This window comes from Streptomyces sp. CWNU-52B, from assembly GCF_047444975.1.
In the GTDB taxonomy this organism is placed as follows: domain Bacteria; phylum Actinomycetota; class Actinomycetes; order Streptomycetales; family Streptomycetaceae; genus Streptomyces.
Map to the genome: position 1 here is coordinate 115344 of NZ_JBLFJV010000028.1, position 53083 is coordinate 168426.

The following is a 53083-nucleotide window of genomic DNA, read 5'->3' on the forward strand; positions in this document are numbered from 1 at the left end:
AGTATCTCTTCTACAAACGCACCGGGGAGCAGAAGTACCTCGACTACGTCGTGGCCTGGTACGACCGCTTCATCACCGACGCCGGGATCTCCAACGCCTTCAGTACGCTCGACTCGATGCGCTCGTGTCAGATGCTGCCGCTCCTGTACGAGGAGACGGGCGTCGAGAAGTACAGAACGGCTTCCGTCCAACTGCGCCAGACCTTTCCCTCCTACCCCCGTACGTCCGACGGCGGGATGTTCCACTCCAAGGCCAAGGTCGGCCAACTGTGGGGCGACGGTGTGTACATGGCCCAGCCGTTCCTCGCGCTGTACGGCGAGACGTTCGGCGACGGCGCCTACTGCTACGAGGAGGCGGCCAAGAACGTCGTCGTGTATTTCGACCGGCTGAAGGAGCCGGCGAAGGGCCTGCTCTACCACGCCTACGACGAGGACGGCTCCGAGGCGTGGGCGTCCGGGACCGGGCACCACTCGAAGTACCACTGGGCCCGAGCCATCGGGTGGTTCGGCATGACAGCGGTCGACCTCCTCGAAGTGCTGCCGGCCGGCCACCCCCGGCGCGCCGCGCTGATCGACATCGTCCGCTTCCTCGCCGCCGGCTACCAGCGCTACCAGGACCAGGCGACAGGGCTCTGGTACCAGGTCGTCGACCGAGGCGGTGACGCGCAGAACTGGCTGGAGACCTCGGCGTCCTCGATGTACGCGTTCACGATCGCCCGGGGCGTCGAGCGCGGCTATCTGCCGTCGACGTACCAGGCCGTGGCGGACCGCGGTTACGCCGGCGTACAGGGCAGGGTGTCGATCGGTTCCGACGGCCTGACGAACATCACCGACATCTGTGTCGGCACCAACGTCGGCGACCTGCAGTTCTACTACGACCGGGCCCGCCTGACGAACGACTTCCACGGTCTGGGCGCCTACCTGATCATGAACGAGCAGTTCACCCGCACCTCCCGAGCCTGACCGTCAGGCGGCCGGACCGAGGGTGGAACCGGCGACGGGGGCGCAGTCGAGCAGTTCCTGAGGCGGGCCGGCGCCCGCGATCGCCGCCGTGAGCAGGTCGACCGACCTGCGGCCCATGCGGGTGCGGGGAACGGCGAATCCGGTGAGGTCGAGGTCCCCGTCCACCGGGTGGGTGAGGGTGCCCAGCGCCAGTACGGACAGATCCTCGGGCACGCGCACGCCCCGCTCGCCGGCGGTCCGGATCAATGTCACCGCGTCCGCCGGCTCTTCGACGAACACAGCGGTCACCCGGGTCTCCAGCAGCGCGTCGAGTTCTGCCCGGTCGACGCGCACGCCCCGCACACCGAGCCGTACGCCGTCCGCGATGCCCAGCCGGAAACCGAGATAGCGGTCGGCGTACGACTCCGGCCCCGCTCCGGTGCCCGCGTAGGCGAGCCTGCGGTGGCCCAACGCCGTCGCCCGGCCCACCAACTCCCGTACCGCGGACGGGTAGTCGGCGCCCACGTACGGGACGGGGGCGCCCGCGTCCGCCCGCCGGCCGACCGAGATGAACGGCACCCGGTCGGCGAGCATACGGGCCAGGTCCGCGTGGTCCAGGGAGCGGCCGAGGAGTATGCAGCCGTCGGCGAGCCGCATCCGGCCGTCCTCGCCGAGGACCCTCCTGCCGTGCGCGTGGCTCCTGCCGTCGGTGAACAACAGCAGATCGCAGCCCACGGCCTCCGCCCGCTCCTCGATGCCGATCAGGAACGGGTGGTAGAAGTCGGCGCTCGACGAGGGGAAGGCGGCCTCGTAGGTGAAGACGCCGAGGATGCGCTGGTGCCGACCGGCGGGGCGGCGGGCGGCGGTGGCGGCCACGTAGCCGGTGTCGCGCATCAACCGCAGGACGCGTTCGCGGGTGGCGGCGGCGATCCTGACGCCGGAGTCCGCGCGGTTGTTGAGGACCAGGGACACGGTCGTCTGGCTCACTCCGGCCATGCGGGCTATGTCCCGCTGAGTCAGCCGCCGATGCATGGCAGTCACGGTCGGTAACTTCCAATCCCGGTCGATCGACGGACGAGGGATGGTGCTGTGACGCATGAGAACCCGACGGACTGATTCTGGGCTGGCCTCCCGGACGTCGTCAACCCACAGTACTAATCCGCATAAGCGGCTCGACGGCCGCTGCCGACGGGGCAGTTGGGCCCATCGGGCGTGCCCGTCACACACGGTGGGAGTCGGCTCGTCCGGACTAGTGTTCTCAAGCGCCAGCAACATCGGTGACGACAGCGACAGACAGCAACAGACGAGCGATGAACGAGCACCAGACGAGAGGGGACCGACCGCATGGCCGATCCGACTGAGTCCGACCTGCCCGACAACTGGGGGCGATGGGGCGCCGACGACGAACTCGGCACGCTCAATCTGATCACCGACGACGTGCGCGCGAAGGCCGCCTCGGAGGTGCGGACCGGCCGGTGGGCATCGCTGGCGCAGCCGATCACGCCCAACCAGATGGTCATGAGCCCGTTCGGTCCCGCGACGGTGGAGATGGAACCGGTGCAGCAGATGCTGGCGCACACCGGAGGCCCGGTGGCGGCGGATCTGATGGTGGTCCAGAACCATCATGCCAAGTCGACGCACCTCGACGCGCTGGCGCACTGGTCCACCGACGGCAAGGTCTACCCGGGGCGCCCGCGCGAGGAGGTCGTGACCATGGGGGGTGTCACGCACGCCTCGACGGCGGCCTTCGCCGCGGGGATCGTGACCCGTGGAGTCCTGCTCGATCTGGCTGTCGAGGGGCCGCTCGCACCCGCGCACGCGGTGACGTCGCACGACTTCGAACAGGCCGAGAAGCGGCAGGGCGTCGAGGTGGGTCCGGGTGACGCGCTGGTGCTGCGCCTGGGCTGGCCGGCCACCCAGGTCCCCGGCACGCCGACACCGGGCATCAGCCTCGACGCGGTGCGCTGGATGCACCGCCGCGGGGTCGCCCTGTGCGCGCCCGACCGGGGTGACGCGTTTCCGCCGCTGGACCCGGGCGGGCCGTCCCCGCTGCACGGAGTCGCGCTGGGCCGGATGGCGATGCCGCTGATCGACGCCGTCCGGCTCGACGACCTGGCCGCGCTGTGCGCGGAGCTGAAGCGCTACAGCTTCATGCTCACCGTCGCCCCGCCGCGCATCCACGGCCTGACCGGGGTACCGGTCAACCCCATCGCCACGTTCTGACCGCGGGGCCGGCCGGTCGGCGCCCACGGCGCACGGTCGCGTCGTCAAAGTGCCTCAACTGGTCGGGTAAACGGACGGGTTGGGGCCAAAGACGAGTTCGGGTGCTGATCGTTCCGTAACCGGGCCCGGCCGGTTGACATGGCGTGAGCCGCTCGGTTTACTCCCTGCAGCGCCAACATCAAACACCTGGCGCCAGAGGTACGCCCAGCCGGTAGTGCGGTCCTTTCCGCCGCAAGTCCGGACACAGTCGCCAGGACGGACGCATCGAAGCGCAGTCCGAGGCGGGGACGTACCCCCACCTTCTGGAGCTCCACATGCCCCACACCCATCGTGTGCGATCCCGCAAGCCTGCCCTGCTGGCGGCGTCCTTGACGTGCGCCGTCGTCGGTGGACTGCTCGTCTCCGCGAGCGCGAACGCCGCCGCGCAGGCGGTGGAACCGCCGCCGGTCAACCAGCCCTTCGACTACCAGATCGGCCAGGCGTACACCCCGGCCGCGGACGTGAAGGTCGTCTCCCGCGACCACACCGCCGCCCCGGCGGCAGGGCTGTACAACATCTGTTACGTCAACGCCTTCCAGGCTCAGGAGGGCGCCGAGGACGAGTGGGGCGACCTGCTGCTCACCGACGCCGACGGAGAGGTCGTCTACGACCCGGACTGGGACGAGGCCTTCCTCGACATCCGCACCGCCGCCAAGCGTGAGCAGGTCGCCGCGAAGGTCAACGCCTGGGTCGACGACTGCGCCGACAAGGGCTTCGACGCCGTCGAGCCCGACAACCTCGACTCCTTCACCCGCACCGACCTGATCAGCGAGGACAACGCCAAGGCGTTCGTCAGGCTGCTCGCGGACCACGCCCACGACAAGGGCCTGGCCATCGGCCAGAAGAACACCCCTGAGCTCTCCACCGAGCGCTCCGCGACCGGCCTGGACTTCGCCGTCGCCGAGGAGTGCGGGGAGTGGAAGGAGTGCGGTGACTACACCGAGGGCTTCAACGACAACGTCATCGTGATCGAGTACCAGCAGAAGTACTTCGACGAGACGTGCACCCAGTGGGGCGGCCGCCTCAGCGTCGTCCTGCGTGACGTGTTCGTCACCGCCCCCGGCGGCAGCGCGTACGTGCGCAAGGCCTGCTGAGCCGGCTCCGTACCGGTCCGTCGGCATGACCGACGGACCGGTACGGCGGCTCCGGCCGCCTCTCAGTGGCCGAGGGTGGCGCGCAGCGCGGGCTGAAGGAGCTCCGCGTGGGCTCGTACCATGTCGTCGCACAGGTCCCAGATGCGCTCGACCGGCAGGGCCGCGGCGGTGGCGGGATCGGCCATGGCCGCCTGGCGGACGGACCGGGGGTCGTCCTCGAGGGCGGCGCGGACCACCAGCTCGTTCATGCTCAGGTAGTTGCGGTTGAGCGCCGCCAACTGCGCTGGCAGCGCACCGACCTTGGTCGGCTGGACGCCCAGCGCGTCGACCAGGCAGGGCACTTCGACGACGCCGGAGGCCGGTAGGTTGTCGATCAGCCCGTGGTTGGGGACGTTGCCGTAGACGGTGCGCGGCGTACCGGTGACGATGCTGTGGATGATCTGCGGCGCGTACTCCATGGTGCCCTCGACCGGCAGCGGCGTACCCGCGGCGAGCGCCTCGCGGGTGTGTTCGTACGCGGCCACGTTCTCGTCGACGATGCCGAGGTAGGCGCCGATCGGGAGCCGGAGCCTCTCGATCTCGCTGTCGTGGTGCAGGTACCAGGGCACGTACTCGGAGGAGTGCTCGCTCGTCTCCGTCGGGTAGAAGCCCAGACGCCGGTACATGTCGACGCGGACGCGGCGCCGCAACTGCGGGTCCTTCGCGATCAGTTCGTCGAGTCGGGGGTAGAGGTCGACTCCCTGGTGCTCCAGACGCAGCACCCAGGCCTGGTGGTTGACGCCGGCGGCACGGTAGGTGACTTCCTCGTGCGGTACGCCCAGCAGTTCGGCCAGGTCGTGGATGGTCCAGTACACCGAGTGGCACAGCCCCACGACGCGGGTCAGCCCGGTGGCCCGGGTCAGGTACTGGACGTTCATGGCCATCGGGTTGGTGTAGTTGAGCAGCCAGGCGTCCGGGCAGACCTCGGCGATGTCGGCGCCGAGCGACTTGAGCAGGGGGAAGGTGCGCAGCGCGCGAAAGATGCCGCCGATGCCCAGGGTGTCGCCGATGGTCTGCCGCAGGCCGTAGCGCTGCGGGACGTCGAAGTCGGTCCGGGTGGCGTCCCCCATGCCGACCTGCACGATGTTGATGACGAAGTCGGCTCCCTGGAGTGCCTCGCGGCGGTCCAGGTGGCCGGTGATCCGGGGACGGGCACCGCCGGTCCCGGTCAGCCGGTCCGCGATCTGGCGGGCCGCTCCCTCGGCGGTGGTGAGGCGCTCGGCGTCGATGTCGTGCAGCGCGACATGGGCGCCCCGCAGCTCGGGGAAGGCCAGCAGGTCGGCCAGCAGGCCCTGGGTGAACACGACACTGCCCGCGCCGATGAAGGCGATCTTCGGGGTGCTGAGGGTCATGACAGATTCTTTCCGTTTACGGGTGTGTGCGAGGGCGGTCATGGCCGCGCACGTAGGTCAGCTGGGCGGGAGCACCGCCGTGTGGCCGGTGGGTCGAAGGTGTGCGGCATCCGCCTTCCTGGGAGCTGGAGTTGGGGCTGGGAGCGGGAGCTGGAGTGGGATGGGCAGCCGGACGGCGACGGCCGGACCGGAGGCGCGCTGCGGCCAGGGCAATGGGGCGCAGGCGCAGGACGGGGCGGGAGCGCGGGCTACCCCTTGAGGCCGCTCGACGTGATCGACTGGATGAACGTCTTCTGGGCGAACAGGAAGGCGACCAGCACGGGCAGTACCGTGATCATGTTGCCCGCCATCACCGCGGACCACTTGGTGTGATGCAGCCCCTGGAACGTCGTCAGGCCCAGTTGCAGCGTGTACTGGGTGTCATGGTTGATGGCGATCAGGGGCCAGGTCAGGTCGTTCCACGTGGTGAGGAACGTCAGCACGGCCACGGTGCTCAGTGCCGGCCGGGACAGCGGCAGCACCACGCGGAAGAGCACGCCGAGCCGTGAGCAGCCGTCGAGCCACGCCGCCTCCTCCAGTTCCCTGGGCAGCGACAGGAAGAACTGCCGCAGCAGGTACACCGCGAACGGAGTGACCAGGGAAGGGACGATCAGCGCGCCCAGCGAGTCGACGAGCCCCAGGCGCTTCATGACCAGGAAGGTGGGGATCATCGTCAGCTGGAACGGGATCGCCATCGTGGCCAGCATCAGGCCGAGCAGCAGCCGGGAACCGGCGAACCGCATACGGGCGAAGGCGTAACCGCCCAGCGAGCCCAGCAGCAGGTTGGACGCCACCGCGGTCAGGGAGACGACAGCCGAGTTGAGGAACCACCGGGGGAACATCGCGTTGCCGATGACGTACCGGTACCCGCCCAGGTCGATCCGCGACGGCCACAGGGCCGGCGGGAACCTGTTGATCTCCGCGTCGCTCATGACGGAACTGATCAGCAGCCAGATCAGCGGAATCGCGAAGACCAGACAGAGCGGGGCGAGCAGGAGGTGCCAGGGACTGAACGGCAGCCGGAGCCGGCGTCGGGCCGGTCCCGCGGCAGCTCCGGCGGGGACGGAGGGTCCGGCAGCTCCGGCGGGTGCGGGAACAGCGGCGTCGGAGGACGTGCGGGGCGCGGAGGACGCGGCCGGAGAGGGGGACGCGGTCGTCATCGTGCGGCTCCTTCCAGGTGCTGGTCCACGTGCTTGTCCACGTGCTTGTCCAGGCTCCGGCCCGGTCGCCGGTCCGGGCGGACACGGTCACGCAGGGCTCGCACCGCCCGGGGGACCACGGTGAGGAGCAGCAGCGCGACAGCCAGGGCGTACGCCGCCGCCGCGCCGTAACCGGCCGTGAAGTTCTTGAACGCCTGCTCCCAGATGAAGTAGACGATCACGGTGGTGGAGCCCAGCGGGCCGCCCTTGGTCGTGACGTAGACGAGGTCGAAGACCTGCAGGGACGTGATGGTCTGCCACAGCAGGAGGAAGGTCATCACCGGGGTGAGCGTGGGCAGTACGACATGGCGCAGCAGTTGCAGATGCCCGGCCCCGTCGAGGCGGGCCGCCTCGGTGAGGGAGGGCGGGACGTCCTGGAGGGCCGCCAGCAGCACCACCACGCAGAATCCGGTGCCGCTCCACAGGGAGATCGCGAGGAGGGCGAACAACGCCTGCCCCGGATCGCTGAAGAAGCCCTGACGGGAGATGCCGAACTCGTTGAGGACGGCGTTGGCCGCGCCGAACTCCGGGTCGAGAATGAAGGAGAACAGCACTCCCTGGGCCGCGGCCGAGATGACGAACGGCACGAAGATGAGCGTCCGGTAGAGGCCGACCAGCCGGATGCGGCGGTTCAGGGCGAGGGCGAGCAGCAGCCCGATGCCGATGCTCAGCGGCACGTACAGGGCCGTGTACACGATCGTGTTGCGCACCGCCTCGTCGAAGTGCGGGTCCTGCGCCAGAGCGCGGTAGTTGTCGAGGCCGACCCATCGGCTGGGTGTCACCAGGTCGTCGGCCTGGAAGGACAGCAGCAGCGACCAGACGACCGGGACGACGCTCAGTCCGAGGATGACGAGGACGGAGGGCGAGATGAACGCCCAGGCCGTCGCCGTCTCCTGGCGTATCCGCCGGCGAGGGGCGCCGCGGCCCGGTGGACTGCCGGGCTTCGTACCGCCGTTGCCGGCGAGGAGACGTGGCCGCGTACGGGGACCGCGTTTCTCGCCCCGGTCCGTGAGAGTCAGTGGGGTGGGCAGGCGGGACATGGCAGGTCCTCTCAACGCGGAATGAGCAGGGCGGCGTTGGCCTCTTCCGCGCAGTCGCGCAGGGCCTCGGCAGGGGAACTGCGGCCGAGGAGCACGGCGGTGATCGCCTGGCCGAGTGCTTGCGAGATCTGCGGGTACGCCGGATGCACCGGGCGCACCCGGGCCGATTCCAGCGTCTTGGTGAACACCTGCAGTCCCGGGGTGCTGTCCTCCTGCTTCTGCCACCGCGGCAGCGCCTGGGTGCCCCGGCTCATCGGCAGGCTGCCGGCCTCGATGCCCCAGCGCACGTCCTGGGCGGGCTCCGACAGCCAGGTCACGTAGGTGCGGGCCGCCTCGACGCGGGCGGCGCCGTTGTCGAACACCGTCCAGGTGTCGGGCCCGGAGATGGTGATGGGCCGGCCGCTGTAGCTGGGCAGCGGCACGACGTGGTAGTCGACCTTCGCCTGGCGGATGTCGGGGAGTTGCCATGGGCCGGTGACCGCCATGCCCATGCGGCCGGAGAGAAAGACCCGGTACATCTGTTCGCTGCCGGTCTTGGGGTCGATGTACACGCTCTTCGCCTTCGCGAGCGCTTCCACCGTCTGGAGGGCCTTGAGGCCGGTGTCCTCGAAACCGATCCGCCGGCCGTCCTCGGAGACGACCTCACCTCCGAGGTCCCACACCATCGGCCACAGCCGCCACACCGTGTCCTCGTCGCCCACTCCGGGCCAGCCGGTGCCGAAGACGCCCCGGCCCCGATCGGTGAGCTTGGACGCCGTCTCCACGAAGTCGTCCCAGCTCCAGCCGGGGCGCGGCAGCGGCAGACCGGCGTCGCGGAAGAGCTTCTTGTTGCACACGACCGCCAGTGAGTCGATGAGCGCGGGGGCGGCCCTGACCCGGCCGTTGAGGGTGACCGCCTCGCGGGCCGGTGCCCAGAAGTCCTCCCAGGGGACGGGGCCGGACTTGAACGTGTGGGTCAGGTCCACCACGGAGGGACTGCGCGCGACGCTGGCCAGGTCGGAACCGAAGACGTACGCGATGTCGGGGAACGAACCGGAGGCGAGGGCGGCGGTGATCTTCTGGAGCATGGCGTCCGAGAGGACTCCGCCGCCGAGGTCGACCCTGATGTCCGGGTGCGTCCGGTGGAACCGCGCTGTCAGGTCCTCGATCGCGGCGCGTCCGGTGTCGGTCTGTCCGTGCCACACCTCGATGTGGACACGCCCGTCGGCGTCCACCCCGCTGCCCGCTCCGGCACCGCATGCCGACAGGGCGGCCGCGGCGGCGGAGGCTCCGGCCGCCGCCGCGCCCTGTCGCAGCACGGTGCGGCGGGTCGGTCCGGTGGGAGTGCCGCTCGGACGGATTGCTGCGGCCATGTGAGCCCCCGAGGAGTGTGTGCGTAGGACGGTGCGGGATGTCGACGAGTCGATGAGGGGTGGCACGGCACGGCCGACGGTGTGATGTGCGACGGCGCGAGCACCGGAGCACCCGGCGTGGTGGTGCGTACGGTGCGGCCGGTGTGTGCCGTGGGTTCTGCGCGTACCGCGGAGTCGTCGGCTGCTATCGGCAGCCGGGAACACCCGTGTCGCCCGGGAACGCCGAGTGTCCGTACTGCGGTCCTGCTGCGCGAGGGGGGAGGAACATGACGAGCTCCAGGGACCCGGGGGGTACGTCCCCGCCTCGGAATCCGCCGCTGTGCGGCCGTCCTGGCGACTGTGTCCGGGCTCACGATGCGTGACCGTCTACCGGCTGGGCGTCCCTCTCACGCCAGGTGCTCAGATGCTGGCGTTGGATGGAGTAAAGCGAGCAGGTCCACACGTGTCAAGAGGTGATCCCCGGGGGCGTCGCCGTCCTGATTCCGCAGCGGCGTCGCGCGGAATCCGACGGGACCGGGCCCGGCCCGCGCCGCCAGACGTCCGGACGGACGGCAGCGGGCGTTCAACTCCCCGCCATCACCCGGCCGTGGCGGGTGAGGAGCGTACGGGCTGCCAAGGGGTCTCGTCCCACGAGGTCCTGTCCTATCCGGTCCCGTCCTGTCCGGTTCAGTCCTGTCCGGTTCGGCCCTGACCGGTCTCGTCCTACGGAGTGGTCCATGACTGCGGCAGAACAACAGAATCCCCTGCACAGACGCTCGCTGCTGCGAGCCGCGGCCGCCCTGCCGGTGGCCGGCGCGGCGGTGGCCGCCTTCGAGACGCCGGCGCGGGCCGCCTCCGCGTCCGCCGGGTCCGCGTCCTCCGCCGCCGCGGCGCGGGCCGGCCGGTTCGACCCGCACAGCCCGCGTTTCGTCCTGGCCGTCCTCCCCGACACCCAGTACCTCTTCGACGCCGACAGCTCCGACCCCGCCCCGCTGCGCGAGGCCTTCCGCCATCTGGTCGCCGAACGCGGCGAGGCGAACGTCGCCTTCATGACGCACCTCGGAGACGTCACCGAACACGGCACCGAGGACGAGATCGAGCGCGCCGCCGACACCTTCCGGACCATCCACGGGAAGGTGCCCTACAGCGTCCTGGCGGGCAACCACGACATCGCCTCGGGGGACGACCAGCGCGGCGACTCCGCGTACCTCGCGGCCTTCGGGCCCGCCCGCTACGCGTCCATGCCGACCTACCGCGGCGCCTCGCCCGACGGCTACAACACCTACCACGTGCTGACGGCCGCTGACCGGTCATGGCTGGTCCTCGCCCTGGACTGGCGTATCTCGGACAAGGGGCTGCGGTGGGCGCAGGGCGTCCTCGACGCGCACCCCACGCTGCCCGCCGTGCTCACCACCCATGACATCGCCTGGTCGGACGACGACGGCAAGGCGCAGCTGTCGGACAACGGCACCCGCCTGTGGGACGGGCTCGTCCGCGGCAACGACCAGATCTTCCTCGCGCTGGGCGGGCACTACTGGCCGCCGGGACGCACGGTCCTGCGCAACGACGCCGACAACGATGTCCACGTCCACATCACCAACTACCAGGACCGCTACTACGGTGGCGCCGGGATGATCCGCACGTACGGGTTCGACCTGGTCCGCGGTGTCGTCGACGTCGAGACCTTCTCGCCGTGGCTCCTCGCCCGTGACGCCGACGAGCGGTCGCCGCTGGAGGCCGAGACCATCGAACTGACCGGGCCCACCGACCGGTTCAGCCTGGACATCGACTTCGACGAGCGGTTCGCCGGCTTCGCCCCCGTGGCGGTGCCGAAGCCGCGCCCCGCCTCCGCGGTGATGCCGCGCGGCACGGTCGCGTACTGGCGCTTCGACGCGTCCGGGACGGCCGCGGGCGGAACGGCCGGCGAGCCGGTCGGGAACGGCGCCGTCGTCCGCGACCTGACCGGCAACGGGAACGACCTGACGGTGAGCCGGCTGGCCTCCAGCGGGTCCGAGGCCCTCACCTGGTCGCCCGACCACCACCCCGGTCAGCCGGCGCACGCCAGCCTCCGCTTCGACGGCGGCAAGAGCCCGGACCGCGGCGCGATCCTGACGACGGCCGGCCGAGCGGCCCTGAACAGTGAGAAGTTCACCCGCGGCTACACCATCGAGACCTTCGTCAGGCTGCCCGAACCCTTCGAGGGCGACCACGCCTGGATGGGCATCCTCAGCTGGGAGGGGCGCAACGGGGACGCGGGCAAGACGACGGGCTGGTCCCCGCTGGAACCCACCTGCAGCCTCAACCTGTCGCCCGAGCGGTTCCTCCAGTTCGTGGTCTATCCGGAGCGGCAGGACGCCGACCCCACGTCGTGGAGCCACGCGGTGCCCGTGGGCCGCTGGATGCACATCGCGCTCGTCAACGACGGGCGCCGCACGGTGATGTACGTGGACGGGTCGAAGATCGCCCGCAATCCCACGCAGCCGTCCACCGGCATCGCCACCCTCGGCAAGCCGTTCGTCCTCGGTGCCACGCAGTTCGACGAGAGCTTCGGGCAGGGCTTCTACGGCTGGATCGGCGACACCCGCATCGTGAACAGGGCGCTGCCGGTACGGGAGTTCCTCACGCCCTTCGACTGAGGCGCGGGAGCGGCCGCGGAGGTCCCGGAGGTCCGGGAGGGGCGCCGCAGGGGCGTCTCTCCCGTCGCCGTGGGGTGATCGACCACGGAATGTCTCCTTTGGGTACGACGAAGGTCACATTTACATATCGGACACTTCGCACTTCAATCTTCACGCGAGACACACATGTTGGCTAAGTTGGCGACAGGCCGTACGACTCCCTCCGGTGAACCTCGCCGGGTCGGGCGGCCTCCGCCGAATCCGGCAGGCCCGTACGGCAGCCGGAGCCGGAGGTCCCGTCGATCTTCAGGGTGAATCGGCCCGACTGCCCAGCGGGCAGCGGCCGTAGGGCATACCTTCCGGAACCGTCCGCCCGGACCCGACAGTCGACCCGGCAGGCGGAGCACGGAAGGAGTCGTCTCCATCGCGCCGGAACGAACGCCGCGCCCCGGAGGCACCAGCCTCCCGGGCATGTCCCGGTCCGCCCTCGTGAAGGCGGCCCCCGCTTCCGTGGACCCGTTCTCCTCCGCCGGCACCCCCGCACAGGGGGGCGACGAGCCGAGCCGCGAGGAGGTCCAGCAGCGGATCACCAACCTCTACGACCGGGTCGAGAACGCCACCGGGAACTTCAACGCGACCCGGGCGATGACGGCGGCGACCCGCACGGCCAAGCCGGCCTCCAGGGACGCGAACGGGGGCGGCGGCGGGGGAGGCCGCGGTGGCGGCGCAGCCGATGCGGCGGCCCCGCTCCCGGACGTCGCGAAGCAGTGGTTCGACGTGGGGCGAGCGCAGTTGGGCCCCGTCTTCCCGGCGGTCCTGCCGCCCGACCGGATGCCGGACCGCGGCTCGGCCGGGTCCCGGCCCGCCGACGCGGGCGGCCGGCCGAGCGGCCGCGACCGGGAGAGGCCGGCCGACAAGCCCGTACTGGAACTGACGGCGGGACCGTCCGCGGGAGGCGGCGCGGGACCTGCGGCGGAGTTGACCGCGCGGCCCGTGGCCGAGTTGACCGCGGGGCCCGCCACCGCGCTGCCGGCCGTGCCGGCGCAGCGCCGGGCGGCCGACCTGGCGGCCCTGCCGGGACCGGCCGCCGGACCGTCGCAGGCGACGCTGAGGACCTCCAAGCAGCGCAACCAGCGCAAGCTCGGACAGGCCCGTGAGCTGCTGGCCGGCCACCTCGCCAGGCGGAACGCACCGCCCGTCGCGGCGATCGAGGCCCGGCCGACGGAGACCCCGCAGACCCGGCCCACGGAGGCCGGGCCGATCGAGTCCCGGCCGGTCGAGAACGCCTGGCGCCCCGCCCCGGAGCAGGCCTACGCGCGGACCGTGACGGACTCCTGGCAGCAGCCGGTCATCGGCTACGGCACCCCGCTGTACACCGGCGGCACGCCGTACGCGGGTACGGACACGGGCGCGCTCACGGACCCGAGCGCGGGTATGCGCCCGGGTGTGGACATGTACCCCGGCACGCCCATGTATCCCGGCGCGGCCACGAGTGCCGCCGCCGACCAGAGCCTCGGCGGCGGCATGTACCTCGGCACGGACCAGTACGCGGGTACGGGCCAGTACGCCGGCACCACGGGCCGGTACGTCGACGTGAGCACCCCCATCGCCACCGGTGTCGCCCTCGACATGCAGGGCATGTCCGCCCCCAGGTACGCCGTGCCCGATCCCAGGTACGCGGTTCCCGGCCCCGGCCACACCGTGCCGGCCCCCGCTCCGGCGCCCGCGCCCGCGGTGGCCGTACCCGACCCCGGCTACGGCGGGCAGGGCGCCAGGGCCGCCGACTTCGCGCGCGCCCAGATCGGCAAGCCGTGCGTCTGGGGCGCCATGGGACCGGGCTCGTACGACTGCTCCAGCCTCACCCAGGCCGCGTGGAAGGCCGCGGGAGTCGCCCTCCCGCGTGCCGTCCACGAGCAGGCGACCGCCGGCGCGCTGGTCTCCGGCGCCGAGATCCGGCTCGGTGACCTGATCCTCTACAGCGGCCCCGTCGGGCACGTGGGCATCTACACGGGCAACGGCATGATGGTCCACGCGCCGAGCCCGGGGGCCGCCATCCGCGAGGAGTCGATCTACTGGGCGGGCGAGTCCGCGATCCACAGCGTGATACGCCCCGCCTGAGCCGTCCGCACGGCGGGCGGGGAGCTTGGGCCTAACTTCCCGCCCGTACCCGGCCGAGGAAGGCCGGGTGCCGGCCGAGACGGCGGACGTACCGCTCCAGGTTGAGGTACGGGGCCAGGGCGTCGGCCGTGCCGAGGTGGGTGAGCGCCACCCAGAGGTCCACGTCCGCGGCGCTGATCTCGGCGCCCAGCACATGAGGGTGCGCGGCCAGCTGATGGTCGAGCAGGGTCAGCGTCGCCGCCCGCGCGGGAGGCTGGGCGGCCGGTGTGACGTCCCGGGTGAGGAGTTCACGCAGGGCGTCGATCTCCGCGGCGAGGGCCGGCGGCCGCAGCACGGGCAGGCCGGCCGCCTCCGCCTCCCGGAGCCCGGAGAGGTCGGCCAGGTCGCGCAGGATGTCGGGCGTGTGGTTGCTGACGACGCGTCCGCTCCACCGGTCGCACAGCGCGGGCGCGGTGAGCGGCCCGTCGTAGTGGTGCCAGGTCGCCTCGTAGGCCCGGCGCAGCGCGGCGAAGGCGTCGGGTGTCTCGGCGGGGTGGGTCAGGACCGTCGTGGCGGTCGAGTGCTGAAGGCCCAGCAGGGCCAGGGTGATCGCGACCCGCTCCGAACGCTGACAGCCTTCGGACAGATACAGCTGATAGCGGTGCGGTGCCGGGTAGAAGCCGCCGGCGAGGCCGACGCCGATGCGACCGCGGAAGCGGTGCGGACGTACGGCGGGGCCGGGCACGGCCGCACCGCAGCCGGCCGCGGGGGTGACCGCCGTCCGTGCGGCGGCCGTCGCGAAGGTACCTGTGCTCGAACCGCGGGAAACTGTCTCGGGCATGGCTCTCCTGAGGGAATCGCGGAAGCCCTGGCAGCCTTGTGGGCACCAGTGGCGAAACGGGGTGACTGCGCTGTCGCTGTCGGCGTGCAGGTCCGGATCAGGCGGACATGCGGCGGACTAGTACGCGCTGGAGACGCGGAGCAGGTCGATGTGCAGTCGCCTCGTCAAGCCGTTCCTGGGCAATTCCCACCCGTCCACGGTCGGGGCTCGCACGAGGCGAGACCACGCTTGTCCCGCCGCTCCGGCGGAACCCGGTCGTCACCCGGGGCACCCCGTCGCGGTGGAAGGGTTGCCTGCCAGCGGGCCGGGGCCGATGAACCGCACGGACGGGGGAGGACCCCGCCCGACGGGCGCTGACAATCGTGACCGTCCCCGCAAGTGTCGGTGCGCTGAGTGAGGTCGTCAAGAAGCCCATACGACACGTCTCAACACGTGGGCAGACGAACAAGAACGGACGAACCGCCGGCCGGTGTGCGCCCGACCGTACCGGCCCTCGGACTCCTGTGAGAATTTTCCGACTGCCGGAAGAAACGGCACACCCGTACTGTTGTGTGCGTCGACGAGCAGACGCTGCCCGGCAACGGGACCGCACGGACGGAGGTGACGCACGTGGGACCACGCCCCGTGCCCTGCCTCCGCGTCCCGAAGCTCACACCGCGCCGCCGGGTGCGGCTGTACTCGCGGCCGCACATCGACCTGCTCCGCTTCGCCGGCGCGCTCTGTCGTCCCTGACCCGTACTCCACGCGGCTCCGCCCTCCTCCAGCGAGGGCCGGCTTTCTCCTACGGTCGATCAGGAAGGCACACCTCTCGTGTCCTCAACACCTGCTGCCCCGCCCTCTCCCGAGCCCGCCCCCTCCGCCGCCTCTTCTTCCGCCTTCCTGCACCTCGCCGTGGCGCTCGACGGCGCAGGCTGGCATCCCGCCGCCTGGCGTGAACCGGTGGCCCGCCCCCGTGACCTGCTCACTGCCGGCTACTGGACGGACCTCGTCACCGAGGCCGAACGCGGACTGCTCGACTTCGTGACCATCGAGGACGCCCTCGGTCTCCAGTCCTCGCGGTTCACCGAACCCGACGGGCGGACCGACCAGGTCCGCGGCCGCCTCGACGCCGTCCTCATCGCCGCCCGCGTCGCACCGCTGACCCGTCACATAGGGCTGCTGCCGACCGTGGTGACCCCCCATACGGAGCCCTTCCACATATCGAAGGCCATCGCCACCCTCGACTACGTGAGCTCCGGGCGCGCGGGCGTCCGGGTCCAGGCGTCGGTCCGCCGGAACGACGCCGCCCACTTCGGCCGCCGTACGTTCCCCTCGTTCCGCATCGAGGACCTGGACAGCCCCGAGGTGCGGGAGCTGACGATCGACCTCTTCGACGAGGCGGCCGACTACGTCGAAGCGGTCCGACGGCTGTGGGACAGCTGGGAGGACGACGCGGAGATCCGGGACGTCGCCACCGGCCGCTTCGTCGACCGGGACAAGCTGCACTACATCGACTTCGAGGGCAGGCACTTCAGCGTCAAGGGGCCCTCGATCACCCCCAGGCCCCCGCAGGGCCAGCCGCTGGTCGGCGCGCTCGCCCACGACTCCGTGACCGGTGCCCCGTACCGCCTGCTGGGCCGCTCCGCCGACCTCGGATTCGTCACCCCGCACGACGCGGCACAGGCCGAGGCGATCGTCGCCTCGGTGCGCGCCGAACAGGACGCGGCCGGGCGGGCGGGGGAGCCCCTGCACCTCTTCGGCGACCTGGTCGTCCTCCTCGACGAAGATCCGGCCGAGGCCGTGGCCCGCAAGGAGCGGCTCGACGCTCTCGCGGGCTACCCGTACACCAGCGACGCCCGTGTCTTCACCGGCACGCCGGCCCAACTGGCCGATCTGCTCCAGGAGTTGAGCCAGGCCGGACTGACCGGCTTCAGGCTGCGGCCCGCCGTCGCCGGCCACGACCTCCCGGCGATCACCCGGGGGCTGGTCCCCGAACTCCAGCGCCGTGGCGTCTTCCGGCACGCGTACGAGGCCGACACCCTGCGCGGGCTCCTCGGGCTCGAACGCCCGGCCAACCGCTACGCCGCCGCCGGAGCCGGAGTCCCTTCCGCCGACGCCGTCACCACCGCCTGAGCCGGAAGGACCCCGACCATGAGCAAGCCCGTCAAGCAGATCCACCTTGCGGCCCACTTCCCCGGCGTCAACAACACCACCGTGTGGAGCGACCCCGCGGCCGGCAGCCACATCGAGTTCAGCTCCTTCGCGCACTTCGCGCGCACCGCCGAACGCGCCAAGTTCGACTTCCTGTTCCTCGCGGAGGGTCTGCGCCTGCGCGAACAGGGCGGCAAGATCTACGACTTGGACGTCGTCGGACGGCCCGACACCTTCACCGTCCTGTCCGCGCTCGCCGCCGTCACCGAACGCCTCGGGCTGACCGGCACCATCAACTCCACCTTCAACGAGCCCTACGAGGTGGCGCGCCAGTTCGCGAGCCTCGACCACCTCTCCGACGGCCGCGCCGCCTGGAACGTCGTCACCTCCTGGGACGCCTTCACCGGCGAGAACTTCCGCCGCGGCGGCTTCCTCCCGCAGGAGGAGCGCTACTCCCGGGCCAAGGAGTTCCTGGCCACCGCGAACGAACTCTTCGACTCCTGGCACGGGGACGAGATCGTCGCCGACCAGGAGACGGGTACGTTCCTGCGCGACGCGAAGGCCGGCGCCTTCGTCCACCAGGGCCTGCACTTCGACATCGAGGGGCAGTTCAACGTCCCGCGCTCCCCGCAGGGCCGCCCGGTGATCTTCCAGGCGGGCGACTCCGAGGAGGGCCGCGAGTTCGCCGCCGCGAGCGCCGACGCGATCTTCAGCCGGTACGCCACCCTCGACGAGGGCCAGGCGTTCTACACGGACGTCAAGGGCCGCCTGGCCCGCCACGGCCGCACCCCCGACGAGCTGCTGATCCTGCCCGCCGCGACCTTCGTCCTCGGCGACACGGACGCCGAGGCCGAGGAACTGGCCCGCGAGGTACGCCGTCAGCAGGTCAGCGGGGCCACCGCGCTCAAGCACCTGGAGTTCGTCTGGAACCGCGACCTGTCCGCGTACGACCCGGACGGCCCGCTGCCCGACATCGACCCCGACCTCGGCGAGCACACCCTCGCCCGCGGCCGGGCCCAGGTCAGGATGTACCGCGACCCGCTGGCCACCGCCCGCGAGTGGCGGGAGCGCGCCGCGGCCAACAAGTGGTCCATCCGCGACCTGGTCATCGAGACGAGCAACCGCCAGGCCTTCGTGGGCTCCCCGGCGACGGTCGCGAACACCATCGACGCGTTCGTGCAGGCCGACGCCAGCGACGGGTTCATCCTCGTCCCGCACATCACCCCCGGCGGCCTCGACGTCTTCGCCGACACGGTCGTCCCGCTGCTCCAGGAGCGCGGCGTCTTCCGCACGGAGTACGAGGGCACGACCTTGCGCGACCACCTGGGACTGGTCCAGCCCTCCTCCCGGACCCGCTCGGACGGGGAGAACTCCACCGACGCCGCGGCGCGGGGCGAACGGGCCGCGTCATGAGGTTCCTGGCCATCACCCTGATCGTGCACGCGCCGGACCCGGTGACCGGAGTCCTCAAACCGACCGGCGACCGCTTCCGCGAAGTCCTCGACAACGCCGTACTGGCCGAGGAGTTGGGCTTCGACGGCTTCGGAGTGGGGGAGCGGCACGAGCGCCCCTTCATCTCCTCCTCGCCCCCCGTCGTCCTCAGCCACATCGCCGCCCTCACCTCCCGCATCCGCCTGTTCACGGCGGTGACCACACTCAGCCTCCTCGACCCGGTGCGCGCGTACGAGGACTACGCGACCCTGGACCACCTGTCCGGCGGCCGCCTCGAACTGATCATCGGCAAGGGCAACGGCGCCGCCCAGCGCGACCTGTTCCACGTCACCCCCGAGGACCAGTGGGACCGCAACGCCGAGAGCTACGAGGTGTTCCGCAAGCTCTGGCGACAGGACAAGGTGACCGCCGACACCCGCTTCCGCCCTGGCCTCGTCGACGCGGAGGTATGGCCCCGACCGCTCCAGCAGCCCATCCGCGTCTGGCACGGCAGCGCCACCAGCAAGGAGTCCGTCGACCTCGCCGCCCGCTACGGTGACCCGCTCTTCTCGGCGAACGTCTCCAATCCGATCGACCCGTACGCCGAGCTGATCGGCCATTACCGCGAACGCTGGGAGCACCACGGCCACGACCCGGCCCGTATCGCGGTGGGCGCCGGGACCGCCGGCTACTACGGGGCCCGTACGTCGCAGGAGGCGGTCAGCGCGTACCGGCCCGTCTTCGAAGGGCAGTTGGCGTTCCAGCGGCGGCTCGGTCTCCAGCCGGTGTTCGCCACCCTGGAGGACTTCGTGGAGCGCAGTTCGGCACTGATCGGCAGCCCGCAGCAGATCATCGAGAAGGTGCACCGCTACCACGAGCGGTTCGGCCACACGGTGCTGCATCTGCACGCGGACGCCGGTGGACTGACGGACACCCGGCACCGCGACTCGCTCGCCCTCTTCCAGTCGGACATCGCCCCGGTGCTGCGCCGTGAGATCCCCGACCCGCCGTTCCCCTGGGGCCCGGTGGAGGCCGGCCCGGTGCCGGCCGGACCCACGCCGTCGGTACCCGCCCCTGCCGCCGCCAGCCCCGTCTCCGCCGACCGCTGAGGAGCACCCCCACCCATGTCAGACATCCCTCTCGGCGTACTCGACCTCGTCCCGGTGTCGTCCGGCTCCACCGCCGCCGACGCCCTGCGCAACTCCATCGACCTGGCCCAGCAGAGCGAACGGTTCGGGTACGCGCGCTACTGGTTCGCCGAGCATCACCTGAACCCCGGGGTGGCCGGCACCTCACCGGCGGTCGTGCTCGCGCTCACCGCGTCCGCGACCTCGACGATCCGGCTCGGCTCCGGAGCCGTACAACTGGGCCACCGCACCGCCCTGTCCACGGTGGAGGAGTTCGGGCTGATCGACGCGCTGCATCCCGGGCGCCTCGACCTGGGCCTTGGGCGTTCCGGCGGCCGTCCGCCCGGCGGGCCCGTGGCCCCGCTGCCGGACGCGACGCCGGTGGTGGACGGGCGTGCCCCCAGTGGTCTGCTCATCCCGCCGAAGTTCTCCTTCGCGCACCTGCTCGGCTCACCGCGGGTCGCGCTGCAACTGGAGCTGCTCAAGCAGCCGAAGGCCGAGTCGCAGGAGTACGGCGAGCAGATCGACGACATCCTCGCGCTGCTGGCCGGCACCTACCGGTCGGCGGACGGCATCGAGGCCCATGTGGTCCCGGGGGAGGGCGCCGACCTCCAGGTGTGGATCCTGGGCAGCAGCGGTGGCGAGAGCGCCGAGGTGGCGGGCCGGGGCGGCCTGCGGTTCGCGGCGAACTACCACGTCAGCCCGGGGACCGTGCTGGAGGCGGTCGACGCGTACCGGGCGGCGTTCCGGCCCTCCGACGTCCTCGACAAGCCGTATGTGAGCGTCTCGGCCGACGTGGTGGTCGCCGAGGACGACGAGAGCGCCCGTGAGCTGGCCGCGGGCTACGGCCCGTGGGTCCGCAGCATCCGCACGGCCGAGGGCGCGATCCAGTTCCCCACTCCCGAGGAGGCCCGCGCCCATGTCTGGACCGACGCGGACCGGGAGCTGGTCCAGGACCGTCTCGACACCCAGTTCGTCGGCTCCCCGAGCCGGGTCGCCGGTCAGCTGGAACAGCTCCAGGCGGCCACCGGGGCCGACGAACTGCTGATCACCACCATCACCCACGGCCACGCCGACCGGGTCCGTTCGTACGAGCTGCTGGCGCGGGAGTGGCGACGGCGGTGAACGGCGGGCTCGGGCTCGTCCGCGGTGGGGCTTCCCGCTCCCCGCGGGCGCTGCCCGTGGGCCGGGCTCAGCCGAGGCCCACGTAGTCCTGCAGCGCCTGTGAGCGGGAGGGGTGGCGCAGCTTCGACATCGTCTTGGACTCGATCTGGCGGATGCGCTCACGGGTGACCCCGTACACCTGGCCGATCTCCTCCAGGGTCTTGGCCTGGCCGTCCAGGAGCCCGTACCGCAGGGTGATGATGCCTGCCTCGCGCGGGGTCATGTGGGAGAGGACGGTCTGGATGGTGTCCCGCAGGAGCCGGAACGACACCGCGTCGAACGGCGAGACGCTTTCGCTGTCCTCGATCACGTCACCGAGTTCGGTGCCGCCGTCCTCACCCAGGGGCATATGCAGGGAGACCGGTTCTTTGATGTATCCGTCGAGTTCCACGATCTTCGAGACGGGGAGATCCAGTTTTTCCGCGATCAGCTCCACGCTGGGCTCGACGCCCAGTTCCTGAAGCAATTCCCGACGCAGTCTGGCCACTTTGTTGATCGCTTCCACGGCGTGGACCGGAATGCGGATGGTGCGGCTCTGATCGGCCAGGGCCCGTGAAATCGCCTGCCGGATCCACCAGGTCGCGTAGGTCGAGAACTTGAATCCCTTGACGTAGTCGAACTTCTCGACCGCCCGGATCAGGCCCGTGTTGCCCTCCTGGATCAGGTCCAGGAAGTTCAGCCCGCGCCGGGTGTAGCGCTTGGCTATGGAGACGACGAGGCGCAGGTTCGCCTCGGTGAGGTGGGACTTCGCCCGGAGGCCGTCCTGGGCGAGCAGCTCCAGCTCCTGCCGGAACACCGGGTCGAGACCGGGATCTTCTTCGAGCTTGCGCCGGGCGAACAGACCGGCCTCGATCCGCCGGGCGAGGTCGACCTCCTGCGCGGCGGTCAGCAGGCGGACCCGGCTGATCACCTTCAGGTAGTCCCGCACCTGGTCGACCGTGGCACCGTCGGAGGCGAGCTGGGGTTCAGGGCCGTCGGACTCGTCGTCCTCGGACAGCGGAAGGGCCTGCTGCTCCTTGGGGTCTGTCTCCATCGCGCTCAGCATCTCTTCCCGGGCCTCAGTCCCCGCGCACACTCAAGCAATGTCAACCAGGACCTCTGGGCCCTCGGAAATCCCGCATTCTCGTCATTCCTCTTTCCGCTCATAAAGGTACACCCGCCCGAGGCGTCGGTGAGGGCCCGGAAATATCGCAAAATTCTGGGTGAGATGCGTCACGTGTTACGCGTGGTTGATTTTCGACGCTTTCTGTGAACCCACGGCGACACCCTGAGCGGGCCCGCCGACAGGGGCGCGGGGAACTGCGCGCTCAGCCCAGGACGGCGGTCACCCGACACACGTCCTCGACCACCTCCACCCCCCCCACGGGCGCGGGGACCATCGGATCGGCCCGGTCAGGACAGGGGCGCGACGACCCGGAGGGCCCGGGGGACGACGTCCAGCGTGTACCGCGTGGCGTCGTCGCGAGGGGCGGCCGCCAGGTCACCGTCGTACTCGAAGAGCAGCGAGCGGCCGTCGGTGCGCTCCAGGACGACCCGGCGGCCCCGGGCGTAGACGACCCCCTCGCGCCCCACGTGCCGCCCGTCGCGGGCCAGTTCGAGCAGCTCGGAGGTGGGCAGCGCGGTGCCCGCCACGCAGACGTCGAGGAGGCCGTCGTCCAGGACCGAGCGGGGGCAGGCCAGGAAACGGCCGGCCCGATAGCGGCCGCCGCCCACGTTGGCGCAGACCGTGTCGCCGCGGTGGACCTCGACACCGTCCACGGTCACCCGGCCGGGATAGGGCGGGAAGCCACCGAGGAGGGCGTCGGCCAGGGCTTCCTCGTAGCGGTCGCGGCCCTGGGCCGTGGCGCCCTCGCCGGGCAGCAGGGTCCGGGCCGCGAGGCCGGTCGAGGCACCCAGCAGCGCGGTGCCACCGGTCTCCGCCACCCGGATCAGGTCCACGTGGCGTACGCGGGCGGTGGTGAGGGCGGCTTCCAGGGCCGACTGCCAAGGCCGGTCCGACCAGAGATCCCGGTAGAGGGAGTTGCCGCTGCCGCCCGGCAGGACCAGCAGAGCCGGGTGCTCCGGGGCGCCCGCCAGGCCCGTCATCAGCTCGTGCGCGGTGCCGTCGCCGCCCAGCGACACCAGCACGTCGGGGCCACCGGCTCCGGCGGCCGTCCGGGCCAGCTCACGGGCGTGATCCGGGTGCCGCGTCAGGACCAGGTCGACGGCGGGACCGGCCGCCCGGACCAGCCGCAGGGCCGCCGCGGCCATCTCGGCGGAGTACGACCCGGCTGCCGGATTGGCCACCAGCAGCACGGACTTGGGGGTGAACCCCGACGACGGGCCGGTGTACGACGGTTCAGGGCTCATCGGCGGACTCCTCCGCGATCGACGGCGATGCTGTGCGGAGAGGGCAGGATTCGAACCTGCGCGGGCTTGCACCCGAACCGGCTGACGCCGGAACCCCGTTGGGCCGCTACGGGCACCTCTCCCGGTGGGACGAAGAAGACGACTCCGATACTGCCGCGGTCCGCTGAGACGCGGCGGAGACGTCGCTTAGATGTCGCTCAGATGCCGCTGAGACGAGGGCGAACCAGTGCCTGAACCGGTGGTTGAGCTGTTGGTTGAGCCGTTGGTGAACTGGATCTGAGATCCGTGACCCGCCCGCGGTCAGGGGGCGGCGGCGGGCGGCGCGTCCGCGGTGGTGGGCGGGCCGCCCAGACCCCGGTGGGTCAGCTCCCGTACCGCCGTCACGATCGCCTCCGGGTCGATGTCCTCGCCGCGGCTGATCATGTCGTCCAGCAGACCGTCCGCCGCGTAGAACAGCATCCTGCACACCAGCCGCGGATCGCAGGCATGGAACGCCCCGGCCCGCGCGCCTCGTTCGACGAAGTCACCGACCAGGTCCACCACCTTCCGGTTCGAACTCCGGCACAGTTCTAGGGCCTTGGCGTTCGCCGACCCGTAGACGATCCGGTGCAGCGCCGCGTTCTCCACGGCGTGCTCCACGAGCGCCCGGCCCAGCCGGTCCAGGGTCGGCCACCAGTCCTCGCTCTCCTCCAGACGCGCCCGGGTGGCCTGCAGGAACCCGTCGACGTACTCCTCCCACATCGCGCCCAGCAGATGGTCCTTGGAGTCGAAGTACAGATAGAAGGTGCCCTTGGCGACCTCACCGGCCTCCGCCAGTTCGGCGATCGTCGCCGCGGCGAAGCCCTTCTCGCGGAAGACCTCGGCCGCGCCGCGCACGAGAGCGGCCCTGCGGTCCTCGGGGCTCCTGGTGACCCGTTTGCGTCGGGTGGCTGCCGGTGCCATCGGTTCGCCCTCTCTGTGCGGGACCTCTGCGCGGGATCTCTACCCGGGACTTCTGTACGGGACCTCTGCCCGGGACTTCTGTACGGGAGCCGACTGACCGCCGGTCACTGCCCGTTGACTGACTGACCGTCGGTCATTACCTTCTCACGCAAGACCCGCTCCGGCCCCTCACGGTGAGGACCCGCAATGAGCGACGCGACCCGCGCGACCGGTGCGCGGACCACGGACCACTCGAAGGGCCTGCTCCTGTCCTTCGTCTGCTTCGGCGTGTTCATGGTCTACCTCGACGCCACCATCGTGAACGTGGCGCTGCCCGACATCCAGCGCGACCTCGACGCCGACCTGACCGGACTCCAGTGGGTGGTCGACGCGTACGCCCTCGCGTTCGCCTGTCTGCTGCTCACCTCGGGCACCGTCGGCGACATCCTCGGACGCAAGCGGCTGTTCCTCGGCGGCCTCGTCGGCTTCACCCTCAGCTCGGTGCTGTGCGCGCTGGCCGGCTCGACGGGGGTCCTGCTGGCCGGCCGGGCGCTGCAGGGTGTCTGCGGATCCGTCATGATCCCGGTCTCGCTCGCGCTGGTGTCGGCGACGTACACCGAGCCGGCCGCCCGCGCGAAGGCCATCGGCGTCTGGGCCGGAATCGGTGGACTCGCCCTGTCCGCGGGGCCGTTGGTCGGCGGGCTGCTCGTCGACGGCGTCGGCTGGCAGAGCATCTTCTGGGTCAACGTGCCCATCGGTGTGCTCGCCGCCGCCGTACTGGCCCGGCTGCTGACCGAGAACCGCGGACCGCGCGCCCGGCGTCTGGACATCGTGGGACAGCTGCTGTTCGTCGTCGCGATCGCCTCACTGGCGTACGCGCTCATCGAGGGCAACACCGAGGGCTGGGCCTCCGCGCTCATCGTCGGCGCGTTCGCCGCGTCCGGGGCGGCTCTCGTGGCGTTCGTGGTGTGGGAGCTGCGGCAGCCCGCGCCGATGCTGCCGCTGAAACTGTTCCGCGAACCCGTCGTCGCGGTCGCGGGAGCGGTCAACTTCCTCAGCCTCTTCGGCCTGTTCGCGGCGATCTTCCTGCTGACCCTCCAACTGCAGAGCGTGCAGGGGCTGAGCAGTGTCGAGACAGGCGTACGGTTCCTCGCGTTGACCGTGCCCATCATGGTCGCCTCGTTCGCGGCGAGCGTCGTCGCGGCCAGGACCGGGCCACGCGCGCCCATCGTGGCCGGTTCGCTCCTCTCGGCCGGCGGTCTGTACGGGCTCACGGCGCTCGACGCGGGCAGCGGCTTCGCCGGTTACTGGTGGGCCCTGACCCTGCTCGGCGCCGGAGTCTCCTTCGTCGGCGCGCCCGCGACCGTCGCCCTGCTCGGCGCCGTACCGCCCGAGCAGGCCGGCACGGCGTCCGGCATCTCCAACACGTTCCGGCAGGTCGGTGCCGTCTTCGGGGTGGCCCTCGCGGGGGCGCTGCTGCTGCGCCACCTGCGGGACGCGCTACCCGGAGCGCTGGCACGGGCGCCCCTGCCGCAGGACGCCCGCGACAGCGCGTACACCCTGCTCAGTGACGGTGACCTGTCGCGCATCGACAGCCTGCCGCCCGGACTGCGACGGCCGGTCCTGGACGCGGTGGGGCCCGTCTTCGTCGACGGCGTCCATCTGGTGATGCAGCTCGCGGCAGCCTGCACGCTCGTCGGCGGGCTCTGCGCCCTGGTGCTTCTCGGACGTGGCGCGGGACGGACCGCCGTCGGCGCCCCCGCCGCGTCCGAGTCCGACGAGTCCGACGAGTCCGCCGGGACGACGGCGGGCAGTACCCGGTGATCCGCCCGGCGAGTGAACTCCCCGGAGCCCGCACCCTGCTGGGCCGGCTCGCCGACTGGGCGAGCGACCTGGAACTCGACGATGCGCCCGACCGGGTCGTCGCCCACCTCAGGAGTCAGCTCCTCAGCCAACTGGCCGCCGCCCGCACCGGTTACGCGCACCCGCTCGGCAGGCGGATCGCCCGGGGGTACGGCGGTCCGCTCCAGCCCGACCCGGCGCGCGCGGCCGTCTCCCTGGCGATGGCCGCGATCTGCCTGGACCACGACGACACGGCGTACGCGGGACACCTCTCGCACTCCTGCGTCACCGTGCCCCTGGTGTACGCCCGGCAACTGCGGCTCGACGGACGGCGGTTGCTCACCGCGATCCTGGCCGCCGACGAGAGCGCGGCGCGGGTCACGGCCGCCGCGACGCTGGGTCCCTTCCGAGGGCAGGCCGCCGCGCACACCCACCTCGTCGGCTCGGTCGCGGGCCGGCTGCGGGCCGTCGACGCCACCGCCGGAACCTGGGTGAACGGGCTCGGCCTCGCCTTCTCCGTACCGCCGTGGACCCTCACGCCCGGCTTCCTGGCCACCGACGCCAAGGGGTTCGCCGGGGCGGCGCCGATCCAGACCGGCCTCGCCGCCTGCGACGGGGCCCTGGCCGGACTGCGCGGACCCGCGGACGTACTGGAACACCCGGACGGCTTCCTGCGGCGGTACGCGGACGTGCCGCTGCCCGAGGAAGCGGTGGCCGGACTCGGCACGCTGTGGCACACGGAGACGCTCTCGTACAAGGTGCACCCGGGCAGCGCCTACCTCGGTGCCGCCGTCGACTGCGCGGTGGAACTGCACACGGCCGGCGCCGCCCCCGAGGACATCGCGGAGGTCGTCGTCGAAGGGTCCCTCCTCACCGGCGGACTCGACAGGGCCCTGTCTGCCCGGCGCATCGGCCCGGACTCCAGCGTCGCAGCGCTGAACTTCTCGCTGCCGTACAACGTGGCCACCGCCCTGCTCACCGGCGCCCTCGAACCCGCCGACCTGATGCCGCCCGCGGTCGAACGCCGCGAACGCTGGGACCTCGCGGCGAAGGTACGCACCGTCCACGACCCGGAGTTCAGCCGTGCCGCGCTCCTGGCGACCGCGCCCCTGGGGCAGGCCCTGCGGCGGGCGGGTGAACGCGCCGAGGCCTGGGTGCGCGCGGCCGACGGGCGGGCCGCCGACACGCTGCCCCCGTCCTGGCTGGCCCCCGAGACGGACTTCCGCTTCGCGACCAAGCGGCTGGGCGCGCGCGTGACGGTACGGCTGCACGACGGACGCGAGCTGTCCGTCGCCCGCGCGCAGGCCGTCGGAGCCGTCGGGTCCGTCGGCAGCGGGGACCACGCGGCACTGGCCCGCGAGAAGTTCCTGCGAAGCGGCGGAGATCCCGAAGTCCCGGACCTGGTCGCCGAGTTGGCCGACCTCGACGCGGACGGGGTCGAAAGGCTGATCTCCCTTGCGCTGTCCGGAGCGGCGGACGAGTCGCAGGAGGAGATCCGGGGCGAGCGACGGCGCCCCCGACGGAGTCGGCGGACCGCCCCGGTGGACACCCGTGCGTTGGAGGGGGCGTACGGGCGTCTGCTGACGGCCGCCGACTCCGTCCCTGATCGACAGCTCGCCGAACTGGCGCTGAAGAGTGATCTGTTGGCGAGAATCGGGGCCGGTGCCTCTGTAGGGGTGGGCTCGGGTGAGCCACCGGAGGTGGACGGGGCGGCGGTCGACGCGCTCCTCGCCTCGGTGCGGCGCGACGTGCTCGTCGACCTGGTCCGCCGGAACGCCGCCCATCTGCTCGGTGTGCTGGACAGGCTGCCCGCCGGCGACGAAGGCGCCTGGTCGCGGCTGGTCGAGGAACTCCGCGGCGATGTCGGGCGGGCGGAGAAGACCCGTGCGGACGGCGACGATCCATGACGGACCACACCGACACCGACACTCCGCCCCGGACTCCCTCGACGGAGGACGACGACCCGCACTGCCTACGCCCCGGCGAGGCCGCCGCCGTCCTCGCGGACGCGCCCTGGCGCCGGGTCGTGATCCTGGGGGAGCACGAGTCGCGTCTCGCGCGGTCGGCCGTCGTGCCCGGCTACCGTCCGGTGAGCTGGAGCGACCGGGTGGCCGCCGCGCTCCGGGCGGCACATCCCGGCCTGGCCTGCCGCACCGCGCGCGGCCGCAGGGATCTGTCGCTGTTCGAGGTGCGCTCGCGTCAGGTGCTGGACGCCCTCGTCTTCGGTGGCGACCTCGCGCTGATCCCGGGCGGCGGCCGCGAGTTGCTGGATCCGACGCTCGACCCCGACTCCGTGGAGGTCGAACTCACCCGGATCCTGGACTCCTTGAGGAGCGCCACCTACCGCGACGCCCTGGTGGTCAGCCCTTTCGACCTGTCGTGGTCGCGCGGAGTGCAGGCCGAGCGGCGAGCGGCTCTGCGCGACCGTCAACTCCGGCTGGTCCGCCGGGTGATGCTGGTGACGCTCCATCATGGAGCAATGCACGTCGACCTGATGCGGCACCAGCAAGGGCTCGAACCGCGGTCCCTGTGGGTGCCGGGGGCGGGCGGGCTCAGCAGCAAGGGGCACGCGGTGGCCGCCGCCGCCGTGGTACGTGCCCTCGCGCGAGGTGTGTCCCAGACGGCGCCGTAGCAGGTCAGGCCGCCTCCGGCAGGCCCATGTACGCGAGCCGCCGGTTCTGCATGTCCTCGGACCACCGCGACGCCGTGCCCACCCGCTCCTCGACGGACGTGTCCACCAGCCGTCGTCCGGGCCAGATCTCGTAGTCGCCGACCAGCCCGGCGTGCTTGTCGAGCCCCTCCTGGAACAGGGCCTCACGGCGCAGCACCATGTCGGTGACGGGCAGGTCGCGCCACAACGTCCGTCCCCGCACGATGAGATCGAGGATCCTGGGCCGGTCCTCGGGATGGGCGAGGAGGTGCTCGCGGGCGACCGAGCTGCCGACGGTGAGATGCCGTATCTCGTCGATGCCCGCGCCCCGCTCGATGTCCGCGGCCGCCGGGTCGAAGATCCGCCACTTGCGTTCGCTCAGTTCGGCGGACGGGGCCAGCACGCCCTCGACGAGGATCGTCAGTACGACCACCCCGCCGATGAAGTCGCCCTCGTCGCGCAGGACCCGCAGACCCAGTTCCTCCAGCGGGTCGAGGACCGCGGCCCCCTCGGCCCCGGCGAGCCGCTCGACGCCGGCCGCGAGGTCGTCGACCCCCAGCGCGGTGAGATGGCGCCGGAACACCATGGAGTGCCGTGCCTCGTCGAGCAGTTGGGTGGCGTAGAACTCCATCGTCTCCAGGGAGGGCGCCAGCGCGACCAGATACGAGATGGCCCGGGTGGCCTTCTCCTCGGCGACGGAGCGGAAGGCCAGCTCCTGGGTGAGCGCGTCGTTCAGCGGCCCCGGCTCACGGGTGACGTCGAGGGGACGTACGTCCGGCGCGTGGCCCAGCACCTGGCCGCGCAGGGTGCCCTGGGGGACCGAGCGCAGCCAGTACCTCAGATCACAGGCGGCGGCGGTCAGCTCCAGGTTCGTCGCGCCCTCGACGAGCGAGGGGGCGTTCTCCCAGTCGGCCTCGGCCGGAATGTCGGTCATGCTCTGCTCCTGTCGGCAGGATGTTCTGGGCGTTCTGGATGTTCTGGACGTTCAGGTCAGGCGGACGTCAGGTCGGAAGGGTGCTCAGCAGGGGTGATCCGGTGCCGGCCCGTGAGGTCAGGACTCGCGCCAGCACCAGTTCGTGGTCGCCGACCGGGACGCTCCGCTCGTCCCGGCACTCCAGCCAGCCCACCGCGTCGCACAGCAGCGGGGCACCGCAGGCGGAACGGCCGTCCCACAGACCGGTGCCACCCGGCAGGTCCCAGCCGTCGGCCCGGTCGGAGCGGGCGAACCGCCGTGCCAGTGGGGCCTGTCGGTCGGACAGCGCGTTGGCCGCGAAGTGGCCCGAGCCGAGCAGTGCCGCCAGCCCTCTGCTGCCCCGGCGCAGCGCGACGGAGACCATGGGCGGGCGCAGTGCGGCGAGGCACAGGGTGCTGACCGTGACCCCGTGGGCGCGCCGGGCCGGGCCGCACGTCAGCACGGCCACCCCGGACACGGACCGCCACACCGCCGTGTGCTCGCCCAGGAGTCCTGTACCGGTGCCCATGCCCATGCCCATGCCCATGCCAGTGCCAGTGCCAGTGCCAGTACCCGTGCTCGTCATGTCGTCCTCGCGTCGACCCGGTCGACGGACCGACGCGCGCGGCCGGCCGCGTCCGCCGCTACCACCGGCCGCGCGGTGAACTCGGCCCGGAACCGCTCGTACGCCGGATGTGTCGCCGGTTCGAAGCGCAGGCCGAACGGCTTCAGGAAGTTCCCGAACAGCGCCCGGTCGCCGAAGAGATGGATCGGCAGCGCCAGCAGCGCCCACTCCGCGCCGAACAGCCAGATCCAGGCCAGCGCCACAAGGCCCTGGGTGACGAGGCTGTGCATCACGTTGTAGAGGACGTAGTAGGTACGCGGGATCCGCCCGCCCCCGGCCCGCCGGTGGGCGATCGCGCCCGGCAGATAGCCGATCAGGTCGATGTATCCGAAGAGCGCGAGCGCCGGCAGCCAGCGGACCTCGTCCAGGTGGGTGAGGAACAGGACGGTGGCCACGACGAGACCGAGCGCGTACTCCAGGCGGATCAGCCGGTAGGTGACGGGTGTCTCGAAGAGGTTGTGCGCGTCCATCAGGCGGCCACCGCCCTGTCGTGTCCGCTCGTCCCGTCGGGATCGACCACCGTCGCGTCCGCGAAGAGGCCCGTCAGGACGGCCGCAATGGTCTCCTTGAGCACCCGCTCGGCCACCGGGTCGAGAATCCCCGCCAGGCTGGGGATCCCGAAGTCGAACTCGGCGGCGAACTCGATCAGGCACCCGGCGCCCACCCGCACCCGCCAGGTTCCGGTGAACTCCTCGAAGTCGCCGTGCAGTTGGCGGAAGGCGATGGTCAGCCGCTCCTCGTCGAACCGGTCGGCCTCGGTCCAGCGCAGGATGCCGTTGCGGAAGTACACCTCCCAGTCGCTGTGCTCCTCGCCGTCCTCGCCGTCCGTGCCCGCCCGGACCGTCACCGCCCGTACGACGGGCGTCAGTTCGGGATAGCGGGCGAAGTCCCGGATGCGGCGGTACGCCTCGTCGGGGCCGACGCCCCCGGTCCGTACCGTCAGTTGTGCGCTTCGCATGTCGTCGTGTCACCTTCCGTAGCGGGCCGACTGCGCGCGGCAGGCCCGGTCGAGCGCCTCGTAAAGGAAGTCCAGGTCGCCCCGGGTCAGCACCGCGGGCGGCGTCAGCCGCAGCACCAGATGCGAGTTGAGCGAGTGGTTCGCGACGACCCCGTGCTGGATCAGCTCGATGAGCAGATCGCCGGCGGGACCCGGCTCGGCGAACTCGATGCCCAGCAGCAGGCCCCGCCCGCGCACCTCGCGCACGGCGCTCCCGTAGTGGGTCCGGACGATGCGCCTCAGGACGCTCAGGATCTCGTCGCCCAACACCCGGGCGCGGTCGACGAGATCCTCCTCCTGGATCGCCGCGAGGGCGCCACGCGCGGCCGCCATCGCCAGCGGCGCGCCGGAGAACGTCGAGGTGTGCAGATACGGGTCACGGTCGAGCACCGAGAACGCCTCGGGTGTCGACAGCACGGCCGACACGGGGACGACCCCGCCGCTGAGCCCCTTGCCGACGAGCAGCAGATCGGGGCGGACGTCCTCGGCGTCGGCTCCCCACCAGCTGCCCAGCCGGCCCATCCCGGTCTGGATCTCGTCGAGCACGAGCAGCGCCCCGTGCTCCCGGCACAGCCGCCGCACCTCCCGCAGATAGCCGGGCGGCGGGATGACCACCCCGGCCTCGCCCTGCACCGGCTCGACGAACACGCACGCCTCGCCGGGCGCCGCCGCCAGCGTCCGGGCGAGGGAGGCGGTGTCCCCGTACGGCACATGGGTGGTGTCGGGGAGCAGCGGCCGGAACGGGTTCTGGAAGACGTCCTTGCCGGTGAGGCTCAGCGCTCCCATGGTCTTGCCGTGGTAGCAGGACTCCATCGCGATCAGCCGGGTCCTGCCCTGGGTACGGGCCACCTTGATCGCGGTCTCCACGGCCTCCGCTCCGGAGCCCGCGAAGTGCACACGCTCCAGGCCCGGCGGCGCCACGGAGACGAGCGCGTCCGCGGCGAGGGCGGCCTGCGGCTCCAGGAAGAGCCGGGTCGCCACCGGGTGGGAGTGGAGCTGCTCGGTCACGTACCGCAGGACGGTGGGATGCCGGGCACCGGTCAGGAAGACGCCGTAGCCACCGCAGTTGAGGAACCGGCCGCCGTCGTCCGTGGTGACCCAGGCCCCCTCCGAGGCGACCTCGATGTGGCCGCCGAACATCTCGCCGAGGGTGGCCCGGCCCTTGCTCAGCCGGGAGCGGTACAGCCGGCCGAGGTCCTCCCGTGCGGTCGTCGCGGGTGTGACCGTCATGACGGCCTCCCTCCTCACGCGAGCCGTAGCGGACTGCCCGCCACGTGCTCCAGATAGGGGGCGGCGAAGCTCGCCCGGGACGGCGGATGAAAGGCCAGACCGTGCGAGACCGCGGCGAGGTACGCGACCTCGGACGAGGCGATGAAGGCCGTCCCGCCGAGCAGCTCCGTCGCACGCCGCACCGCCTCGCCCAGCGCGTCCTGCGTCGCGTACCGCGCCACGAGCGCCTTGGCCAGGGCCTCGTCGTCGTTCTCGCCGTCGCGCAGCATCCGGGCGACGCCCTCCAGGAGCAGGTTCGCCGTCTCCAGCCGGGTCACGAGGTCGGCGCGGTCCGACGTGCCGCCCCGCTCCCGTACGAGTGCGCGCTCGACCAGCGCGGAGGCGGCGCCCACGTAGGCGGCGGAGATGAGCAGTTCGAACCAGAGGAAGCCGACCGTCTGCAGTTCGTCGAGCCGGCCGGGCTCGGCGGCGCCGGTCCGCATGAGCAGCTGCTCGTCCACGAAGACGTCGGTCAGCCGTACCTCGTCGCTCTCCGCCCCGGCCAGCGCCCAGCTCCGCCAGAAGGGGTGCACGGTGACACCCTCGGTGTGCCGGGGCAGGAGCAGCACGGCGAGCTCGGTGCCGTCGGGACCGTCCTCGGTGGGCAGGGCCACGCTCGCGGTCAGCAGGTCCATCGACGCGGACAGGCTGCACGGCTTCTTGCTGCCGTCGACGCGATAGCCGCCGTCGACCGGCCGCGCCCGGACCGTCGGGGCGAGGATGCCCTGGCCCGGCCGTCCCTCGGCGAATCCGGAGGCCACCAACAGGCCCTGTTCCGCGATGCCTTCGAGCAGCGCCCACTCCATGCCGGAGCGTCGCACGCTGTCGGCGAGGGTGAAGAGGGTGGCCACCGAGAAGTGGTGCATGGTGGTGGCGACCGCCAGGGACGGCGAGTGGGCCCCGACCGCGCGGACGACCGCGAGGGCCTGGAGGGGGTCGGCCCCGCCGCCGTGGTAGTTCCTGGGTATCACCAGCCCGGGGCCCCCGCAGGCCCGGAAGTGGTCGAGCGCGGGACTGCCCGGAGCCTCCAGCTCGGCCAGGGGAATGTCGTCGAGCTTGTCGAGCAGGCCGGGGAGAAATGCCTCGCAGGTCTCCCGGGCATGGTCCATCGAACGCATGGGTTCCTCGAACTCCTGGATGTCTGACAACTGGCTTACGGCGGCGCTACGTTGATCTCGGGCGTCAGCGTCGGACGTCGTCGGACGCCGGTCAGGCCGCGGGACGGTGCCCGGTGCCGAAGACCGCGTCCCGGGGACGGATCCCGCCCGGTGACACGCTGACTCCCTGGACGTGGGTGGTGCGCAGGATCGGGTAGTTGGCCTCGCCGAACACCCCGCCCGTCAGCCCCGTGCCGCCGTGCGAGGGCAGATAGGGTAGGAACCCGATGTGCGAGTCGTTGACCTTGAGCAGGCCGCCCTCGGTCACCCGGTCGACGAAGCGGTCCACCACCTCGCGGTCGGCGGCCCACAGCGAGTTGCGCAGTCCGTATCCGGTGGTGTTCACGAAGTCGATGAACGTGTCCAACAGCCGTGCGTCGTCGTCCGGTTCGGCCACGATCACGGGCAGCAGCGGGAAGAACGTCTCCTGACTGACGGCCGTCATCCGCCGGGCGTCGGCCAGACCGCGGACGAGGACGACGGTCGGCTCCAGGAAGATGCCCGCGGGGTCGCGCGTACCGTCGACGAGCATGGCGTGCCCGCCGCAGACCAGTTCGGCGCCCTGCAGCAGGGCGTCGTCCAGACAGGCGAAGAACTTCTCGTTGCGCAGCACCGGTGTGAGCAGTACGTTCTCGTCACCCGCGGGGCCCGGCCGCACCAGGCGGGTCTGGCGGACCAGTTCGGCCAGCAGCGGCTCGGCGATCTCCGGATGGACGACGACCTGGTTGGGGATCATGCACAACTGGCCCGAGCCGAAGAACCCCTCGGTCAGCGCCTCGGCGGCCAGCTCGACGTCGGCGTCCTTCCAGACGGTCACCACGTCGTTGCCGGCCAGTTCCAGGATCGGCTTCTTGCCGGCGGCCACACACCGGTCCTGGAAGCGGAGGCCCGCCTCGCTGCTGCCGAAGTACATGATGTCGTCGACCAGCGGGCTCTCCAGCCAGGCCGCGAGCAGGGGCGCGGGGTCGCCGCAGAGCGCCCCGAGGGTGCCGGGGGGAGCCCCGACCTCGTCCAGCACCGGTGCCACCAGCTCCCGCAGCGCGTACATCACTCCCAAGGGGCCGCTCCTCGGGGCGCGTACGACCAGGGCGTTGCCCGCGAAGATCGCGTGCACCCCCAGCAGGGCGCTGGCCATCGGGGCGTTCTGCGGCGGGTTCAGACAGACCACACCGTCGGGCCTGCGGCGCACGGAGATCTCCCGTACGCCGTGCCGGAACTCCTGGTGCAGCTGCGCGTGGTAGAAGCCGACGGACTCGGGACCCCAGCACTCCAGCATCCCGGAGACCTGCCAGCGGGCGAGCACCCTGGGGTGGCCCTCCTGGACCAGGATCTCCTCGATCTCGTCGGCGCGTTCGGCGATCCGGCGGTGCAGCAGTGCGCACACCTGGTCGAGCCGGACCTCCAGCGGGACGGCGGCCCACTCGACGGCGGCCTCGGCGGCGGCCGCCAGGGCCTGGCGCACCTCGTCGGGACCGGCCTTGGCGACCCGGGCGACGATGGAGGGCGGCAACTCCCCGTCGGGTACCTGGCCGCGTTCGAGGCGCCGTTTGAGCGTCAGGTTGGCGAAGGCGTCGTCGAGGAGCGCGGCCGCGTCGACGACGTACACCCAGTCGTCCCCGGTGACACTGCGTCCCCCGATGTACGAGCCGTAGCTCCGCGCGCCGGGACCCAGCCGCACCTCTTTCCCCTCACCTCGGTCGTGCGTCGTCGCCCGTATTCCGGTCACATCGGCCCCCGTTTGATTTCCCGCTGGTTATTCCCCAAGTTTCCAGCCGCCGCTGAGAAGGTTCTGACACCGGGCTGAGACGGGCGTTTCAGGAGGATCGAAGCGCCGCGCGCGAGGGTGGGGAATTGATCCGACGACAGGGGGACGGAATATGTCAACCACCCGGGAGACGGCGACATTCGACAGAATTCTGTACGCGCTCGGCGAGTACGCGGAGAATCCCAGCGCGTTCCTCGCCCTGAACTCCGGGAACGAGTACTTCACGCTGCCAGGGAGCGCGGGAGTGGTGGTTCACCGCCGGGCGGGCCGTTACCTGATCCAGTTCGGCGGTCCCTTCGCCTCCGAGCGTGAACGGCCCGAACTCCTCGACGCCTTCCTGGAATTCGCCCGTGAACAGCGCCGCAGGGTCGTCGCCGTGCAGATACAGGGCGCCGACGTCGATCTCTTCGGCCGTTCCGGATTCACCGTGAACCAGATCGGCTGCTCCTACGCGCTGGCGCTGCCCGGGTTCTCCCTCAAGGGCACCCGGTTCGTGAAGCTCCGCAACAAGATCTCGCGGGCCCGGCGTGCCGGTCTGGAGATCGACGAGGTCGCGCTGGACCAGGTCGCCGACGACCTGGCGGCCGTGGACCGGCCCTGGCTGCGGGCGAAGGGGCGCCATGTGAAGGAGATCGAGTTCCTGGTCGGGCAGCTGGGCGGACCGGCGCAGTCCGAACGGCGGCTCTTCGTGGGGCGGATCGAGGGGAAGGCCGTCGCCTACATCTCGTACTCACCGGTGTACGGCCGGCACTCCGGGTGGCTGCACGACCTGACGCGCCGGGTGCCGTCGAGCGCGCCCGGGGTCCTGGAGGCCGTCAACATGCGGGCCGTCGAGGTGTTCCGGAGCGAGGGCGCGCAGTGGCTGCACTTCGGGTTCACGCCCTTCACCGGGCTGTCCGAGGAGCGTGAGGCGGCGGGGGCGAGTGCGCTGACCGGCCGGTTTCTGCGGTTCCTCGCCGACCACGGGGAGCGCGTGTATCCGGCGGCGGGTCAACTGGCGTACAAGGAGAAGTGGGCGCCGGATCTGGTGCTGCCCGAGTACCTCGCCTTCCACGGCAGGGCCCGCGCGGGCGCGGTCTGGCGGCTGCTCCGGGTGACCAACGCGGTGTGACGGCGGACGGCCGGGCCGAGGTGACGACGGTGCCGGCGCCGGGGCTCGCCCGGCGCCGGCACCGTCGTCGCGGGGGTGGTCCTTCGGACGTCGGTCCTCGGACGGGTTCTCGGACGGGTCCTCAGACGGTCAGTGGCTCGCGCCGCAGCACCCTCTCGAACTGTGCGCGCAGCGCGTCCCCCGGTTCCAGACCGAGGTTGTCGGCGAGCCGCTGCCGCGTGCGGTGGTAGACGTCGAGCGCCTCCGCCTGCCGTCCCGAGCGGTACAGCGCGGTGATGAGCTGCTCGCAGAAGCGTTCCCGCAGGGGGTACCGCGCGTGCAGCGGATACAGCTCCGTGACGATCTCCCGGTGCTGGCCGAGGCGCAGCGCCGCGTCGAAGTAGTACTCGTGCGCCGTGAGCCGGGTCTCGGTGAGACGGGTGTACGCCATCCCGCTGATCAGCCCCTGGCCCGTGTCCAGCAGTGCCGGGCCGCGCCACAGGGACAGGGCCTGGCTCAGCAGAGGGATCGCCTGCTCGGGCGCGGACCGGTGGAGTGCGGCCGCCTGCCGGGTCAGATTGCAGAAGAGTGCGGCGTCGATGTCGTTCTCAGGCAGAGAAAGCATGTATCCGAAACTGGATGTCCGAATCAGATCACGCAGATTGTCCTTCCCGGTGTGTGTGTCGATGATGCGGCGCAGTCGCGCGACATGGCCGTGCAGGGAGTTCTCCGCATTGCGGGGGAGATCCTCGCCCCACAACTCGTCGATCAGATCACTGCGTGAAACCGGCCTGTTGGGTGAGAGTGCCAGTGCGGCCAGAGTCGCCCGGAGTTTCTCGCCGGGTAGACGCAGTGTGACGGGGCCATCCGTGAGTTCCAATGGCCCGAGCAGACGAACCTTCAACTTGTCCCCCGTGGTTCGAGATTGTACGAACGCGTGAAGGAAGGGTAATTCCCGCCTTCCGGAGGAGCAATGCGGTTGCCGCAGAGGTGAGGCGTCCCACTGCCAGGGGATTCATTCGCCTTTCCGCCCCGTGGGTCCCACTTCTTCCGGTCCCACCCGGCCGTTTCTCCCGGCCCCGTCCGGCCGTGCCGTCAGACGCCACCCGTCCGTGACCGCCCCGCGCCGCGTCGGGTGGCGCAGTGCGGGGCGGGTGCGCTCTGTGTGACACGGGCGTCCGCAAGCTATCGAAAGAGAAAGCGCTGTCATGTGTCTCGACAACCGTTTGGCGCCGCCTCATTCTTCAACCAGGTTCTGGCATGAGCGCGACAGGAGACCTCATGATCAAGCGCAGATCGCTGCTGGCGGCGGCCGGCGGCACGCTGCTGGGCAGCGCACTGGCGACGGGTACCGCCCGTGCCGACGCGACCGTCGCGGTCGACCCCGCCACGAACTACGGGCGTTGGGAGGGCTGGGGCACCTCGCTCGCCTGGTGGGCCAACGTGTTCGGCGCCCGCGACGACTTCGCCGACATCTTCTTCACCACCAAGTCCGTGGCGTACGGCGGCAGGACCCTGCCCGGCCTCGGGCTGAACATCGCCCGCTACAACCTGGGCGCGTGCAGCGGGAACAGCGTGGCAGGCGAGAGCATGGTCGCCTCGCCCGACATCCCGGCGTTCAAGCAGATCGAGGGCTTCTGGCAGGACTGGAACAACGAGGACCCCGCGTCCTCCGCGTGGGACTGGACGGCCGACGCCAACCAGCGTGCCGCCCTGGTCAAGGCGACCCGACGAGGGGCCGTGTCCGAGCTGTTCGCCAACTCGCCCATGTGGTGGATGTGCCTCAATCACAACCCCTCCGGCGCGTCCGGCGGCGGCAACAACCTCCAGTCCTGGAACTACCGCCAGCACGCCTCCCACCTGGCGGCTGTGGCCCTGTACGCGAAGAACAACTGGGGCGTGAACTTCGCGACGGTCGACCCGTTCAACGAACCCTCGTCCAGCTGGTGGACCGCCACGGGCACCCAGGAGGGCTGCCACATGGACGCGTCCGTCCAGGCGGCCGTTCTCCCGTACCTGCGCAGCGAGTTGGACGCGCGGTCGCTGTCCGGCGTCAGGGTCTCGGCGTCCGACGAGACGAGCTACGACCTGGCCCGCACCACCTGGAACTCCTTCGGGGCGTCGACGAAGGCCCTGGTCAGCCAGGTCAACGTGCACGGCTACCAGGGTTCGGGCGGCCGTCGCGACCTCCTCCACACGGACGTCGTGACCACGGCGGGCAAGAAGCTCTGGAACTCGGAGACCGGTGACAGCGACGGCTCCGGACTCACCCTGGCGAACAATCTGTGCCTGGACTTCCGCTGGCTGCACCCGACCGCCTGGGTCTACTGGCAGGTGATGGACCCCTCCACCGGCTGGGCGATGATCGCGTACGACCAGAACACGCTGCAGCCCACCACCGTGCAGACCAAGTACTACGTGATGGCCCAGTTCAGCCGTCACATCCGGCCGGGGACGACCATCCTCGACACGGGGGTCGGATACGCGGTCGCCGCCCACGACGCCGGACAGCGACGCCTGGTGGTCGTGGCGGTCAACTCCGGCGCCGCGCAGACGCTGACCTTCGACCTGTCCCGCTTCGGCCAGGTCACCGGGGGCACCGGCGGACTCGTACGGCGCTGGAACACGCTCACCTCCGGCGGCGGGGACCTCTACACCGCACACTCGGACACCTATCTGAACGGCAAGAGCCTGAGCGTCCCGTTCGCCGCCGGTTCGGTGCAGACCTTCGAGATCGACGGGGTCACGGTGTGACGTTCGGGCCACGATGAGCGGGGCGGTGGTGCCGTCGCCCGGGGGCGGGTGTCTCGCACGACCGGGACACCCGCCTTCGCTCCGCGTCCTCGCTCCGTGTCCCTGCGTGTCCCTTCGGGTCTCTTTGGGGCCAGGGCCCGAGCCACGTCAGGCCTCGCCGGTGAGCAGGCGCCGCGGGTTGGTGATGCGGAAGGCGAACGCCGCGGCGCCGCCCAGGCCGAAGCCGGGGCTCTGCGGGGGCTCGGCGTAGGGGCGGTCCGAGCCCTGGACGATCACCTGGGTGCCGAGGGCCCGGACGACCGCGTCGACGGCCCGTGGACCGTACGAGGACGTCTCGACGAAGGCGTTCGGGTCGACCTCCTTGCGGCCCTCGGCGCCACCGCGGGCGGTGAGGCGCTCCCCGTGCAGGGGTGCGAGACCGGCAAGGAGCGCGAAGCACACCCGCAGGCGCGGATGGCGCGGGCGGCCGAACGCCCGGAACGCGAACCAGGCGGCGTGCATCTGCTGCACGTACGGGACCATCGCGGGCCACCAGCCGGGCCGCGGTGACGCGTCGGCGGCGGGGCCCGGGTGGACGAACAGCGGCAGGCCGCGCTCTTCGAGCAGGTCGAGCAAGGGGGCGCAGCGCGCGTAACCGGCGGCGTCGGCGAGGGAGTTCGCCGGGAGCTGGAGACCGGCGAAGCCCCGGTCCAGGTACCCGGCCGTCGCGGCGGCGTCGACGTCCCTGACGCAGGCGGCGGCCCAGGCCCCGAACGGCCGGGGTAACGCGGCGGCGCTCTCGTGGTACGCGTCGAGCAGCGGCCGGGCTTGTGCGTACGGCAGCCACTCGACACCGAGCGGGGCGGACAGCGAGACCAGCGCCCGGCCGAGACCGTCGGCGCCGGCCAGTTCGGCGCGCCGGACGATGTCGTGGTCGGCGGGGGAGACCTCGTAGGGCGGCTCACCCGCGGTGTGCAGGGTCCAGCCGTCCAGGTACGGCGGCTCGGAGCGGGCCCGCAGGGCCGCGACGAACGAGCCGGTCCACAGGTGCTGATGTATGTCGACGTTGGTCACGGAGCTCCTTGCGTCGGGTCGCTCAGGGCGGCGCGCAGGGCGCTACGTACCGTCTCGCGGTCCAGGACGTCCTGGCTCACCCGGTCGACGTCGACGCCGCAGGCCCGGTCGTCGTCCAGACCGGGGACCAGCTCGCGGATCGCGCGGTGCAGCACGGCCGGGCCCCGCCCGAGGGCGGCGGGCGCGGCCAGGTCGACCGCCTGCGCCGCGGCCAGCGCCTCCACGGCGAGCAGCTGCCGCAGCCGGACGAGCATCGTCGACAGCCGCCGTGCGCCGAGCGACGCGTTGGTCGAGTCGTCCTCGACACCGTCCGCGCCGTGCCGGGGGTCGGTGCTCACCGGCGCGGACAGCAGACGGATCTCGGCGACCAGCGCCTGCGCCGTCTTGGCCAGCGGCGCGAAGCCCGAGCGCTCCGGGCCGTACGGGGAGAGATTGGCGGGCAGAGCGCTGAGCTGGGGGTTGAGCAGCCGCCGCATCCGCTCCGCGGAGAGCGCCGCGGTCTGGGTCAGGGCGAGCGCGAGGGTGTCGAAGGCCAGGGCGAGGGCCGGGGTGTGGAAGTTCCCGGAGGAGAGGATCTCACCGGCACCGGCACCGGAGCTGCCACCGGTGGAGTCGGCCGGGTCGATGCCGGCCGGGTCGGTGTCGGTCAGCACCACCGGGTTGTCGCCGCTGCCGTTCAGCTCGGGGTCCAGCGCCGCGCCAGCGAAGTCCAGCGCCGCGTACAGGGCGCCGTGCACCTGGGCCGCGCACCGCAGGCTGATCGGGTCCTGGACCCGCCGGGCGTGCCGGGGGTCGGTGAGCTCGCCGCCGGCCAGCAGCGCGAGCAGTTCCGCCGCGGCCCGGGACTGACCGGGTGCCGGACGCAGCCCCAGCACCCGGGCGTCCAGCGGACCGGTGTTCGCCCGGAAGCCCTCGAAGGTGAGCGCCGTGACCGCCTGGGCCAGGTCCAGGACGGCGGCCGCCTCATGGAGTACGAGCCCTCCCTGGCCGGCGGCCAGCGGACTCGCGCTGCACAGCACGTGCCCGTCCTTGGGACCCAGCTCGGCGGGGGCCAGCCCGGCCCGCCGCAGGGCCGTCGCCCCGTCGAGCACCTCACCGGAGAGCTCGGCGCGCCCCTCGCCGATGACGACGAGCCCGACATGGGCCATCTGGCACAGGTCCGAGGCGCCGATCGACCCGATCTCGGGGACCAGCGGATGCACACGCGCGTTGAGCAGGCCGACGAGCAGCGGCAGGATCCGCGGGCTGACTCCGCTGCCGCCGGTCGCCAGGCCGTTGACGCGGGCGACCAGGGCGGCACGTACGACGGGGACGGGCAGCGGGTCTCCGACCGCGTTGGCCCGGCCGCGTACCGTACGCACGCTGAACCGCGCCAGCTCCTCGCGCGGCAGCGCGTACGACGACCTGCTGCCGAGGCCCGTCGTCAGCCCGTACGTCGGCACCTGGCGGTCGACCACGTCGTCGACCACGGCGCGGTCGCGCGCCAGCCGGGGCAGCACCTCGTCCGCGAGGACGACCCGGGCGCCGCGCAGGGCGACGGCGGCGACGTCCGCGAAGGACAGCGAACGCCCGTCGATGATCACTGCTTCCCGGTCATCGGGGTAGGCGCCCGTCATGAGAACCGCAGCCGCTGTCCGAGCCCGAGCTCCCCGGCCTTCGCGAGCACGGCCGCGCCCAGGGCGATGTCGGACAGGGAGAGGCCGCGATGCCAGAAGAGGATGGTCTCGTCGTCCCGTTCCCGGCCGGGCTTGTCGCCGGCCACGATCTCGCACAGTTCGCCGTGCAGGGTCGACTCGCTGAGCCGGCCCGACTCGACATGTGCGCGCAGCGCGCCGAAGGGCCCCGACCGGCACTGGCCCCAGTCGTCGACGACGACCTTGTCCATGATGTCGGTGAGGTTCAGCTCGACCGCGCTCATCGTTCCGTACGGGACGACCAGCGCGCCCGGCGCGATCCACTCCGTCCGCAGCAGCGGTTCGGGCCGTTCGAGCCGGGACGCCTCCACGACGATGTCCGCGCCCTCGACGCACGACTGCCAGTCGTCGGTGACGGTCACGGGCTTGCCGAGGTCGCGCTCCAGCCGCTCCGCGAAGGCGTTGCGGCTCTCCGGACGGCGCGAGTGGACGCGGATCTCGTCCAGGTCGAAGATCCGGTCGAGCAGCCGGACGTTCCAGTACGAGGTGGCGCGGGCCCCGATGTGGCCGAGCACCTTGGCACCGGGCCGGGCGAGGTGCCGGGCCCCCAGCGCGGTGAGCGCGCCGGTGCGCATCTCGGTGATCGCGGTCGCGTCCAGGACGGCCAGCGGCATGCCCGTACGCGGGTCGAACAGGTTCAGCAGGGCCATCTCGGAGGGCAGACCCGCCTTGTAATTGTCGACGTAGTCACCCACGATCTTCACTCCGGCCAGGCCGAGAGGGGCGACATAACCACGCAGGACATTGAAGTGGCCGTTGAAGGCGGCGTCGGGCGTGAGATGCACCCGTGGTTCGATAACCGTCTCGCCGTGACCCTGGGCGAGCAGTCCCTGTTCGACGGCTTCGAGCACCTCGGTGTCGGTCAGCTTCAGCTGTTCGATGTCCGAGCCGTTCAGGAACGTGAACCAAACGGGGTCAAGAGCGGTCATTTCGGGCGTCCTCTCGCTTTCTTCGGACGAACGTAACGCCCCGTTTACAAAAGGGGATTGACTGTAATTCAGTCACGAACAACTCTGCATGACGATATGCAGTCGGGTAAGGGGCAGCTTTGATCAGATTCGACGCGGTGAGCAAAAACTATCCCAACGGCACCACAGCCGTGGACGGACTGTCCCTGGAGCTGGCCGAGGGCGGCATCACGGTCCTGGTCGGTCCCTCCGGCTGTGGCAAGACCACGACGCTGCGGATGGTCAACCGCATGGTGGAGCCGACGGCCGGCACGATCAGTCTGCGCGGCCAGGACATACGGGAGGTCGCCGCCCCCGAGCTGCGCAGGGGGATCGGCTATGTGATCCAGCACGCGGGGCTCTTCCCGCACCGCACCATCCTGGACAACGTCGCGACCGTGCCGCTGCTGCTCGGCTGGGGCAAGAAGAAGGCCAGGTCCCGGGCGGCCGAGCTGCTCGAACTTGTGGGGCTGCCGGCCACGATGGCCAAGCGCTACCCCTACCAGCTCTCCGGCGGGCAGCAGCAGCGCGTCGGGGTGGCCAGGGCCCTGGGCGCCGACCCGCCGGTGCTACTCATGGACGAGCCGTTCAGCGCGGTCGACCCCATTGTCAGAGGGGAGCTGCAGGCGGAGTTCCTCCGGCTGCAGAAGGACCTGCACAAGACGATCGTGTTCGTCACCCATGACATCGACGAGGCGATCAAGCTCGGCGACAACATCGCGGTGTTCCGCACGGGCGGCAAGCTCGCGCAGTTCGACACTCCGGAGCGGCTGCTCGCGCACCCCGCGGACGACTTCGTGGCGGACTTCGTCGGGCAGGACCGGGGCATCCGCAGGCTGTCCTTCGTCCAGGCCTCCGGTCTGCCGCTGCGCGAGGGCCCGGTGCTGCCGGTGACCGCCTCCGTGACCGCGGCCCGCGCCCTGGACGGGCCCTGGGTGCTCGTCGTGGACGCCGCGCGACGGCCGCTGGGCTGGGCCGAGGCCGCCGCGCTGCCGAGCGGCGGGACACTGGCCGACGCCGTGCTCGTACCGCTGGGCCATACGTTCAGCCTGGTCGGCGACTCGGCGCGGGCCGCACTCGACGCGGCTCTGCTGTCACCCTCGCGGCTGGCGGTGGGTGTGGACGCCGAGGGCGCGGTCGCCGGGGTGGCGGACGCGTACGAGCTGTCCGCCGCGATCGCCGGGAGCGCCGGGAGCGAGGGCGGTGGTGAGGCGGAGAAGGGGCCTGAGCCTCAGTCCGCGAAGTCCGAGGCGAAATCCGAGGCGAAGCTCACGAAATCCGAGCCCCGGCTCACCAAGGGTGACGCGCGGGACGCCGACGACAGCGCGGGCGGTGAGGACCGATGAGAGACGGAGAGCCGCTCATACGGTGGGTGTGGATCGGCGACCACGTCGGTGAGCTGGCCCACTACACCGGGGTCCATCTGCGCCTCGGCCTGCTGCCGGTGCTGTTCGGACTGATCATCTCGGTGCCCCTTGGCATGCTCTGCCACCGCTGGCGATGGGTGTACCCGCCGACCCTGACCGCGGCCAACGTGCTGTACTCCATCCCGTCGCTGGCCCTGTTCATGATCTTCGTCCGCTACACGGGGCTGACCGAACGCACGGTCGTGATCCCGCTGACCCTGTACACGCTGTCGGTCCTCATCCCCAACGTCGTGGACGGACTGGCCTCGGTGCCCGAACCGGTACGGCAGGCGGCCACCGCGATGGGCTTCAGCACGGTCCGCCGGGTCATCCAGGTCGAACTGCCGATCGCCGTACCCGTCGTCGTCGCCGGCGTACGGGTCGCCGCGGTCTCCTCCATCAGCCTCGTCGCGGTGGGACAGCTGATCGGCCAGGGCGGCCTCGGCTTCTACATCACCCGGGGCCTCCAGCTCGACTTCCCGACCCCGATCATCACCGCGACCGTACTGATCATGCTGCTGGCCCTCGTCACCGACGCGGCTCTCGTACTGGCACAGCGGCTGCTCACGCCGTGGGCGCGCGGCAAGGGGGCGAAGGCGTGAACGACCTGTTGAACCAGATCGAGCTCGTCGGCGACTGGCTGACGTCGTCCCAGCAGTGGCACGGGGACGACGGCATCCCGCACCGGCTGGCGGAGCACCTGACCTACAGCGGGATCTCCCTGCTGTTCGCGACGCTGATCGGGCTGGCCTTCGGGCTGCTGGTCGGGCACACCGGCCGCGGCGCGTTCGCCGTCGCCACGGTCGCGAACCTCGCGCGGGCCATCCCCACCTTCGGCCTGGTCGTGCTCGTCGTGACCCTCGCCGGACTCAGTACCGCTCCGGTGCTGGTCGCCCTGGTGGCCCTGGCGGTCCCGCCGATCCTCATCAACACCTTCGAGGGCGTCCGCGGCGTCGATCCCGAGGCCCGGGACGCGGCTAAGGGGATGGGCATGACCGGCTGGGAGGTCCTGCTGAAGGTCGAGGTGCCGATGGCGCTGCCGCTGATCCTGCTCGGCCTGCGCGTCGCCGCGATCCAGGTGGTGGCCACGGCGACCGTCGCCGCGTACCCCGGTCTCGGCGGTCTCGGCCGCTTCATCGTCGACGGGCTCTCCCGGAACGACTACGAGCTGGTCATCGGCGGTTCCGCCGTCGTCGTGGCGCTGGCGCTCATCGTCCAGGCCCTCTTCACCGCGCTGCGGCGCGCCGTCGTCTCGCCGGGGCTGCGGCCCGCGGCGACCAAGTCATGAGCCACCCGCCTCCCGCGCACCCGACACGCGCGGGAGGCGCACCCGAGTTCCACCCGAGACCAGAGCCGTACCTGAGAAAGGGAACACCCATGAACAAGGCCATGTACCGCGCCGCCGCCCTCGGCGTCGTCGCCGCGCTCTCCCTGACCGCCACCGCCTGCGGAGGCAGCGACGACGGTGACGACAACCCGCTGACAGGCAGCAGCGGCGACAGCGGAGGCGGCAAGGCCATCGTCGTAGGCTCGGCCAACTTCCCCGAGAACCAGCTGCTCGCCGAGATCTACGCCCAGGCCCTGGAGAGCAAGGACCTGAAGGTGACCCGCAAGTTCGACATCGGGGCCCGCGAGGTCTACTACGACCAGGTCGTCAAGGGAGGCATCGGCGTCTTCCCCGAGTACAACGGCGCGCTGCTGTCCGTGGCGGTCGACAAGAAGAGCACCGCCACCAGCACGGAGGAGATCAACGCCGAGCTGACGAAGAAGCTCCCGAAGTCGGTGGGGATACTCGACTCCGCCGCGGCCGAGGACAAGGACTCGGTCACGGTCACCGCCGAGACGGCCAAGAAGTACGACCTCAAGACCCTGGCCGACCTGAAGCCGGTCGCGAAGGACCTGACCATCGGCGCCGGCTCGGAGTTCAAGACCCGCACACAGGGCGGGGTCGGCCTGAAGACCGTCTACGGAGTCGAGTTCGGGAAGTTCCAGCCGCTGGACGCGGGCGCCCAGAGCACCCTGCTGAAGCTGCTGAAGGACGACAAGGTCCAGGCGGCCAACCTCTACACGACCGACCCCGCCATCGTCGAGGACAAGCTGGTGGTCCTGGAGGACCCGAAGAACCTCTTCTCCTCGCAGAACATCACCCCCCTCGTCTACAAGTCCGCGGTCAACGACAAGGCCAAGTCGGCGCTCAACGCCCTCTCGGCCAAGCTCACCACCGAGGACCTGCTGGACATGATGAAGAAGATCAGCAACGACAAGGAGGACGCCTCCGACGTGGCGAAGGAGTGGCTGACGTCGGCCGGCCTCGCGAGCTGACCGGCACCGTACGGCGGGCTGGAGGAGCAGGGTGAGCGACACGGCGGAAGCCGGTACGGCCGGTTCGGCCGGCACGGAGGGAACAAGCGCAGGTGCCGGTACTGGTACCGGCACCGAGGCTGACACTGCCGGTGTGCCGCGTGGGGCCGTCGCTCCACCGCGGCTGCACCAGCTGTTCGAGGGGCGCCGGCTGACGCCCACCCAACGCCGTATCGCCCACTGTCTGGTCCGTCGGACGGAGGCCGCGCCGTTCCTGTCGAGCGTGGAGCTGGCTCAGCTGGCGGGGGTGAGCCAGCCCTCGGTGACCCGTTTCGCGGTCGCCCTGGGCTTCGACGGATATCCGGCGCTGCGCAGACATCTGCGGGACGTCGTACCCGCCGGGCCCGCCCTGGAGGCGCGGCCGGCCAACCCCTACCAGCGGGCGGTACGGGACGAGGTCGACAACCTGCTCCAGCTGGCGTCCCTGCTCGCCGACCCCGGACCGGTGGAGCGCGCGGGGCGGCTGCTCGCCGCTTCCCGCCCGCTGCCCGTACTGGGGCTGCGCGCCTCGGCGGCCCAGGCGCGCGGTTTCGCCTACTTCGCCGCCAAGGTGCACCCCGATGTGCGCCTGCTCGACGAGGGCGGTTCGTCGCTCGCCGACCGGATCGACGGGGCCCGCCGCGCGGGCGCGAGCGCGCTCCTGTGCTTCGCGCTGCCACGCCACCCGGTCGAACTCCTGGACGCGCTGGACCATGCGCGGGACGCGGGGCTGACCGTGGTGACGATCGCCGACGGCACGTTCGCGCCGGTGGCGGCCCACAGCGACCTGCTGCTCCCGGCCGCCGTGGGTACCGGTCTGGTGTTCGACACGGTGGGCGCGCCGATGCTCCTGGGTCAGGTCCTCCTGGAGGCGATGTGTGACGCGATGCCCGGCGCCCAGGCCCACCTGGAGGAGTTCGACGCGCGGGCCGCGGCGCGGGGCCTGTTCGTCGACTGAGCGACACGGACGTGCGCCTGTCCGGGTGCGGTAGGGTTTACCTGCGTCTTCAGGCGGTGCGATTGCACCGCGGCGAGACGCATCGGGACGTGGCGCAGCTTGGTAGCGCACTTGACTGGGGGTCAAGGGGTCGCAGGTTCAAATCCTGTCGTCCCGACTGGAGACAGTCGCGGTTGAGGGCCGGTTTCGGAAGTATCCGAAACCGGCCCTTGGTCATTCTTGGGGACCAGTTGGGGACCGGCGACCTCGACCGGGGTCAGCGGGTCATGACGATCGGGCTCGGCAGGGAGCGCGGCGCGCGGATCACACTGAGGTGTGCGGAGAGTGCTGCGCCGGCGGCTGTGATCTTGTGGACGTCCGGGTGCAGGTAACGCTGGGTGGTGGTCAGCGAGCCGTGGCCGACGATCCGGCGCAGGACATGGACCTGTACTCCCGCGTCGGCGAACCAGGTCAGTCCTGTGTGCCGGAGGTCATGGCGGCGCAGGTGCTCGTAGCCGAGCTTGGTGACCACGTCGTCCCAGTGGGTGGCATCGCGCAGGACGGCGGTGGAGATGCGTCCGCCGCGAGGGCCGGTGAACAGGCGGGCGTCGGGGTCGGGTCCGGCGGACAGGATGCGCTGGGCGACGAGGGGGCGGATCTCCTCGACGATGGGGACCTTGCGGGCCCGCTTGCCCTTGGTGCCCTTGTCGGTCAGCCCGCCGGGCGTGGTCTGGCGCCGGACGGTCCAGATCCACTGGGTGGTGTCGATGTCGCCGACGCGGCATCCGGACACCTCGCCGATGCGCGCGGCGGTGCACGCGGCGAAGAGGACGACGTCTCCCCAGCCGCGGTAGTCGTCGTGGGAGGCGGCCACGAGTGTGTCGGCCGGCCGACGAGGGTCTCCCCGTCAGGCAGGGGCCGACTCGCGGAGATCGAGGAGCTCGTCCTCGGCCTGCTTGTAGTGGCCCTGGCAGCCGGTCACCCGGGCGGGGTTGACCTTGATGATGCCGTCCCGGACTGCCTGCTCCATGACGCGGACCAGAACGGCGATGGTGTTCTTCACGGGTAAGCGGCTGTGCTCGTCGGCGATCCAGTTCTGCACGGTGCGGTCGACGATGCCGTTGGTGATCATCCGTACCGCGAGGTGGCCGAGGGCGGGGACCACGCGCATCCGCCATCCCGACAGGTAGGGGTCCAGCGTCTTCAACTCCAGGCCGCGCAGGGCGAGGTCCATATGTGCTTCGCCGTATTCTGGTCGACAGGCGGGCCGGAGGAACGGTGATGCCCCTCGCCGCTACCCCGGCCGGTTGGCTGTTTCACAAACCGTGCCGGGCGGGGTGAGTGAATTGAGTCCGGCGTCGATGAGTCGGGCTGCGCGTTGGACGTCGGCGCTGACCTCGTCGTGCAGTTCCTCGGAGGTCCGGGCGCGGTGCAGGTGCCTGCGCAGCGCCTGGAACTGGACGGGCCACAGCGCGAGCAGGGCAGCCGCGGCGATCTGTGGTTCAGGGTCGTCCGGGCTCATCTCGGTGCGCCTGGCCAGGATTTCGGCGGCGACGGCGACCTGCTGGTCGGTGATGTCGCGCTGATATGCCCGCAGCGACGGAGTCGATCCGATCAGTATGCCGAAGCGAAACAGAACAGCCTTGGCCTGGGCCCAGTCCTCCTGCGCCGCCAGCCAGGACGTGAGGCCCGCCAACTGGCCGGACAAGATCTCCAACACTGCCTCGACCGGCGACAGGTCTGGATCGGCCAGTGTGGTCCGCAGGGAGTTCAACGTGGTTTCGCCCAGGTCCAGGACGAGGGATTCCTTGGTGGGGAAGTAGTTGAACACAGTCTTCTCCGACACCCCGCAGGCGTCGGCGATCTCCGAGACACGCACCGCATCGAAGCCCCGGTCCATGAACATCTCGGTGGCCGTGTCGGACAGCTGCTGTCGTAGCAGGCGCTTCTTGCGCTCCCGCAGCCCCTCGGCTGCAGGCTCCTCTTCACGGCGCCGCAAGGCCGTCCAGTCCACGGTGCGCTTACTCATCACTGAAGCATAGTCTGGCCGATCTGAATTGTTCTGTTACTGTAAATTTCCATTGACAGTAAATTACTGCTGAGCTTGCACGCCCAAACCCGAGGAGCCTTCCATGAGCGCCATCCACATCGTCCGTGAGTACCCGCACCCACCGCAGAGGGTCTGGCGTGCGGTCACCGATCCGGAACTGATCCCGCTGTGGACGGCCACCGGCGCCGGCGCTCGGCCTGAGGGCTTCGCCACCACGGTCGGCACCACGTTCAAGTTCATCGCGAAACCGAAGCCCGGCTGGAGCGGCGTAGTGGTGTGCAAGGTGTTGGAGGCGCGAGAGCCTGCGCTACTGCGCTACTCGTGGCAGGACGAAGGCGGCGGCGAGGTGACCGAGGTCACCTACCGGCTCGAACCGCACGGCAGTGGAACACGCTTCACCTACGACCACACCGGCTTCACCGGTGCTGGAGGCTTCTTCATGGCCAAAATCCTCGGCTCCGTCCGCACCAAGATGCTCACCGCGGGCCTGCCTGCCGTGCTCGACGACCTCGACGGCCAAGGCGCCCTGCGCCCGGAGAACCCCTGAGTCCCGAGCGGCTCTTCAGACAAGGCCGGCGCGAGAATCCACTGAACAGCAGGCACCTCCGAACGTCACCGTTCGCCGGCGTCGCCAACGGCCGGGTGTACGAGACATCACTCGTGCACCCGGCCATCGTCGTCCTCCGAGCCGGAAGGACCAGCATGGTCCACCGCACGCACCCCTGATCGAAACCGGCCGCCTGTGCCTGGCGCAGTACGTCGTCGACGATCAATGGCCACTCCGCCGAGCGGCCGAACGCCTCCACGTCTCACCCACCGCAGCGAAACGGTGGGCTGACCGCTACCGCGAGCAGGGACCGGCTGGGATGACGGATCGCTCCAGCCGCCCGTGCCTCAGCCCGCGGCGCACGTCGACCCGCACCGAGCGGCGCATCATCGAGATCCGCGTTCTGCGCCGCTGGGGCCCAGCCCGCATCACTGCCTGCTCGGCCTCAACCCCTCCACCGTGCACCGAGTGCTCAGCCGATACCGAATCGCCCGGCTGTCACACTTGGACGGCGCCACAGGCCGCGTAATCAGCGTGTGCCACGGACCGTACCGCTCGGGCACGTCTCGCCAGGCCGTACCCGTGCGGAACTTCCACATGATCCCGTTCGGCATGATCCGGTCGTCCAGCCGCTTCTGCCCCCGCAACGAGACAGGCGGCGGCGGCCGGACGAACTCCCGCTCGGTATCCGACAGTTCATGACGACGTATCACCCAACCATGATCCACCACTCAAGATCATTTGAAGACACCGCCTAGCCTCGCCCAGCCCCTCGGCAACAGCACATCCTCCAGCGCTCACTGCTCTGACCGCTCGCAGCCCGCCGCAGGGCGGGCGTGGGCGGCGGGCCGTCACCGGCCGTAGGCGCGCACGAACGCGTCGACACCGTCTTGCAGGACCTGGTCCATGTCTTCGTCGGACGAGTGCTCCGTGGCGAGGAGGAGCGTGAGCGCGACGAAGTGCTGGGCGGTCCGGGCCGGGTTTCGCGTGACGATGCGGCCCGCGTCGGCAAGTGCGGCGAAGTGGCGGGTGAACATCGCCTGAGACGCAGCCTCAGACTGCCGCTCCAGCCCCGCGGCGGGGTACTCGGAGCCCAGCAGGACGCGGATCACCGTGTAGTCGGACGAGGAGACCGCGTCACCGATCACGCGCCGGACGAATGCCAGCAACGACGGAGCGAGTGGCCGGTCGGCCGCCAGCTCCTCCGTCGCCGCGAGGTCGATCGTCCGCACCAGGGCGTCCACCGAGGTGCCGACGATCGCGGAGAACAACCCCTTCTTGTCGCCGAAGTGGCCATACACGGTCGGCTTCGACACCCTCGCCGCGGCCGCGATCCCGTCCATGCTCGTGCGCTCGTACCCCTCGCGCAGGAAGAGACCCCGCGCGGCATCGATGATCGCCGCGCGCTTCCGCGCCGAACTCGGGCGCATCGGTCGGGGCGAGGTTGCGGGTGAGGTGACGTGCGGCGTAGTTTCCACACTGAACAGTTTAGTTTGGTTTCTCGTTGCGGGGAACCTAAGCCGGGGTGGGTCGCGGACGGCATCGGACGCGCGGGCCGTTCGGTAGGGAAGGAACGGACATGAAAATCCTCGTTTCCGGGGCCGGCATGGCGGGGCTCGCCTGCGGTATGGACCTCACCGAGACCGGGCACGACGTCACGGTGATCGAACGCGCTCACCACCTGCGCACAAACGGTTCACCGGTCGACATCCGCGGCCAGGCGCTCGACGTCGCGCGGGACATGGGGATCCTGCAGCAGCTCGACGACAACCGGGTGTCGACCACGGACCTGTCAGAGTTCATCGACAGTGCCGGAGGCGTGATCGCATCGGTGCCCTTGGAGGAGATCAATGACAGCGACGCCGACATCGAGATCGCCCGAGAGGACCTCGCACGGATCCTGCACGCCGGGTTCGAAGCCCACACGCCCGTCGTGTTCGGCGAGTCCATCCAGACCCTCCACGACGACGGCACGGGCGTCGACGTCGTCCTCGCCTCAGGGAAGACCGACCGCTTCGACCTCGTCGTCGGAGCGGACGGCATGCACTCCCTCACCCGGCGACTCACCTTCGGCCCCGAGGCGGACTACCTCGAGCACCTCGGCTTCTACGTGGCGCTGACCGACCTGCCCTCGGCGCGGCACGAGACCGGGGCCAATCCGTTTCTGAACTGGCCAGGCCACATGATCGGCATCGCCCGGTACAAGGACAGGGCGCTTGGGGTGTTCAACTTCCGCCACGACTGGATCGACTACGACTACCGCGACCTCGACGCGCAGAAGCGGATCCTCCTGGACGCCTTCAAGGATCACTACGAATGGCGCGTCCCGGAGATCCTCGACGCCATGACACGCGACCCGGAGCTCTACTTCGACTCCGTCAGCCAGATCCACATGGACCGCTGGGCCAAGGGCCGGGTCGTGCTCCTCGGCGACGCCGCGCACTGCGCGTCCAACCTCGCCGGACGGGGTGCGTCGCTGGCGCTCGTGGGCGCCTGGCGGCTCGCGCAGGCCCTGCGCGAATACCCCGACGACCTCGGCCGCGCCTTCGAGTCGTACGAAGTCCTTCACCGGCCCGCTGTCGACAGCGCACAGGCTTTCGCCAGGGTCGGCGGTGACCTCGTCATGCCCGCCACCCAAGAAGCCCTGGACCTTCGCAATGCGCGCCTGCGCAGCATTGCGACGGACTCGGAAGCCACTGGATGAGTCCGGGCACGGGCGCCTCGCTGTAGAAGGGAGACAGTCGGCGCGTCTGCCGACGGCGGGCCGGCAGCCGTCTCACGCGTTTCTTTCGGATCATTTCGCCGACCGGATGAGGAGGACAGCGACGTGGAGTGCGGCCAGGTCGATGGTGGCGGTTTCGCCGTAGCGAGTGGCCAGGCCGCGCCACTGTGTGAGCTTGTGTTGCGCTGCTTGTACGCCTCGCGGTCGAGGGCCGATGGACGGCCACCGAGGGTGACTCGGGACCCACTGACCTACCGCCGTCAGCAGGGAAGAAGCTCTGACCCCGTCTACCAGGGGCGGGAAACGCTGTACCG

At 71.0% G+C, this 53083-nt stretch carries 46 protein-coding genes, 2 tRNA genes, 4 pseudogenes and 2 riboswitches (1 of these 54 running past the window's edge); of the genes and pseudogenes, 24 read left to right on the plus strand and 28 right to left on the minus strand.

The window, feature by feature from the left end; genetic code table 11:
- A protein-coding gene (locus tag ACLVWQ_RS26460) for a glycoside hydrolase family 88/105 protein (protein ID WP_414111675.1) crosses the window boundary here: on the plus strand, positions 1 to 962 show its 3' portion. Its footprint begins 241 nt before the window's first position; the window shows 962 of its 1203 coding nt (coding positions 242-1203); its start codon lies beyond the left edge, outside the window; the stop codon is at positions 960 to 962.
- Between the two features lie 3 nt (positions 963 to 965).
- On the opposite strand, the gene ACLVWQ_RS26465 is transcribed toward ACLVWQ_RS26460, so the two are convergent.
- Positions 966 to 1973: a LacI family DNA-binding transcriptional regulator gene (locus ACLVWQ_RS26465; protein ID WP_414111729.1), complete on the minus strand. Its 1008-nt coding sequence runs from the start codon at positions 1971 to 1973 to the stop codon at positions 966 to 968.
- A gap of 312 nt (positions 1974 to 2285) precedes the next feature.
- Here ACLVWQ_RS26465 and ACLVWQ_RS26470 point away from each other — a divergent pair, with 312 nt between their 5' ends.
- Both ACLVWQ_RS26470 and ACLVWQ_RS26475 read left to right on the plus strand, forming a co-directional pair.
- Positions 2286 to 3164 (plus strand): cyclase family protein, encoded by an 879-nt coding sequence (locus ACLVWQ_RS26470; protein ID WP_414111676.1) that lies wholly within the window; start codon positions 2286 to 2288, stop codon positions 3162 to 3164.
- A gap of 314 nt (positions 3165 to 3478) precedes the next feature.
- Positions 3479 to 4297 carry an endo alpha-1,4 polygalactosaminidase gene (locus ACLVWQ_RS26475; protein WP_414111677.1) on the plus strand — a complete coding sequence of 273 codons (819 nt, stop codon included), beginning with the start codon at positions 3479 to 3481 and terminating at the stop codon, positions 4295 to 4297.
- Positions 4298 to 4359: 62 nt separating this feature from the next.
- Here the strand turns inward: ACLVWQ_RS26475 and ACLVWQ_RS26480 are convergent, their stop codons facing one another.
- The 4 genes from ACLVWQ_RS26480 to ACLVWQ_RS26495 form a co-directional block, all read right to left on the minus strand.
- A complete protein-coding gene (locus tag ACLVWQ_RS26480; RefSeq protein WP_414111678.1) occupies positions 4360 to 5688 on the minus strand; it encodes an alpha-glucosidase/alpha-galactosidase in 1329 nt (442 codons plus the stop codon).
- A 248-nt stretch (positions 5689 to 5936) separates the two neighbouring features.
- On the minus strand, positions 5937 to 6887 hold the full coding sequence (locus ACLVWQ_RS26485; protein ID WP_414111680.1) for a carbohydrate ABC transporter permease: 951 nt from the start codon (positions 6885 to 6887) through the stop codon (positions 5937 to 5939).
- A complete protein-coding gene (locus tag ACLVWQ_RS26490; protein ID WP_414111681.1) occupies positions 6884 to 7966 on the minus strand; it encodes a carbohydrate ABC transporter permease in 1083 nt (360 codons plus the stop codon). The genes ACLVWQ_RS26485 and ACLVWQ_RS26490 overlap by 4 nt, the downstream gene beginning before the upstream one ends.
- Positions 7967 to 7977: 11 nt before the next feature.
- Complete coding sequence (locus ACLVWQ_RS26495) at positions 7978 to 9318, minus strand: ABC transporter substrate-binding protein (protein WP_414111682.1); 1341 nt, start codon at positions 9316 to 9318, stop codon at positions 7978 to 7980.
- A 716-nt stretch (positions 9319 to 10034) separates the two neighbouring features.
- On the opposite strand from ACLVWQ_RS26495, the gene ACLVWQ_RS26500 reads away from it, so the two are divergent.
- Together ACLVWQ_RS26500 and ACLVWQ_RS26505 are read left to right on the plus strand one after the other, a co-directional pair.
- Positions 10035 to 11933, plus strand: coding sequence for a LamG-like jellyroll fold domain-containing protein (locus ACLVWQ_RS26500; RefSeq protein WP_414111683.1), 1899 nt, complete (start codon positions 10035 to 10037; stop codon positions 11931 to 11933).
- A gap of 222 nt (positions 11934 to 12155) precedes the next feature.
- Positions 12156 to 12328: riboswitch (cyclic di-AMP (ydaO/yuaA leader) on the plus strand.
- Between the two features lie 55 nt (positions 12329 to 12383).
- Positions 12384 to 14030 (plus strand): C40 family peptidase, encoded by a 1647-nt coding sequence (locus tag ACLVWQ_RS26505; RefSeq protein WP_414111684.1) that lies wholly within the window; start codon positions 12384 to 12386, stop codon positions 14028 to 14030.
- Between the two features lie 31 nt (positions 14031 to 14061).
- Here the strand turns inward: ACLVWQ_RS26505 and ACLVWQ_RS26510 are convergent, their stop codons facing one another.
- Together ACLVWQ_RS26510 and ACLVWQ_RS26515 are read right to left on the minus strand one after the other, a co-directional pair.
- The gene (locus ACLVWQ_RS26510) at positions 14062 to 14850 is read right to left on the minus strand and encodes a glutathione S-transferase family protein (RefSeq protein ID WP_414111685.1); all 789 of its coding nucleotides are present in this window, start codon (positions 14848 to 14850) and stop codon (positions 14062 to 14064) included.
- A 117-nt stretch (positions 14851 to 14967) separates the two neighbouring features.
- Positions 14968 to 15063 carry a putative leader peptide gene (locus tag ACLVWQ_RS26515; RefSeq protein ID WP_414111686.1) on the minus strand — a complete coding sequence of 32 codons (96 nt, stop codon included), beginning with the start codon at positions 15061 to 15063 and terminating at the stop codon, positions 14968 to 14970.
- 6 nt (positions 15064 to 15069) lie between these two features.
- Positions 15070 to 15218, minus strand: a riboswitch (SAM riboswitch).
- A 298-nt stretch (positions 15219 to 15516) separates the two neighbouring features.
- Between ACLVWQ_RS26515 and ACLVWQ_RS26520 the strand changes: the two genes are divergently transcribed.
- The 5 genes from ACLVWQ_RS26520 to ACLVWQ_RS26540 all read left to right on the plus strand — a co-directional run bounded on the left by ACLVWQ_RS26520 (position 15517) and on the right by ACLVWQ_RS26540 (position 20663).
- Positions 15517 to 15582, plus strand: a complete 66-nt coding sequence (locus tag ACLVWQ_RS26520) for a putative leader peptide (RefSeq protein WP_414111730.1) — start codon at positions 15517 to 15519, stop codon at positions 15580 to 15582.
- Between the two features lie 78 nt (positions 15583 to 15660).
- Positions 15661 to 16962, plus strand: coding sequence for an LLM class flavin-dependent oxidoreductase (locus ACLVWQ_RS26525; protein WP_414111687.1), 1302 nt, complete (start codon positions 15661 to 15663; stop codon positions 16960 to 16962).
- A gap of 18 nt (positions 16963 to 16980) precedes the next feature.
- The gene (locus tag ACLVWQ_RS26530) at positions 16981 to 18393 is read left to right on the plus strand and encodes an NtaA/DmoA family FMN-dependent monooxygenase (RefSeq protein ID WP_414111688.1); all 1413 of its coding nucleotides are present in this window, start codon (positions 16981 to 16983) and stop codon (positions 18391 to 18393) included.
- A complete protein-coding gene (locus tag ACLVWQ_RS26535) occupies positions 18390 to 19520 on the plus strand; it encodes an LLM class flavin-dependent oxidoreductase (RefSeq protein WP_414111689.1) in 1131 nt (376 codons plus the stop codon). The genes ACLVWQ_RS26530 and ACLVWQ_RS26535 overlap by 4 nt, the downstream gene beginning before the upstream one ends.
- A gap of 15 nt (positions 19521 to 19535) precedes the next feature.
- Complete coding sequence (locus tag ACLVWQ_RS26540) at positions 19536 to 20663, plus strand: LLM class flavin-dependent oxidoreductase (protein WP_414111690.1); 1128 nt, start codon at positions 19536 to 19538, stop codon at positions 20661 to 20663.
- 67 nt (positions 20664 to 20730) lie between these two features.
- Here the strand turns inward: ACLVWQ_RS26540 and ACLVWQ_RS26545 are convergent.
- From ACLVWQ_RS26545 to ACLVWQ_RS26560, 4 genes and pseudogenes are all read right to left on the minus strand, one after another.
- Positions 20731 to 21768 (minus strand): annotated as a pseudogene (locus tag ACLVWQ_RS26545) (RNA polymerase sigma factor); the annotation flags it as partial.
- 326 nt (positions 21769 to 22094) lie between these two features.
- Positions 22095 to 23051, minus strand: coding sequence for a diacylglycerol/lipid kinase family protein (locus ACLVWQ_RS26550; RefSeq protein ID WP_414111691.1), 957 nt, complete (start codon positions 23049 to 23051; stop codon positions 22095 to 22097).
- 35 nt (positions 23052 to 23086) lie between these two features.
- Positions 23087 to 23173: transfer RNA gene (locus ACLVWQ_RS26555), tRNA-OTHER, on the minus strand.
- 178 nt (positions 23174 to 23351) lie between these two features.
- The gene (locus ACLVWQ_RS26560) at positions 23352 to 23993 is read right to left on the minus strand and encodes a TetR/AcrR family transcriptional regulator (RefSeq protein WP_414111692.1); all 642 of its coding nucleotides are present in this window, start codon (positions 23991 to 23993) and stop codon (positions 23352 to 23354) included.
- Positions 23994 to 24179: 186 nt separating this feature from the next.
- Between ACLVWQ_RS26560 and ACLVWQ_RS26565 the strand changes: the two genes are divergently transcribed.
- From ACLVWQ_RS26565 to ACLVWQ_RS26575, 3 genes are read left to right on the plus strand one after another with little or no spacing between them, the layout of a single operon-like run.
- Complete coding sequence (locus ACLVWQ_RS26565) at positions 24180 to 25796, plus strand: MFS transporter (RefSeq protein WP_414111693.1); 1617 nt, start codon at positions 24180 to 24182, stop codon at positions 25794 to 25796.
- Entirely contained in the window at positions 25793 to 27721 is a 1929-nt protein-coding gene (locus ACLVWQ_RS26570; protein ID WP_414111694.1) for an MmgE/PrpD family protein, read from the plus strand. Before ACLVWQ_RS26565 ends, ACLVWQ_RS26570 begins: the two co-directional genes overlap by 4 nt.
- Positions 27718 to 28446 (plus strand): hypothetical protein, encoded by a 729-nt coding sequence (locus ACLVWQ_RS26575; protein WP_414111695.1) that lies wholly within the window; start codon positions 27718 to 27720, stop codon positions 28444 to 28446. The genes ACLVWQ_RS26570 and ACLVWQ_RS26575 overlap by 4 nt, the downstream gene beginning before the upstream one ends.
- A gap of 4 nt (positions 28447 to 28450) precedes the next feature.
- On the opposite strand, the gene ACLVWQ_RS26580 is transcribed toward ACLVWQ_RS26575, so the two are convergent.
- The 7 genes from ACLVWQ_RS26580 to ACLVWQ_RS26610 all read right to left on the minus strand — a co-directional run bounded on the left by ACLVWQ_RS26580 (position 28451) and on the right by ACLVWQ_RS26610 (position 35181).
- Positions 28451 to 29398 carry a VlmB-like protein gene (locus ACLVWQ_RS26580; RefSeq protein WP_414111696.1) on the minus strand — a complete coding sequence of 316 codons (948 nt, stop codon included), beginning with the start codon at positions 29396 to 29398 and terminating at the stop codon, positions 28451 to 28453.
- A 67-nt stretch (positions 29399 to 29465) separates the two neighbouring features.
- Positions 29466 to 29963: a flavin reductase family protein gene (locus ACLVWQ_RS26585; protein WP_414111697.1), complete on the minus strand. Its 498-nt coding sequence runs from the start codon at positions 29961 to 29963 to the stop codon at positions 29466 to 29468.
- A 35-nt stretch (positions 29964 to 29998) separates the two neighbouring features.
- Complete coding sequence (locus ACLVWQ_RS26590) at positions 29999 to 30511, minus strand: hypothetical protein (protein WP_414111698.1); 513 nt, start codon at positions 30509 to 30511, stop codon at positions 29999 to 30001.
- Positions 30511 to 30999, minus strand: coding sequence for a type II toxin-antitoxin system RatA family toxin (locus ACLVWQ_RS26595; protein ID WP_414111699.1), 489 nt, complete (start codon positions 30997 to 30999; stop codon positions 30511 to 30513). Before ACLVWQ_RS26595 ends, ACLVWQ_RS26590 begins: the two co-directional genes overlap by 1 nt.
- A 9-nt stretch (positions 31000 to 31008) precedes the next feature.
- Complete coding sequence (locus ACLVWQ_RS26600; protein WP_414111700.1) at positions 31009 to 32268, minus strand: aspartate aminotransferase family protein; 1260 nt, start codon at positions 32266 to 32268, stop codon at positions 31009 to 31011.
- 14 nt (positions 32269 to 32282) lie between these two features.
- The gene (locus tag ACLVWQ_RS26605) at positions 32283 to 33425 is read right to left on the minus strand and encodes an acyl-CoA dehydrogenase family protein (RefSeq protein WP_414111701.1); all 1143 of its coding nucleotides are present in this window, start codon (positions 33423 to 33425) and stop codon (positions 32283 to 32285) included.
- Between the two features lie 91 nt (positions 33426 to 33516).
- Positions 33517 to 35181 (minus strand): aldehyde dehydrogenase family protein, encoded by a 1665-nt coding sequence (locus ACLVWQ_RS26610; protein WP_414111731.1) that lies wholly within the window; start codon positions 35179 to 35181, stop codon positions 33517 to 33519.
- A gap of 160 nt (positions 35182 to 35341) precedes the next feature.
- Here ACLVWQ_RS26610 and ACLVWQ_RS26615 point away from each other — a divergent pair, with 160 nt between their 5' ends.
- Complete coding sequence (locus tag ACLVWQ_RS26615) at positions 35342 to 36340, plus strand: bifunctional lysylphosphatidylglycerol flippase/synthetase MprF (protein WP_414111702.1); 999 nt, start codon at positions 35342 to 35344, stop codon at positions 36338 to 36340.
- Between the two features lie 121 nt (positions 36341 to 36461).
- On the opposite strand, the gene ACLVWQ_RS26620 is transcribed toward ACLVWQ_RS26615, so the two are convergent.
- Together ACLVWQ_RS26620 and ACLVWQ_RS26625 are read right to left on the minus strand one after the other, a co-directional pair.
- Complete coding sequence (locus ACLVWQ_RS26620) at positions 36462 to 36944, minus strand: AfsR/SARP family transcriptional regulator (RefSeq protein ID WP_414111732.1); 483 nt, start codon at positions 36942 to 36944, stop codon at positions 36462 to 36464.
- A gap of 6 nt (positions 36945 to 36950) precedes the next feature.
- Positions 36951 to 37223 (minus strand): annotated as a pseudogene (locus ACLVWQ_RS26625) (AfsR/SARP family transcriptional regulator); the annotation flags it as partial.
- Positions 37224 to 37600: 377 nt separating this feature from the next.
- On the opposite strand from ACLVWQ_RS26625, the gene ACLVWQ_RS26630 reads away from it, so the two are divergent.
- A complete protein-coding gene (locus ACLVWQ_RS26630) occupies positions 37601 to 39073 on the plus strand; it encodes a beta-1,6-galactanase (RefSeq protein ID WP_414111703.1) in 1473 nt (490 codons plus the stop codon).
- Positions 39074 to 39220: 147 nt separating this feature from the next.
- Here the strand turns inward: ACLVWQ_RS26630 and ACLVWQ_RS26635 are convergent, their stop codons facing one another.
- Genes ACLVWQ_RS26635 through ACLVWQ_RS26645 form a run of 3 tightly spaced genes read right to left on the minus strand, consistent with a single transcriptional unit; the run spans position 39221 to position 42749 of the window.
- Positions 39221 to 40126 (minus strand): amidohydrolase family protein, encoded by a 906-nt coding sequence (locus ACLVWQ_RS26635; protein ID WP_414111704.1) that lies wholly within the window; start codon positions 40124 to 40126, stop codon positions 39221 to 39223.
- On the minus strand, positions 40123 to 41742 hold the full coding sequence (locus tag ACLVWQ_RS26640; RefSeq protein WP_414111705.1) for an HAL/PAL/TAL family ammonia-lyase: 1620 nt from the start codon (positions 41740 to 41742) through the stop codon (positions 40123 to 40125). Before ACLVWQ_RS26640 ends, ACLVWQ_RS26635 begins: the two co-directional genes overlap by 4 nt.
- The gene (locus ACLVWQ_RS26645; RefSeq protein WP_414111706.1) at positions 41739 to 42749 is read right to left on the minus strand and encodes an ornithine cyclodeaminase family protein; all 1011 of its coding nucleotides are present in this window, start codon (positions 42747 to 42749) and stop codon (positions 41739 to 41741) included. Before ACLVWQ_RS26645 ends, ACLVWQ_RS26640 begins: the two co-directional genes overlap by 4 nt.
- A gap of 119 nt (positions 42750 to 42868) precedes the next feature.
- Between ACLVWQ_RS26645 and ACLVWQ_RS26650 the strand changes: the two genes are divergently transcribed.
- The 6 genes from ACLVWQ_RS26650 to ACLVWQ_RS26675 all read left to right on the plus strand — a co-directional run bounded on the left by ACLVWQ_RS26650 (position 42869) and on the right by ACLVWQ_RS26675 (position 47628).
- Entirely contained in the window at positions 42869 to 44113 is a 1245-nt protein-coding gene (locus tag ACLVWQ_RS26650; protein WP_414111707.1) for an ABC transporter ATP-binding protein, read from the plus strand.
- Positions 44110 to 44775: an ABC transporter permease gene (locus tag ACLVWQ_RS26655; RefSeq protein ID WP_414111708.1), complete on the plus strand. Its 666-nt coding sequence runs from the start codon at positions 44110 to 44112 to the stop codon at positions 44773 to 44775. Before ACLVWQ_RS26650 ends, ACLVWQ_RS26655 begins: the two co-directional genes overlap by 4 nt.
- Positions 44772 to 45461 (plus strand): ABC transporter permease, encoded by a 690-nt coding sequence (locus tag ACLVWQ_RS26660; RefSeq protein ID WP_414111709.1) that lies wholly within the window; start codon positions 44772 to 44774, stop codon positions 45459 to 45461. The genes ACLVWQ_RS26655 and ACLVWQ_RS26660 overlap by 4 nt, the downstream gene beginning before the upstream one ends.
- Before the next feature lie 101 nt (positions 45462 to 45562).
- A complete protein-coding gene (locus tag ACLVWQ_RS26665; RefSeq protein WP_414111733.1) occupies positions 45563 to 46495 on the plus strand; it encodes an ABC transporter substrate-binding protein in 933 nt (310 codons plus the stop codon).
- A 31-nt stretch (positions 46496 to 46526) separates the two neighbouring features.
- Positions 46527 to 47471, plus strand: coding sequence for a MurR/RpiR family transcriptional regulator (locus ACLVWQ_RS26670; RefSeq protein WP_414111710.1), 945 nt, complete (start codon positions 46527 to 46529; stop codon positions 47469 to 47471).
- A gap of 83 nt (positions 47472 to 47554) precedes the next feature.
- Positions 47555 to 47628 (plus strand) — tRNA-Pro (locus ACLVWQ_RS26675).
- Between the two features lie 99 nt (positions 47629 to 47727).
- Here ACLVWQ_RS26675 and ACLVWQ_RS26680 read toward each other — a convergent pair.
- Genes ACLVWQ_RS26680 through ACLVWQ_RS26690 form a run of 3 tightly spaced genes read right to left on the minus strand, consistent with a single transcriptional unit; the run spans position 47728 to position 49479 of the window.
- Positions 47728 to 48324: a tyrosine-type recombinase/integrase gene (locus ACLVWQ_RS26680; protein WP_414111711.1), complete on the minus strand. Its 597-nt coding sequence runs from the start codon at positions 48322 to 48324 to the stop codon at positions 47728 to 47730.
- Between the two features lie 33 nt (positions 48325 to 48357).
- The gene (locus tag ACLVWQ_RS26685) at positions 48358 to 48684 is read right to left on the minus strand and encodes a hypothetical protein (RefSeq protein ID WP_414111712.1); all 327 of its coding nucleotides are present in this window, start codon (positions 48682 to 48684) and stop codon (positions 48358 to 48360) included.
- A 60-nt stretch (positions 48685 to 48744) separates the two neighbouring features.
- Entirely contained in the window at positions 48745 to 49479 is a 735-nt protein-coding gene (locus ACLVWQ_RS26690; RefSeq protein WP_414111713.1) for a TetR/AcrR family transcriptional regulator, read from the minus strand.
- Positions 49480 to 49582: 103 nt separating this feature from the next.
- Between ACLVWQ_RS26690 and ACLVWQ_RS26695 the strand changes: the two genes are divergently transcribed.
- Entirely contained in the window at positions 49583 to 50047 is a 465-nt protein-coding gene (locus ACLVWQ_RS26695; RefSeq protein WP_414111714.1) for an SRPBCC family protein, read from the plus strand.
- 175 nt (positions 50048 to 50222) lie between these two features.
- Positions 50223 to 50578, plus strand: a pseudogene (locus tag ACLVWQ_RS26700) (helix-turn-helix domain-containing protein); the annotation flags it as partial.
- Here ACLVWQ_RS26700 and ACLVWQ_RS26705 read toward each other — a convergent pair.
- Both ACLVWQ_RS26705 and ACLVWQ_RS26710 read right to left on the minus strand, forming a co-directional pair.
- A pseudogene (locus ACLVWQ_RS26705) lies at positions 50569 to 50694 on the minus strand (transposase); the annotation flags it as partial. The pseudogenes ACLVWQ_RS26700 and ACLVWQ_RS26705 overlap by 10 nt on opposite strands.
- A gap of 204 nt (positions 50695 to 50898) precedes the next feature.
- A complete protein-coding gene (locus ACLVWQ_RS26710; protein WP_414111715.1) occupies positions 50899 to 51477 on the minus strand; it encodes a TetR/AcrR family transcriptional regulator in 579 nt (192 codons plus the stop codon).
- A gap of 149 nt (positions 51478 to 51626) precedes the next feature.
- Between ACLVWQ_RS26710 and ACLVWQ_RS26715 the strand changes: the two genes are divergently transcribed.
- Positions 51627 to 52751, plus strand: coding sequence for an FAD-dependent monooxygenase (locus tag ACLVWQ_RS26715; protein ID WP_414111716.1), 1125 nt, complete (start codon positions 51627 to 51629; stop codon positions 52749 to 52751).
- Positions 52752 to 53083: the final 332 nt, after the last annotated feature.

Excerpts from the sequence above, each read along its gene's own strand:
- ACLVWQ_RS26655 (WP_414111708.1), top strand. The coding sequence starts at position 44,110 with ATGAGAGACGGAGAGCCGCTCATACGGTGGGTGTGGATCGGCGACCAC.
- ACLVWQ_RS26595 (WP_414111699.1), bottom strand. The coding sequence starts at position 30,999 with ATGCGAAGCGCACAACTGACGGTACGGACCGGGGGCGTCGGCCCCGAC.
- ACLVWQ_RS26620 (WP_414111732.1), bottom strand. The coding sequence starts at position 36,944 with ATGCTTTCTCTGCCTGAGAACGACATCGACGCCGCACTCTTCTGCAAT.
- ACLVWQ_RS26695 (WP_414111714.1), top strand. The coding sequence starts at position 49,583 with ATGAGCGCCATCCACATCGTCCGTGAGTACCCGCACCCACCGCAGAGG.
- ACLVWQ_RS26500 (WP_414111683.1), top strand. The coding sequence starts at position 10,035 with ATGACTGCGGCAGAACAACAGAATCCCCTGCACAGACGCTCGCTGCTG.
- ACLVWQ_RS26505 (WP_414111684.1), top strand. The coding sequence starts at position 12,384 with ATGTCCCGGTCCGCCCTCGTGAAGGCGGCCCCCGCTTCCGTGGACCCG.
- ACLVWQ_RS26585 (WP_414111697.1), bottom strand. The coding sequence starts at position 29,963 with ATGGGCATGGGCATGGGCATGGGCACCGGTACAGGACTCCTGGGCGAG.
- ACLVWQ_RS26550 (WP_414111691.1), bottom strand. The coding sequence starts at position 23,051 with ATGAGCCCTGAACCGTCGTACACCGGCCCGTCGTCGGGGTTCACCCCC.
- ACLVWQ_RS26475 (WP_414111677.1), top strand. The coding sequence starts at position 3,479 with ATGCCCCACACCCATCGTGTGCGATCCCGCAAGCCTGCCCTGCTGGCG.
- ACLVWQ_RS26510 (WP_414111685.1), bottom strand. The coding sequence starts at position 14,850 with ATGCCCGAGACAGTTTCCCGCGGTTCGAGCACAGGTACCTTCGCGACG.
- ACLVWQ_RS26485 (WP_414111680.1), bottom strand. The coding sequence starts at position 6,887 with ATGACGACCGCGTCCCCCTCTCCGGCCGCGTCCTCCGCGCCCCGCACG.
- ACLVWQ_RS26605 (WP_414111701.1), bottom strand. The coding sequence starts at position 33,425 with ATGCGTTCGATGGACCATGCCCGGGAGACCTGCGAGGCATTTCTCCCC.
- ACLVWQ_RS26580 (WP_414111696.1), bottom strand. The coding sequence starts at position 29,398 with ATGACCGACATTCCGGCCGAGGCCGACTGGGAGAACGCCCCCTCGCTC.
- ACLVWQ_RS26465 (WP_414111729.1), bottom strand. The coding sequence starts at position 1,973 with ATGCATCGGCGGCTGACTCAGCGGGACATAGCCCGCATGGCCGGAGTG.
- ACLVWQ_RS26535 (WP_414111689.1), top strand. The coding sequence starts at position 18,390 with ATGAGGTTCCTGGCCATCACCCTGATCGTGCACGCGCCGGACCCGGTG.
- ACLVWQ_RS26480 (WP_414111678.1), bottom strand. The coding sequence starts at position 5,688 with ATGACCCTCAGCACCCCGAAGATCGCCTTCATCGGCGCGGGCAGTGTC.
- ACLVWQ_RS26530 (WP_414111688.1), top strand. The coding sequence starts at position 16,981 with ATGAGCAAGCCCGTCAAGCAGATCCACCTTGCGGCCCACTTCCCCGGC.
- ACLVWQ_RS26565 (WP_414111693.1), top strand. The coding sequence starts at position 24,180 with ATGAGCGACGCGACCCGCGCGACCGGTGCGCGGACCACGGACCACTCG.
- ACLVWQ_RS26540 (WP_414111690.1), top strand. The coding sequence starts at position 19,536 with ATGTCAGACATCCCTCTCGGCGTACTCGACCTCGTCCCGGTGTCGTCC.
- ACLVWQ_RS26490 (WP_414111681.1), bottom strand. The coding sequence starts at position 7,966 with ATGTCCCGCCTGCCCACCCCACTGACTCTCACGGACCGGGGCGAGAAA.
- ACLVWQ_RS26715 (WP_414111716.1), top strand. The coding sequence starts at position 51,627 with ATGAAAATCCTCGTTTCCGGGGCCGGCATGGCGGGGCTCGCCTGCGGT.
- ACLVWQ_RS26615 (WP_414111702.1), top strand. The coding sequence starts at position 35,342 with ATGTCAACCACCCGGGAGACGGCGACATTCGACAGAATTCTGTACGCG.
- ACLVWQ_RS26560 (WP_414111692.1), bottom strand. The coding sequence starts at position 23,993 with ATGGCACCGGCAGCCACCCGACGCAAACGGGTCACCAGGAGCCCCGAG.
- ACLVWQ_RS26600 (WP_414111700.1), bottom strand. The coding sequence starts at position 32,268 with ATGACGGTCACACCCGCGACGACCGCACGGGAGGACCTCGGCCGGCTG.
- ACLVWQ_RS26665 (WP_414111733.1), top strand. The coding sequence starts at position 45,563 with ATGTACCGCGCCGCCGCCCTCGGCGTCGTCGCCGCGCTCTCCCTGACC.
- ACLVWQ_RS26685 (WP_414111712.1), bottom strand. The coding sequence starts at position 48,684 with ATGGACCTCGCCCTGCGCGGCCTGGAGTTGAAGACGCTGGACCCCTAC.
- ACLVWQ_RS26640 (WP_414111705.1), bottom strand. The coding sequence starts at position 41,742 with ATGACGGGCGCCTACCCCGATGACCGGGAAGCAGTGATCATCGACGGG.
- ACLVWQ_RS26575 (WP_414111695.1), top strand. The coding sequence starts at position 27,718 with ATGACGGACCACACCGACACCGACACTCCGCCCCGGACTCCCTCGACG.
- ACLVWQ_RS26495 (WP_414111682.1), bottom strand. The coding sequence starts at position 9,318 with ATGGCCGCAGCAATCCGTCCGAGCGGCACTCCCACCGGACCGACCCGC.
- ACLVWQ_RS26690 (WP_414111713.1), bottom strand. The coding sequence starts at position 49,479 with ATGAGTAAGCGCACCGTGGACTGGACGGCCTTGCGGCGCCGTGAAGAG.
- ACLVWQ_RS26590 (WP_414111698.1), bottom strand. The coding sequence starts at position 30,511 with ATGGACGCGCACAACCTCTTCGAGACACCCGTCACCTACCGGCTGATC.
- ACLVWQ_RS26645 (WP_414111706.1), bottom strand. The coding sequence starts at position 42,749 with ATGACCGCTCTTGACCCCGTTTGGTTCACGTTCCTGAACGGCTCGGAC.
- ACLVWQ_RS26630 (WP_414111703.1), top strand. The coding sequence starts at position 37,601 with ATGATCAAGCGCAGATCGCTGCTGGCGGCGGCCGGCGGCACGCTGCTG.
- ACLVWQ_RS26710 (WP_414111715.1), bottom strand. The coding sequence starts at position 51,477 with ATGCGCCCGAGTTCGGCGCGGAAGCGCGCGGCGATCATCGATGCCGCG.
- ACLVWQ_RS26470 (WP_414111676.1), top strand. The coding sequence starts at position 2,286 with ATGGCCGATCCGACTGAGTCCGACCTGCCCGACAACTGGGGGCGATGG.